The organism is Rothia sp. HSID18067 (assembly GCF_003989445.1).
Taxonomy (GTDB): domain Bacteria; phylum Actinomycetota; class Actinomycetes; order Actinomycetales; family Micrococcaceae; genus Rothia; species Rothia aeria.
In genome coordinates this window covers 286,164-343,834 of sequence record NZ_RBMF01000001.1, presented here as the reverse complement: position 1 = coordinate 343,834, position 57,671 = coordinate 286,164, and the positions used below count along the sequence as shown (strand labels likewise).

At 58.1% G+C, this 57,671-nt stretch carries 49 protein-coding genes (2 of these 49 cut by a window edge); 22 read left to right on the top strand and 27 right to left on the bottom strand.

The features are described 5' to 3' along the window. Positions 1-376, bottom strand: partial view of a class I SAM-dependent RNA methyltransferase gene (locus tag D8M23_RS01595; protein WP_006887569.1) — the start only. 1,244 nt of this gene lie to the left of the window's left edge; the window shows 376 of its 1,620 coding nt (coding positions 1-376); its start codon is at positions 374-376; its stop codon lies beyond the left edge, outside the window. Positions 377-497: 121 nt separating this feature from the next. Further along, positions 498-2,558: an APC family permease gene (locus tag D8M23_RS01590; protein WP_238693724.1), complete on the bottom strand. Its 2,061-nt coding sequence runs from the start codon at positions 2,556-2,558 to the stop codon at positions 498-500. Between the two features lie 204 nt (positions 2,559-2,762). On the opposite strand from D8M23_RS01590, the gene D8M23_RS01585 reads away from it, so the two are divergent. Continuing rightward, positions 2,763-3,521, top strand: coding sequence for a potassium channel family protein (locus D8M23_RS01585; RefSeq protein WP_126853296.1), 759 nt, complete (start codon positions 2,763-2,765; stop codon positions 3,519-3,521). 18 nt (positions 3,522-3,539) lie between these two features. Beyond that, positions 3,540-4,193, top strand: coding sequence for a potassium channel family protein (locus tag D8M23_RS01580; protein ID WP_006887553.1), 654 nt, complete (start codon positions 3,540-3,542; stop codon positions 4,191-4,193). A 163-nt stretch (positions 4,194-4,356) separates the two neighbouring features. On the opposite strand, the gene D8M23_RS11850 is transcribed toward D8M23_RS01580, so the two are convergent. From D8M23_RS11850 to dut, 5 genes are all read right to left on the bottom strand, one after another. Beyond that, entirely contained in the window at positions 4,357-6,372 is a 2,016-nt protein-coding gene (locus tag D8M23_RS11850; protein WP_193976818.1) for a hypothetical protein, read from the bottom strand. A gap of 113 nt (positions 6,373-6,485) precedes the next feature. Continuing rightward, entirely contained in the window at positions 6,486-7,220 is a 735-nt protein-coding gene (locus D8M23_RS01570; RefSeq protein ID WP_006887561.1) for a DUF3159 domain-containing protein, read from the bottom strand. After that, entirely contained in the window at positions 7,201-7,734 is a 534-nt protein-coding gene (locus D8M23_RS01565) for an OB-fold nucleic acid binding domain-containing protein (protein ID WP_037288150.1), read from the bottom strand. The genes D8M23_RS01570 and D8M23_RS01565 overlap by 20 nt, the downstream gene beginning before the upstream one ends. Continuing rightward, a complete protein-coding gene (locus tag D8M23_RS01560) occupies positions 7,734-8,600 on the bottom strand; it encodes a DUF3710 domain-containing protein (RefSeq protein ID WP_037235092.1) in 867 nt (288 codons plus the stop codon). The genes D8M23_RS01565 and D8M23_RS01560 overlap by 1 nt, the downstream gene beginning before the upstream one ends. Positions 8,601-8,693: 93 nt before the next feature. After that, positions 8,694-9,140 (bottom strand): dUTP diphosphatase, encoded by a 447-nt coding sequence (dut, locus tag D8M23_RS01555; RefSeq protein ID WP_006887550.1) that lies wholly within the window; start codon positions 9,138-9,140, stop codon positions 8,694-8,696. Positions 9,141-9,348: 208 nt separating this feature from the next. Here dut and D8M23_RS01550 point away from each other — a divergent pair, with 208 nt between their 5' ends. Continuing rightward, positions 9,349-9,822 carry a DUF3093 domain-containing protein gene (locus D8M23_RS01550; protein WP_126500219.1) on the top strand — a complete coding sequence of 158 codons (474 nt, stop codon included), beginning with the start codon at positions 9,349-9,351 and terminating at the stop codon, positions 9,820-9,822. 95 nt (positions 9,823-9,917) lie between these two features. Here the strand turns inward: D8M23_RS01550 and D8M23_RS01545 are convergent, their stop codons facing one another. Next, positions 9,918-10,217 carry a DUF4193 domain-containing protein gene (locus D8M23_RS01545; protein ID WP_006887546.1) on the bottom strand — a complete coding sequence of 100 codons (300 nt, stop codon included), beginning with the start codon at positions 10,215-10,217 and terminating at the stop codon, positions 9,918-9,920. Between the two features lie 335 nt (positions 10,218-10,552). Here D8M23_RS01545 and sepH point away from each other — a divergent pair, with 335 nt between their 5' ends. Then, complete coding sequence (gene sepH / locus D8M23_RS12010) at positions 10,553-12,124, top strand: septation protein SepH (RefSeq protein WP_238693723.1); 1,572 nt, start codon at positions 10,553-10,555, stop codon at positions 12,122-12,124. 200 nt (positions 12,125-12,324) lie between these two features. Here the strand turns inward: sepH and D8M23_RS01535 are convergent, their stop codons facing one another. Both D8M23_RS01535 and D8M23_RS01530 read right to left on the bottom strand, forming a co-directional pair. Further along, positions 12,325-13,566, bottom strand: coding sequence for an alkaline phosphatase family protein (locus D8M23_RS01535; RefSeq protein ID WP_126853294.1), 1,242 nt, complete (start codon positions 13,564-13,566; stop codon positions 12,325-12,327). 43 nt (positions 13,567-13,609) lie between these two features. Next, the gene (locus D8M23_RS01530) at positions 13,610-14,203 is read right to left on the bottom strand and encodes a DUF5998 family protein (RefSeq protein ID WP_006887552.1); all 594 of its coding nucleotides are present in this window, start codon (positions 14,201-14,203) and stop codon (positions 13,610-13,612) included. 315 nt (positions 14,204-14,518) lie between these two features. Between D8M23_RS01530 and D8M23_RS01525 the strand changes: the two genes are divergently transcribed. From D8M23_RS01525 to D8M23_RS01495, 7 genes are all read left to right on the top strand, one after another. After that, positions 14,519-17,047: a DNA gyrase/topoisomerase IV subunit A gene (locus D8M23_RS01525; RefSeq protein ID WP_126853292.1), complete on the top strand. Its 2,529-nt coding sequence runs from the start codon at positions 14,519-14,521 to the stop codon at positions 17,045-17,047. Between the two features lie 152 nt (positions 17,048-17,199). Further along, complete coding sequence (locus D8M23_RS01520; RefSeq protein ID WP_126853290.1) at positions 17,200-18,249, top strand: tetratricopeptide repeat protein; 1,050 nt, start codon at positions 17,200-17,202, stop codon at positions 18,247-18,249. Between the two features lie 120 nt (positions 18,250-18,369). Then, a complete protein-coding gene (locus D8M23_RS01515; RefSeq protein ID WP_126853288.1) occupies positions 18,370-19,095 on the top strand; it encodes a tetratricopeptide repeat protein in 726 nt (241 codons plus the stop codon). Positions 19,096-19,214: 119 nt separating this feature from the next. Continuing rightward, positions 19,215-21,578 carry a tetratricopeptide repeat protein gene (locus D8M23_RS01510; RefSeq protein ID WP_238693722.1) on the top strand — a complete coding sequence of 788 codons (2,364 nt, stop codon included), beginning with the start codon at positions 19,215-19,217 and terminating at the stop codon, positions 21,576-21,578. A 208-nt stretch (positions 21,579-21,786) separates the two neighbouring features. Further along, positions 21,787-22,308 (top strand): GNAT family N-acetyltransferase, encoded by a 522-nt coding sequence (locus tag D8M23_RS01505; RefSeq protein WP_126853286.1) that lies wholly within the window; start codon positions 21,787-21,789, stop codon positions 22,306-22,308. 33 nt (positions 22,309-22,341) lie between these two features. Next, positions 22,342-22,701, top strand: coding sequence for an immunity 22 family protein (locus D8M23_RS01500; protein WP_023133989.1), 360 nt, complete (start codon positions 22,342-22,344; stop codon positions 22,699-22,701). A gap of 231 nt (positions 22,702-22,932) precedes the next feature. Next, positions 22,933-23,538 (top strand): tetratricopeptide repeat protein, encoded by a 606-nt coding sequence (locus D8M23_RS01495; protein ID WP_126853280.1) that lies wholly within the window; start codon positions 22,933-22,935, stop codon positions 23,536-23,538. Between the two features lie 68 nt (positions 23,539-23,606). On the opposite strand, the gene D8M23_RS01490 is transcribed toward D8M23_RS01495, so the two are convergent. Then, complete coding sequence (locus D8M23_RS01490; RefSeq protein WP_126853278.1) at positions 23,607-23,984, bottom strand: nuclear transport factor 2 family protein; 378 nt, start codon at positions 23,982-23,984, stop codon at positions 23,607-23,609. Between the two features lie 200 nt (positions 23,985-24,184). Between D8M23_RS01490 and D8M23_RS01485 the strand changes: the two genes are divergently transcribed. Then, positions 24,185-24,655, top strand: a complete 471-nt coding sequence (locus tag D8M23_RS01485) for a GNAT family N-acetyltransferase (protein WP_126853276.1) — start codon at positions 24,185-24,187, stop codon at positions 24,653-24,655. A 117-nt stretch (positions 24,656-24,772) separates the two neighbouring features. On the opposite strand, the gene cydC is transcribed toward D8M23_RS01485, so the two are convergent. The 4 genes from cydC to D8M23_RS01465 form a co-directional block, all read right to left on the bottom strand. Continuing rightward, positions 24,773-28,552 (bottom strand): thiol reductant ABC exporter subunit CydC, encoded by a 3,780-nt coding sequence (gene cydC, locus D8M23_RS01480; protein WP_126853274.1) that lies wholly within the window; start codon positions 28,550-28,552, stop codon positions 24,773-24,775. Positions 28,553-28,859: 307 nt separating this feature from the next. Further along, complete coding sequence (gene cydB, locus D8M23_RS01475) at positions 28,860-29,942, bottom strand: cytochrome d ubiquinol oxidase subunit II (protein ID WP_006887380.1); 1,083 nt, start codon at positions 29,940-29,942, stop codon at positions 28,860-28,862. Positions 29,943-29,969: 27 nt separating this feature from the next. Further along, on the bottom strand, positions 29,970-31,544 hold the full coding sequence (locus D8M23_RS01470) for a cytochrome ubiquinol oxidase subunit I (RefSeq protein WP_126853272.1): 1,575 nt from the start codon (positions 31,542-31,544) through the stop codon (positions 29,970-29,972). Between the two features lie 417 nt (positions 31,545-31,961). After that, entirely contained in the window at positions 31,962-34,064 is a 2,103-nt protein-coding gene (locus D8M23_RS01465) for a DNA gyrase/topoisomerase IV subunit B (RefSeq protein WP_126853920.1), read from the bottom strand. A gap of 296 nt (positions 34,065-34,360) precedes the next feature. Between D8M23_RS01465 and D8M23_RS01460 the strand changes: the two genes are divergently transcribed. Next, positions 34,361-34,570, top strand: coding sequence for a DUF7455 domain-containing protein (locus tag D8M23_RS01460; RefSeq protein ID WP_037235017.1), 210 nt, complete (start codon positions 34,361-34,363; stop codon positions 34,568-34,570). Positions 34,571-34,675: 105 nt separating this feature from the next. Here D8M23_RS01460 and D8M23_RS12255 read toward each other — a convergent pair whose 3' ends face one another. The 7 genes from D8M23_RS12255 to D8M23_RS01425 all read right to left on the bottom strand — a co-directional run bounded on the left by D8M23_RS12255 (position 34,676) and on the right by D8M23_RS01425 (position 40,419). Continuing rightward, the gene (locus tag D8M23_RS12255; protein ID WP_161971638.1) at positions 34,676-34,948 is read right to left on the bottom strand and encodes a DUF1963 domain-containing protein; all 273 of its coding nucleotides are present in this window, start codon (positions 34,946-34,948) and stop codon (positions 34,676-34,678) included. Next, positions 34,887-35,576, bottom strand: coding sequence for a DUF1963 domain-containing protein (locus D8M23_RS01450; RefSeq protein ID WP_126853268.1), 690 nt, complete (start codon positions 35,574-35,576; stop codon positions 34,887-34,889). Before D8M23_RS01450 ends, D8M23_RS12255 begins: the two co-directional genes overlap by 62 nt. 161 nt (positions 35,577-35,737) lie before the next feature. Further along, a complete protein-coding gene (locus D8M23_RS01445) occupies positions 35,738-36,589 on the bottom strand; it encodes a YwqG family protein (RefSeq protein ID WP_126853266.1) in 852 nt (283 codons plus the stop codon). An 84-nt stretch (positions 36,590-36,673) separates the two neighbouring features. Continuing rightward, positions 36,674-37,552, bottom strand: coding sequence for a YwqG family protein (locus D8M23_RS01440; protein WP_126853264.1), 879 nt, complete (start codon positions 37,550-37,552; stop codon positions 36,674-36,676). A gap of 194 nt (positions 37,553-37,746) precedes the next feature. Further along, entirely contained in the window at positions 37,747-38,610 is an 864-nt protein-coding gene (locus D8M23_RS01435; RefSeq protein ID WP_126853262.1) for a YwqG family protein, read from the bottom strand. A 57-nt stretch (positions 38,611-38,667) separates the two neighbouring features. Continuing rightward, a complete protein-coding gene (locus tag D8M23_RS01430) occupies positions 38,668-39,552 on the bottom strand; it encodes a YwqG family protein (protein ID WP_126853261.1) in 885 nt (294 codons plus the stop codon). Between the two features lie 12 nt (positions 39,553-39,564). Beyond that, positions 39,565-40,419: a YwqG family protein gene (locus tag D8M23_RS01425; protein WP_126853259.1), complete on the bottom strand. Its 855-nt coding sequence runs from the start codon at positions 40,417-40,419 to the stop codon at positions 39,565-39,567. A gap of 217 nt (positions 40,420-40,636) precedes the next feature. Here D8M23_RS01425 and D8M23_RS01420 point away from each other — a divergent pair, with 217 nt between their 5' ends. Continuing rightward, entirely contained in the window at positions 40,637-40,990 is a 354-nt protein-coding gene (locus tag D8M23_RS01420) for a hypothetical protein (RefSeq protein WP_037235002.1), read from the top strand. 128 nt (positions 40,991-41,118) lie between these two features. Here the strand turns inward: D8M23_RS01420 and D8M23_RS01415 are convergent, their stop codons facing one another. The 3 genes from D8M23_RS01415 to D8M23_RS01405 all read right to left on the bottom strand — a co-directional run bounded on the left by D8M23_RS01415 (position 41,119) and on the right by D8M23_RS01405 (position 45,536). Beyond that, complete coding sequence (locus D8M23_RS01415; RefSeq protein ID WP_126853257.1) at positions 41,119-42,594, bottom strand: RNA polymerase sigma factor; 1,476 nt, start codon at positions 42,592-42,594, stop codon at positions 41,119-41,121. A gap of 292 nt (positions 42,595-42,886) precedes the next feature. Beyond that, positions 42,887-44,464, bottom strand: a complete 1,578-nt coding sequence (locus tag D8M23_RS01410; protein ID WP_126853255.1) for a DUF4192 family protein — start codon at positions 44,462-44,464, stop codon at positions 42,887-42,889. 163 nt (positions 44,465-44,627) lie between these two features. Continuing rightward, positions 44,628-45,536, bottom strand: coding sequence for a proteasome assembly chaperone family protein (locus D8M23_RS01405; protein ID WP_126853253.1), 909 nt, complete (start codon positions 45,534-45,536; stop codon positions 44,628-44,630). Between the two features lie 367 nt (positions 45,537-45,903). On the opposite strand from D8M23_RS01405, the gene D8M23_RS01400 reads away from it, so the two are divergent. The 4 genes from D8M23_RS01400 (at position 45,904) to D8M23_RS01385 (ending at position 51,536) form a co-directional block, all read left to right on the top strand. Next, positions 45,904-47,409, top strand: coding sequence for a leucyl aminopeptidase (locus tag D8M23_RS01400; RefSeq protein WP_126853251.1), 1,506 nt, complete (start codon positions 45,904-45,906; stop codon positions 47,407-47,409). 354 nt (positions 47,410-47,763) lie between these two features. Continuing rightward, positions 47,764-49,146, top strand: a complete 1,383-nt coding sequence (lpdA, locus tag D8M23_RS01395) for a dihydrolipoyl dehydrogenase (protein ID WP_126853249.1) — start codon at positions 47,764-47,766, stop codon at positions 49,144-49,146. A gap of 152 nt (positions 49,147-49,298) precedes the next feature. After that, positions 49,299-50,975: a 2-oxoglutarate dehydrogenase, E2 component, dihydrolipoamide succinyltransferase gene (sucB, locus tag D8M23_RS01390; protein ID WP_126853247.1), complete on the top strand. Its 1,677-nt coding sequence runs from the start codon at positions 49,299-49,301 to the stop codon at positions 50,973-50,975. 213 nt (positions 50,976-51,188) lie between these two features. After that, entirely contained in the window at positions 51,189-51,536 is a 348-nt protein-coding gene (locus D8M23_RS01385; RefSeq protein WP_126853245.1) for a hypothetical protein, read from the top strand. Positions 51,537-51,639: 103 nt separating this feature from the next. Here D8M23_RS01385 and D8M23_RS01380 read toward each other — a convergent pair whose 3' ends face one another. Then, a complete protein-coding gene (locus D8M23_RS01380) occupies positions 51,640-53,004 on the bottom strand; it encodes a serine/threonine-protein kinase (protein ID WP_161971637.1) in 1,365 nt (454 codons plus the stop codon). Between the two features lie 224 nt (positions 53,005-53,228). Between D8M23_RS01380 and lipB the strand changes: the two genes are divergently transcribed. The 3 genes from lipB (at position 53,229) to D8M23_RS01365 (ending at position 55,929) form a co-directional block, all read left to right on the top strand. After that, positions 53,229-53,915, top strand: a complete 687-nt coding sequence (lipB, locus tag D8M23_RS01375) for a lipoyl(octanoyl) transferase LipB (RefSeq protein WP_126853242.1) — start codon at positions 53,229-53,231, stop codon at positions 53,913-53,915. Between the two features lie 133 nt (positions 53,916-54,048). Beyond that, positions 54,049-55,056: a lipoyl synthase gene (lipA, locus tag D8M23_RS01370; RefSeq protein ID WP_094757729.1), complete on the top strand. Its 1,008-nt coding sequence runs from the start codon at positions 54,049-54,051 to the stop codon at positions 55,054-55,056. A 162-nt stretch (positions 55,057-55,218) separates the two neighbouring features. Further along, positions 55,219-55,929, top strand: coding sequence for a DUF4191 domain-containing protein (locus D8M23_RS01365; protein ID WP_006887396.1), 711 nt, complete (start codon positions 55,219-55,221; stop codon positions 55,927-55,929). A 72-nt stretch (positions 55,930-56,001) separates the two neighbouring features. Here D8M23_RS01365 and D8M23_RS01360 read toward each other — a convergent pair whose 3' ends face one another. Then, the gene (locus D8M23_RS01360; protein ID WP_126500886.1) at positions 56,002-56,436 is read right to left on the bottom strand and encodes an RDD family protein; all 435 of its coding nucleotides are present in this window, start codon (positions 56,434-56,436) and stop codon (positions 56,002-56,004) included. 211 nt (positions 56,437-56,647) lie between these two features. On the opposite strand from D8M23_RS01360, the gene glnA reads away from it, so the two are divergent. Then, a protein-coding gene (gene glnA / locus D8M23_RS01355; protein WP_126853240.1) for a type I glutamate--ammonia ligase crosses the window boundary here: on the top strand, positions 56,648-57,671 show its 5' portion. 401 nt of this gene lie beyond the right edge of the window; only the first 1,024 of its 1,425 coding nucleotides appear in the window; it begins with the start codon at positions 56,648-56,650; the stop codon falls past the right edge of the window.

Here is a 57,671-nt window from a genome sequence, read left to right as displayed (position 1 = left end):
ATTCCATGCCGCCCAGCAGCTCTTTCACACCGGTTGCGGCGGCCCGTTCTTCATCGGTGAGCAGGGAGTTGCCCTGCACCCAGGGGTGTTCTCGTCGCGCTGGTGATGGGGTGTCTATTGCCACGGCGTCCGCGAAATAGTAGCGGTTTTTAGGGCCGATGTCGGTGATGCGGGCCTGCACGGTCTCTCCCGTGAGGGCGTGCCGCACGAACACTACGCCTTTTTCGCTGCGGGCCACAAAGGCGCCGCCGTGTGCGGGTGATTCACAGGTGAGGCGCACCAAGTCTCCGATGGCATAACCGCTTACCGGCTCGGTGCCGCGGCTAGGTGCGGTGTTTGTGGGCACACGCGTCGAGGTGCTGTCGAGCTGACGCACGCATCGTCTCCTAACATACTGTAGTAATTGTGAAGTATTTTACACCCGGCGCGGGGCACTAACCGTTCAACCCTCCCACAGACGGGGTAAAAATTCAATATTTTTATCGCCAATCCCACGCCTAGGTAGCGCCTGTTTTTCCCCGGTACAGGGCGGGCCGGTGCACCCGGTGGGTGGGTGGTTCTTCGCTGCTGGGAGGCTGTGTGGGTGCGACCGTTTCCCCTGGCTGGGTCTCGGCGGCGTGGAGAGCCCACGGTACGGTGGCGGTTGCCACTCCCGGTTCGTGCAGCAGCGCTTTTTTGAGCCTGCGCACGGTGCGGCGGTGCAGTATCTCTTGCCACCAGTGCGCCACCACGAACTCGGGCAGGTACACCACCACCACGTCGCGCGGGGATTTTTTGCGTTTCCGCCGCACATAGTCCAGCACCGAGGACACCGTGTCCCGGTACGGTGAGTCGATCACCGATAGCTGCACCGGGATGTGCAGCATATCCCAGCGTTCTTTCACGGTAGCCAGCAGCTGACGGTCGTTATTGACGGTCAGCGCCTCTATGGTGGAGGGGCGCGCGGCCCGAGCGTAGGCTAACGCCCTGAGCGCGGGCTGGCGTACCCGCTCAATGTAGACCACGGCGTGCACGCGTGAGGGTAGGGCTGCGGCGTCGGCGGCCGCCTCCTGATCCAGCGGTATTTCGGTTAGTTTATCCACGCGGGCGTAGTGCCTGCGGGTCATGAGCATCACCTCGGACAGAAGCAGAATGAATGTGAGCGACAGCCAGGCCCCAGCCAAGAATTTGGTGCCCACCACGGTTACCAGTACCAGGGCGGTGACCACCACCCCGACTGCGCTGACAGTGATGTCGCGGGCGAGTTTGCGCCGCGCCGACGGTTTTAGGGTAATGCGTAGTTTACGCAGACGGAACCGTACCACCGCCACCTGGGTGAGCAGCATTGAGGTGCACATGCCCACCACGTACAGCTGGATGAGGGCGAACACGTCAGCTGCGAACAGCACCGTGAAAAGTACCGAGATCACCCCGAGCAGGATCACGCCGTTACTGTACAGCCCGGTGGAGTCCACGCTCCGAAGCCGGTGCGGCAGATAGTGCCGGTCGGCGATTGCTGAGGCCCCCATGGGGAACCCGATAAACGCAGTCAGTGAGGCGATCACCAGCACGGACACTGTTGCTAAGGCCAGCAGTGTGGGGATGAGGTCGTTCCCGTATACGGCGAACGCCACCTGGTACAGGGCCGGTTTCTGGTGTATTGGCTGGTTGGGGCTGCTCGGGTCTGTGCTCAAGTACCGGTTGGGGTTTTGCACCAGCTGCACTCCGCTCTGCCGCGCCAAATAGAGGATGCTCACCAGCAGAACCCCGGTGATGACGATCATCAGCATGAGTGTCAGTGCCGCGTTGCGTTGCTTGGGTGCTTTGAAGAACCGCACCGAGTTGGAGATAGTTGAAACCCCCGAAAGTGCCACCGCCCCGGCTGAGAAGGACCGGGAGAGCAGCAGCACCAGGAACACCCCGTCAAGGCTTGCGTGCGGGGTTTCGGGGGTGAGCGTGTACCCGGCGGATTCGGCGCGTGCTAAGGTTCCGGTGAATGCCTGCAGCAGCCCGTACGCCAGGGTGATCCCTAAAAGGGCCAGAAAAATGTAGAGCGGCCAGTGGGCTAACCGGCCCATCAGCTGCACCCCGCGCAGGCACACCACGCTCAGAACCACAATCAGGGTGACCGCAATACCAGCTCGGAAGCCCTGCAGCTGCGGGAAAAGCGCGGTAATAAACGTTGCCGCTGAAGACATTGACACCGCTACCGTGAGCACATAGTCCAGCAGCACGGAGGCGCCCAGCACCACGGCCGGGCGGCGGCCCAGTTTGCGGCGTACCAGGGCGAAATCGCCCTCAGCGGCGACCTGCCGGATGTTGTACCGGTAAGTTCCCACGATCACGAGCCCCACCACGGCGATGGCGAACCCCACCCACGGCGAGTAGGTGAGTGCACCGGCCCCGGCCACGGCAAGGATAAGAATCACCTCATCGGCGGCGTAGGCCACCGACGAAATCCCGTCAGAACCCAGCAAGGGCAGGGCGTAGCGCTTCGGTAGCGACGTGGCCGCCAACTGCCGAGAATCCACCGGCCCACCGGTGAGCGCGCGACGCATCCTACCCCAACGATTGTTCACGGTTTAAGGCTATCCCGCCCGCCTCTAAAGCTCAATTTATGCGGTGCCTCCTCTTTCTCCGGCTGCGGTCCCGTCATAGGGTAGGGGGTCAGGCGCCGCCCCCGCGGGGAGCTGTACACTCTTAACTATGAGCGAGCCTGACGGTTTGAGGGGGTCATATCATTCCCCGCCGCGCACAGTAACCGGCTCAACCCTAGGAGAACTATGCCGCACTTTGTGATTATGGGCGCCGGGCGAGTTGGCGTCATGCTCGCCCGAACCCTCGAAGCGTCCGGGCACACCGTGGCCGTGATTGACCAGGATATCCGCGCATTCCAGCCGCTGCGGAAGAACTTTGGCGGTAAGCTCGTCACCGGCGTGGGTTTTGATAAAGAGACTCTGGAGCGCGCCGGGATAGAGGGCGCCTACGCCTTTGCCGCCGTATCCTCGGGGGATAATTCCAATGTGATTGCCGCCCGTGTGGCGCGTGAGACGTTCAAGGTGAAGAACGTGGTTGCCCGCGTGTACGACCCGAACCGGGCGGAGTTCTTTCAGCGCATGGGCATCCCCACTGTTGCGGCGGTGCGCTGGTCAACCGACCAGGTGCTGCGCCGTATCCTGCCCGAGCAGGCGATCCGGGGTGACTACCGGGAGGCATCTGGGCGTCTGATTCTCACCGAATTACCGCTTCATGAGGAGTGGGCCGGGCACGCGCTGGTCGATATTGAGGCTGCTACGGGTGCGCGCATCGCCTACATCACCCGGTTCGGTGAGGGGATGCTCCCCCGGCCCGATACGAGCTACCAGCAGGGTGATACTGTGCACGCCATGGTGCGCACCGATGAGGCGACCGAGATCGCCCGTATCCTCTCCCAGGCGCCTAAGGATACTGAGGGTGAACGCCACGACCCGCGGGACGCATGGGCTGGGGCTTTCGCCGCCGAGTCAGATGCCGTGAAAAGCGATAACCCGCACACCAACTAGCCGGATAAGGGACACCACGTGAAAGTACTAATTGTTGGGGCAGGCTCGGTGGGCGCCTCTATCGCCCGGGAGCTGCACGCCAGCGGCCACGAAATCACCATTATCGATTCAAAGCCTGAGACGAAAAAACGCGCCAACTTGCCGCAGGTGCAGTGGTTTATTGGGGATGCCTGTGAGCTGTCGGTGCTGAAGCTGGCCGTACCCGAAGAGAGCGAAGTGGTGGTGGCCGCCACCGGTGACGACAAGGCAAACCTGATGGTTTCACTCCTGTGCCGCAGCGAGTACGGGGTGCCGCGCACCGTGGCGCGCGTGAATAACCCCCGCAACGAGTGGCTTTTTGACGAGTCGTGGGGTGTGGATGTGGCGGTCTCCACCCCGCGTCTGATGACTGCCCTTGTGGAGGAGGCTGTTGAAGTGGGCGATGTGGTGCGCCTGCTGACCCTGCAGGCTGGCGGGGCCACCCTGGTGGAGTACACGGTGCCGGAGGATCACCCGGTGATCGGGTACCGGGTGGATCATGTGCAGTGGCCTACGGATACGGTACTCACCGCTATCTTGAGGGATGGTGCGCCGATCGCCCCGTCGGCTGATGTTGTTCTTGAGGGCTCAGACGAGCTGTTTTTCATTACCACTATCGCTGGTGAAGACCAGATCCGCGCGCTTTTCGCCTAGTGGATAACCGGGTCGGGTACCGTGCCGACTGCCGCCCGGTGAGACAAGAAACGGCGGGAGGCGCCCCATCCTTCTGGGGAGCATCCCGCCGTTAGCGTGGCAAGAGGTACGGCCCGCGAATCCGGTGCCGATACTGCGGCACGGAAATACTCGACTGGGGCGTTTAGTCTCCCCCGCCGCCGCCTCCACCGTCTGAACCGCCGAAATCTCCCCCGCCGCTGCTGTCGCATCCTGAGAAGTCGGAGCCACCCATATCGCAGTTCTCCCAGCCGCCGAAGTCTCCGCTAACGTCCCAGTCGACATCTGCCCCGTGGGCGTCACCCGCGCGGGTGTTATGCGGCCAGTACCAGCAGACGGCGGGAAGCTCGCTCGACTCTGCACGGTCGGCACGCATATTTTCCAGCAGCTGTTCCCGTACCGCGTGCACCCCGTCGAATGCGTAGGCCGACCCGGCGAGGGCGGCCGCGTAGAAGGCGCTCATTGAGGGCTCCGCCGTGGCACGGTTGCCTTCGGCAAGCTCGGGGAACTGCTTCAGGCAGGCTGACCGTATTTTCTCGCTGAGTGCTTTCGCTTCGGCGAGCACCCGCGGAGGCACCTCGGTTGGTTCGTCCGCGTCTGCAGGCTCGTCATTGACCACACTGAAAAGGTGCGCAAGCCGGGCGGTGTCAATGTTCTGCAGCTCGGTGAGGCCGCCGGCGGCGTACACTACCGATTCTGCCAGCGCACGGCGGGTGCGGGTGGCAGCGATCTGCGCGCTCAACCGGCGGATATTGTTCTCCGTGCGGCGGCTGAGGTTATCCGGGGCGGTGATTCCTGTCGTGTTCACCCACTCGTGCAGGTTCGCCAAAAACAGTGCATCGTGCCCGGTTTCGGAGCGTGCCTCAAGTACAGAGTTCAGTGCCTCTTCGCGGTGACGCGCGTATTTGGCGTAAAACCGGTTGCCGGTTGTCTCAACGTAGTCGTGCAGGTGGGGCACAATAGCCAGTGCCGCTTTCACATAAGCCACCACCTCAAGGGAAGCCTCGTACTCGCGGTGGAATTTGCTCAGCACCCGGGTCAGGTTTGTGGCCGCTACCAGCCGTTCCAACGCCTGCGGGTACAGCTCATACATTTGTTTCAGCGCGGGCTGCGCAATAACCGGGCGGGTGTTTGGGCACAGCGACAGCATATGCCCCGTATTATTGAGCCCGTCTGTCAGCAGCGCCTCCAGGGTGCGGGTAAAACCGGCAAGCGCACCCACCAGCTGCTTATTGCCTTCCCGGCGGGCGTGCAGAAGCACCGGGTTTAACGCCCGCACGGTTTCACGCGCCTGCGCCTGCGCCTGCTCAAGACTGTTGTGTAACGCCTGCACGTGCGGGTGCAGTACCGTCCCGCGTGCCGCGTCCACGAGCGGGTTGTGCCACTGCCCCATCCCCCATGCGGGAGAACCTACGCTGGTGAGCACAACATATGAGTTTGCCATTGCTTGGGCGCGCTCTTGCAGGTACGCCTGTGACCCGGGCTCGTGCCTGTCCATGCTGTCGCACCGCTGGTAGGCGCGCTCCACCAGCTGCTGCAGACGCTCCACCCGTTCGGTGGTCTCTTCCGTGATGGGTTCCCGTACCGCTTCGACTGTGAGCCGGTTCTGCACGGTACGCATCGCCCGGTCTGCGCACCACACATACGAGTACGCCCTCTCACGCCCCTGCTCAGCGTTGAGTTTGTGCAGCGGGGCATCCAGGTACGCGACCGCGGTGCGGGGGCTCACCCCGAAGAAGTCACGGGAATGCGGTGCAACGGTGGGGGTTCGCAGCTGCCCCAGCACCCAGTACCGCACCGGGTAGTACGGCAGGAACGTAACAATGGGAGCGATGAGGAATACATACACGAGCGGGGCGCCCAGCCGCACGGCGGTGGTAGCGAACCCATCCGGCGCTTCCCAGGGGCGGAATAGTTCTAACACCAGTAGCCCGTAGACTGCTACCAGCACTGTATGCGCCGCTCTGTTAAGCGGGTGCCAGTATACGCGCCGCACAGCTTTAAACGCCCACAGGCGGTTTACGACAGGCGCCAGCAGCCCAAGAATAACCGTCAGCCACGCACCCTGGTGAAAAACGGACGAGCCAGGCAGTAAAAAGCACATGCCCAGAAGGGCTAAAGCCACAACAGCATATACATAGTAACGAATATTTTTTCTCATGGTTGGGTTTCTCGCCGCATACGACCCATCCCCTACCGGACGGTACCGCACCACTGGTATCGTCCGGCACGAGCCGGGCCGCACACGATTCTCTATTATCGGTTTTTATAAGGTTATGAGTCTTGAACGGCGCGGTTTTCCTCAGGGGCAGACACACGCCACGCCACCCACAAAGTCAGCGCGTACAGCGGAACACCCATCACCAGACGAGTAACCCCCAGCGCCTCGGTCGCACCCGCAAAGTATAGCGGCAATTGCACCACTAAGCGTAACCCCAGCAGCGCAACAAAAATCCACGTTGCAAGAATATACGACTTCAAGCGTGCTGGCTTCTCACGCCAGCGCACACCCTCATCCCGGATAAACCCGAACAGCAGCCCAAACAACGGCCATCGCAGCGCAATCGAAATGAGCGAAGCAAGCAGATACCCGCCACTTACGAAGAACCCGGGAACATAAAAAGCATTAGCGTCCCCAGTGGAATGGGCCGACCAGGCACAAACAGCCACACCCACCACGCCCGAAAGCGCCGGAACCAGCTTAGAACGCTGCACCAAACGGGCCACCGTAAACACACCGGAGGTCACCAGGGAGGCGATGAGGGCATAGGTGAGCTGTTTCGTCACCACAAAAACAACCAGAAACAGAGTCGCCGGAAGTAACGACTCCACCACCCCGCGCCAGCCCCCCAGCGCGTGCAGCACATCCACATCACCGTTGGCGGTACGGCGCAGTTTACCGCCTATGCTCGCACTGAACGAGCTCCCCACAGATTCCCCTGTAGAACCCGTCCTCTCACGCCCGGCGGAGGTGTTGTGCGGGCCCGGTTCACGTTCCGTAGCGGGCATTTTTTGTCCTTTCCGTCAGCAGTAGTTGTGGCACGATCTCATAGCGCGGGTTATAGATACGCGGATCCCCCGGGTACTGGCTGAGCATCCCAGAGCAGCGCAATAGTGAACCGGCCAGCACCCCCGGCACTGAGCGCTGCCCGTGCCAGATGAGGCTCACCCGGCTGCCCGGCTCAAACGGCGGGGTGCGCGCAAACGCCGCCAATTCCGATGTCTCGGTGGGCGCCTTGGCACCCAGTGGGCCGCTGACCGCTTTTGGGGCGGGCGTGTTTGAGGAGTCGTCAATGTCCTCACCGGGTGGTTCAACAACCAGCGGAATCCCTAGAACAGCCAGGGGGCTCACCCGCTGCAGCAGCCGTGATTTAGCGACCACCAGCTCAGCCCGATACACGGGTTTAGCATCCAGCGGCGGAATCCACACCTGGTCGATCCTGCCCGCTAAACGCACGCGAAAACGCTCGGGGTACCCAACCGGAGGCTGAGACCCCGAGCGGTCAGAAAGCACCCGAACCATTAGCCGATTTCAGTGATCTCAGGGCCGCGGCGTGGAAGCGGACGCAGCTTGCTCTTATCGTCCTGCTCTTCTGGTTCGTCCTCGTCATCGGCGGTGGCAATATCCTGCGCGGGCACCACCAGCGGCAGCAGCTCACGCGGCGGGCGGGGCTCATCGCCGCGATCAACGATCACGGAGCGGAACACCTCATCAATAGCCTCGGCGGCTTCCTCATTATCGAGCACAGCCTCACCGGAGATCACACCGCGCAAGAACCAGCGGGGGCCGTCCACGCCCACGAACCTGGCCACACGCTCACCACGTTTGCCGTCTTCGGTTACGGCGGGCAGGCGGGTGAGCATCTCCACACCAAACACGCCCTCATACATCTCGACGGTACCGCCCTGCGAGGCCACGGATTCGGCCAGCTCTTCACGAATATCGTCCCAGATACCGCTCGACCGGGGCGCCGCAAACGCCTGAATCTGAATGGTGGCACCCTTACGGATACAGGTCGCGGCAATCACGACACCACTTGCCTCTTCCACCTCTAGGCGCAGGCGCATCCCATCAAGCAGCTTAATGTACACGGAGCCAAGGTTAGCGTAGTCTTCGGTGTCTTCCACCTCGTCCATATCGAGCGGGCCCTCGGTACGGTCATAGACGATGACTTTCAGGGATTCGTCCTCAACGTATGCGGGGACGGGATCGGCCTTATCTTCCTCTTCCGTATCGTACTCGTCTTCGTCGATACCTTCGGTGTCCTCAGCCTCGTCATAATCATCGTAGTCATCGTACTCGTCATACTCGTCGTAGTCGTCGTACTCGTCATACTCTTCGACGTCGTATTCTTCTTCGGCACGTTTTTTCTTGCTGAAACCAAACACTTAGTTATCCCTCACTGTATACGTACTACTCAATATCTTACGCGTAGAGTGCCTGTTACGGCGTTCAAGCGCGCCGCACGCGCGTGCCGTGCGCTACTTCAGTCCGCTGGATCCAAACCCGCTGACGCCGCGTTCGGTCTCATCCAGTTCTGCAACAACCACGAAGTTCGCCTGCTCGTAGCGCTGAATAACCAGCTGGGCGATACGGTCGCCGCGTTTAATCTGGAAAGGCTTAGTGGGGTCGGTATTGAGCAGGGTCACCATAATCTCGCCGCGGTACCCGGAATCCACCGTACCGGGGGCGTTCACAATGGTGATGCCGTGTTTAACGGCCAGCCCGGAGCGCGGATGCACCAAACCCACGTACCCTTCAGGCAGGGCGAGGGCGAGGCCGGTGGGCACGAGGGCTCTCTCACCGGGGTTCAGGGTGAAGTCTACGCGTGAGCGCAGATCGGCGCCCGCATCGCCCGGTTTGGTGTAGGCGGGGGCGGGCAACTCGGGGTCGAGCATTTTGATCTGAACGTTAATGGGGTTAATCATGCTCTTCACTCTACCCAAGCGGAGGCAAAAAATCATGTGGCAACCCGGCTGCTGCCCGCCTCTAAAGCGGCGGTTGAAGGCCGCCGGGTCAGGGGCCCGATGGGGTTCGTTACAATGAGTGTGGTAACTCGTTCGCCTATTGTGACTGGTTGCGGCACGCACACACTGTTCCCCTTCGCGCCCAACCGGCTTCTTGAAGGGATGTTCTGTGACTTCTTCACCTTCACCCACCGCATCGTCCAAACCGCTGTACCGTGAGCGTCTAGCTCCGGGGGTGGGCACGTGGCTTCTGGTGCTCGTGGCCGGGGGCGCATCCTACCTGGTGGGGGCGCCGATCAGTATCCCTGTGGGTGTGATTGCGGGGGCTGTGGTATCTGCTGTGCTGGGTTGGCTGCTGTATGCCTCATCGCCGGTGATTGAGGTTTCCGCCGGGTGGGTGCGGGTTGGCCGTGCCCGCATTGAGCGGGAGTATATTGGCCGGGTGCAGGCGTTTCGGGGTGATGATGCACGCCGCGCCGCTGGGCCGGAGCTGGACGGGCGCGCCTACATGTGTTTCCGCCCGTGGGTTACCCCTAAGGTTCGGCTGCAGATTACTGACCCTGCGGATCCTACACCGTACTGGCTGGCTTCTTCACGGCACCCGGAGAAGCTGGTGCAGCTGCTTGATACAGCTGAGGATTAGGGCTGTCCGCCGGTACGGGGCGGGCGGTATTGGGTATGGATAAGGGCAGGTTCCCGTGTGGAGTCCTGCCCTTGTCGCGTAGTGTGGTTGGTGTTTTAGCCTTCGCACTCCACGCAGTACACCAGCCCGTCCTCTTCTCGTGCAATCTGAGAGCGGTGGCGCACCAAAAAGCAGGATGCGCAGGTGAACTCGTCGTCCTGTGCGGGTAGGACAACAACGTTCAGTTCCTCATTAGAGAGGTCCGCACCGGGCAGCTCGAAGCTTTCGGCAGCGGTGTTTTCGTCCTCATCGACCGCACCGGATTGCATCTCCGAGCGGCGGGCGTTCAGCTCCTCATAGGACTCCTCGTTTTGTTCGTCGTCCTGCTTGCGAGGTGCATCGTAATCAGTTGCCAAACTTTCACGCTCCGTCTTGATTGGTGGGGCAGGGTGTGTGCGCCCACGTGTGGTCTTTGAGTGTCTTAACTTCGTTGTGGGTTGTTTATTCCACAACATGCCAGGTATTTTTCACCATGTACCCCCGGTTTGTCTAATTGAGGCCCCGGAAATTACTCTCTGCGCGTCATTTTTTGTGTGCAAAGGCTGTATTTCGGGGGTATTTGGGCCTATTTTTTTGTGGGTTTCGGTGGGATATACTACATGTTTTAGGGTTGGCAAGGTAATCTGGTAGATAGTTTGCGTTCTTACGGCGCGGGTGCGGGGTGCATCTGAGCCGCATACAGGAGGTTTCCATGCTTGAATTGCGCCTAGTGGGTGTCCACGATGATGGCGAGAACCTGGTGCTTGAATCTGCCGACGGCACCCGGTTTGCGCTGCCCATCGATATGAACCTGCGCACAAGCATCACGAAGGCTCGCCGTATTCAGCCGGCGCGGGGCCTGGGGACGAAGGGCAGCTTTGGGCCTCGTGATATTCAGACGAGGTTCCGTCAGGGCGCCAGTGTTGAAGAGATCGCGGAGGAGTCCGGCTGGGAGCCGGAGCGGGTGCGCCGCTACGAGTGGCCGATTGTGGCCGAGCGGGCGCATATTATCCGTGCAGCGCAGGGCGTGAAGGTTGGGCGCCGCAGCTCAGCTTCAGGTTTGGCGCAGATTCCCGTGACTCTTGCCTCGCGTATCGCGGATGTGACGGCCGCGCACGGCTTCTCGGAGGCCGCGCAGGACTGGTCTACCCGGCAGAAGGATAACGGGCAGTGGAGCATTGAAGTTGATTTTGCGTTAACACCCCGGGACCGCGAAGAGCTTCCCGCGCGGGTTATGTTCCCGGCACGGTGGGTGTACAACCCGGCTAATCAGAGCCTGTACGCCTCAAATGAGGCCGCCTATTTCTTAATGGGCAACGCCGAGGACGAAGTGTATGACACGAAGAAACAAGAGGAAGAACCTCAGCCGAGTTCGCAGCCTAAAGCACCGTCCAGCACCGGTTCGGGGGCCTCTTCCGTGGCGGATGTGCCGGTTGCGGTAGCTACCGGTGTCGCCCCGGTTGATGCCTCCCGCGTGAGCTCCTCCACGATCAAGGGCACCAGCCCGGATGAGCGTAAACTCAACGAGCTTCTGGAGCGCGCCCGCAGCGTGTCACGTCCCGGCCCGACCACCCAGCAGCTGCGGGTGGTGGCCCAGCCTTCTACTGTGACCGTGACTGAGGACTCCGACTCCGCCAATAACACTACCGACTCTTCGCGGCACCGTGAACAGGTGCGCGCACAGGGCGCAGCCTCGCAGGGTGCTGCACACCGGGGGGTTTCTTCACCCCAGGATTCTGCGGATGAAAGCCCGCAGGAGCCGGTTGATGACCGGGATGTGGCTAGTTTCTCGGCAGGTGACGGATCGTTCTATGGCCGCCGCGCCGGGCGGGAGACCTCCTCCCCCGAGCGGGGCACCGCAGGAAGCACCCCCGAGCCGCGCGAAGAACGCCGGTTCGGTGGCCAGGAAAACCGCAGGCCCAGCATCGGAGGCACCTTCGGCGCACCCCGCCGTGAAAGCGCAGGCAGCACCGAGAACGCAGGTGCCACGGAGGGTACGGGTGTGCGTGAGCGCACCCAGCACGGGCTGAGCCGGTCATCCCGGCCCGCAGCACCGGCCGGGGCTGAGAGGGAGTCCTTCTCAACCCAGGCGCAGCAGCGTCCCGCACAGGCCGAAACCACCCGGGCGGATACCGCCACGGTTCCCACCGAGGGCGCCTCCGCCGAGTCCAAGCCCGAACCCGCCGAGACGAAACGGCACGAAAAGCCGAAATCATCAGGCCGTAATAAGCAGCGGATGAGCGTACCCGCCTGGGACGAAATTATTTTTGGCGGGCGCAAGTAGCCCACCATACTGCCCGCACCCGGCCACCCAGCCCAGCATGGGGCGAAGGATTTGGGGAGGCAGAACAAGCCAATACAGGGCCGCATAGCGGTTAAGAAAATAGAGCACCAACGGGAGAAACCCCGGGTGCTCATTTTCTTTAGTGAACCCACACGCTACACACCGGCACACCCATCATGTGTGCGACTGTGCGCGTGGGGTTATGCGGTGGGCAGGTACAGCAGCGGGATGCGCCGCTCAGCATCAGTGAGCGAACCGTGCTGCCCCACCATTTTCAGTGACTGTTCCTTATAGTGCCGCATATCGTAGAGGGCTATATCGTCGCGGGCACAGACTAGGATATCGCCGATGCGCTCGCGGGCGGCTTCGCTCACGGTGGGGCCCATGTAGCCGCGTGTGTAGAGGTCGCGTGAGTCTAGCACCCACGCCCGCTCACCCCAGGCTGTTGCCCAGCGGCGCGCGGTTTCGGTGCGGGCGGCCTCGCTCGTATCGTGCAGGTACAGCTGTACCGCGCGCGGCTCCCCGGCGGTGAGCGCCACATTGTTGAGGAGTTCGGTGTCGTGGGAGTAGTCGATGCGTTCCTGCTCGGGGATGTTCACCATGCCGTGGTCTGCGGTGAGGAATATGCCCGCCCAGGCGGGTGCCCGCTGAGCCAGCCGACGCAGCGCCAAGTTGAGCTCTTCAAGCTGTTCAAGCCACGTGTCGCTGCCAGCCCCGTGGCGGTGCCCGGCCTGGTCAAGCTCACCCCAGTACAGGTAGACGAGGGTGGGGGTGCGGGAGGCCAGCAGTTCGGTGGCGTAGGTGATGCGCGCATCGTACCCGGTGGCACCCACGAATTCGCCGCCGCGCAGCCCGGCCTCGGTGAGCCCGCTGCCCCGGTATTTATCGAGTGAGATGGTAACAACCCGTGTTTGGGTGCTGTAGCGTTCAAAGACTGTGGGCAGCGGCTGCCAGGTGTGCGGGTCCACGGTTTTATCCCACCCGGAGAGGTGGTTCATGGTGGTGCCGGTGGCGGGGTTACGCACCTCGTACCCGGCGATCCCGTGGGCGCCCGGCGCGCTGGCGGTGCCGAAGCTGGTGAGGGATGCGGCGGTGGTGGTGGGGAAAGCGGCGTCCAGCGGCCCCAGGGACACGGTTTTCTTCAGGTAGGGGGCGTAGGATCCGTAGGTTTGAAGCAGCTGCTCGCCGAGCCCGTCAACCATGACCACGCAAATATTGCGGAAACCGTTCGGGTCTGCCCCGGCTTCGCGCAGCCTTTGGGCCAGTGCCAGCGGGTCGCGGCTGGTGTTCCCTAGCGGGTGCGCCGGATGCTCTAGGGAGGACTGCCCCAGCAGTGAGGCTGCTGACTCAAATACGTCGGCTACGCTATTGCTCCCGTAGGCTGGCGGCGGCGGTACGGGTGTGCCAGCCGCGTCGTTGTATGCTGTACCGCTTACGCTCATAGGTTCTCCTGCTTTGGGGGCTCTGTGGCGAGTTGGGGGTGGGCTATTTGGTGTCTGAATGCATGTGTGCCCTGTGCAGGGCGCGGGCGAAGTACCGGGCCTGCTTCACGGCGTCGGGGCCGTCTGCGGTGGCTGAGACGCGCACCGCAATATCCTCTAGAGAGGCGGATCCGGTGTACCCGTGGTCGGCGGTGCAGGTGGGGTCGGGGCAGGTGGCGGGTGCGGCGTCAATACGCAGCGAACCGGTCCATGCCACCTGGAATGAGACTTCTGTGGGGCTCATCCCGGGCCGGTAGATTTGCGGCTGGTCGTACCCGTAGCTGATGGTTACGGCCCGCAGGGCGCTGAGTTTCACGGCTTCCACGCTCACGTGGGCGACGGTTCCTTGGGCGTCTTCTTCAAGGTGGGAGTCGTCGAGGTGGGCCAGCACCAGCTGGGAGCCGCACAGCACCATGACGGTGATATGCCGGTGCAGGTCGTTGCGGCTGAAATGGGTTTCGTGCTGCACAAAGTGCGCATCTGGTTCCAGCCCCGCGAGGGCGTCATCGACCACTTCAAGCACCAGCTCCGGGTAGAACCCGGCGTGTTTAATGTCTGCTGCCAGTTTTTCGCGTGGACTTTCGTCCATATACGCCATTCGTGCACCTCATTAGTATGGGTTGAGTGTTGCCGGGTGCCTCTACGGTACCGGGCAGCCGGGCCGGGTCTGCCGGTCGCGAGTGAGAACACCGCTACGTAATAGCGTAGTGGGTTGGGGCGGGCATTGCTACTTAACGCGGCCGGGGTACCGGTTTTTGTGGGGCACAGTACCCTGTGGGTGTGCCGGTGAATCGCCGGTGACCGGCTGCCGTGCCCGCGCGGGGTGTGCACGGTAGAATAGAGTTCCGAATGAGTGTTGCGTCTGCTGCGCACCATCTTTTGCCCGCCTTCTACGAGCTTTACGAGGATACACATGGCACGCCGTAGCAAGTCAGCTGTTGAGGACTACCCGGTAGATATTGTTGAGAACATCGTCGATATTGATGTTTCTGCCGAGATGGAGTCCAGCTTCTTGGAGTACTCGTACTCGGTGATCTATTCGCGTGCCCTGCCGGATGCGCGGGACGGTTTGAAGCCGGTGCAGCGGCGCATCCTGTACATGATGCAGCAGATGGGGCTGCGCCCGGATAAGGGGCACGTGAAGAGCGCCCGCGTGACCGGTGAGGTGATGGGTAAGCTGCACCCGCACGGTGACGCCGCGATTTACGACGCGATGGTGCGGTTAGCGCAGCCTTTTGCGATGCGCCTGCCGCTGGTGGATGGGCACGGTAACTTCGGTTCGCTTGATGACGGCCCGGCGGCGGCCCGTTACACCGAGGTGCGCATGGACCCGTCAGCGACGGCACTGACCGCTGACCTGGATGAGGACGTGGTCGATTTTGTGCCGAACTACGATAACCAGTTTATGCAGCCGAGCGTGCTGCCGGCGGCTTTCCCGAACCTGCTGGTGAACGGTACGACGGGTATTGCGGTGGGTATGGCCACGAACATGGCGCCGCATAACCTGCGTGAGGTAATTGCAGGCACCCGGCACCTGATTGCTAACCCGGACGCCACGCTGAAAGACATTATGAAGTTCATCCCGGGGCCGGATCTGCCCAGCGGCGGCACGATCGTTGGTTTGGGCGGTATCCGTGACGCCTATGAGGGTGGGCGCGGCACGTTCAAGACTCGTGCGAAGGTTTCGATTGAGCAGGTGAGCGCCCGCAAGCAGGGCATTGTGGTGACGGAACTGCCGTATATGGTGGGCCCGGAGAAGGTTATTGAGAAGATTAAGGACGGCGTTAATTCTAAGAAGCTGACCGGTATCTCTGATGTGGTCGATTTGACGGACCGGCAGCAGGGTATGCGCCTGGTGATTGAGGTGAAGAACGGGTTTAACCCGCAGGCGGTGCTGGCGGCCCTGTATAAGCACACGCCGCTGGAGGATTCGTTCGGCATTAATAATGTGGCGCTGGTGGATGGCCAGCCGCAGACCCTTGGGCTGCTTGGTTTGCTGCATGTGTACATTAATCACCGGTTGTCGGTGGTGCGCCGCCGCACCGAGTTCCGGCTGGGTAAGCGCCGTGACCGGCTGCACCTGGTGGAGGGCCTGCTGATCGCCATCGTCGATATTGACGAGGTGATTCAGATTATCCGCTCTTCGGATGAGACCGCGCAGGCACGTGAGCGGCTCATGAAAGTTTTTGACCTGACGCAGGTTCAGGCGAACCATATTCTTGAGCTGCGCCTGCGCCAGCTGACGAAGTATTCCCGTATTGAGCTTGAGGCTGAGCGGGATAAGCTGGCTGAGGAGATCGCTGAGCTGGAGCGGATTTTAGGGTCGGATATGGCGCTGCGTGAGCTGGTTTCTGATGAGCTTGCTGAGGTGGCCGAGAAGTACGGTACTGACCGCCGCACGGTGCTGAAGTCGAAGGATGATATGCAGTCGGCGATTGAGGCTGTTTCGGCGGGGGCGTCGAAGGCGAAGAAGAGCCTGGGGCTGGCGCTTGAGATTGCGGATGAGCCGTGCTGGGTGGTGCTTTCAGCGTCGGGCATGGTGGGCCGCACCCCCGGTAAGCCCATGCGTGAGGCACTGGCCGACCCGGGTAAACGCCTGAAGCATGACGTGTTCACCTCTGTTGTTCCGGCGACGGCGCGCGGTGAGATTGGCGCGGTGACCTCGACGGGGCGGATGGTGCGCCTGTCGGTGATGGATGTGGTGGTGCTTGAGGAGTCTGCGGGCGCACCGGTGCTGAACTCGGGGGTGAAGGTCTCTGAGGTGGTGTCCCTGGCGAAGGGCGAGAAGCTGGTGGGCCTGGTGCCGCTGAATGAGGTGCTGGCATTGGCGACGGCGAACGGCGTGATTAAGCGTGTGAACCCGGAGTACCCGCTGAATCAGGCGGAGTGGGACGTTATTAAGCTGAAGCCGAAGGACACGGTGGTTGCTGCGGCTGCGTGCGCCTCGGACGATAACGCCCTGACGCTGGTGACGCAGGATGCGAAGCTGCTGACCTTCGATGCGGCGAAGGTGCGCCCGCAGGGCCGCGGCGGCGGCGGTATTGCCGGCATTAAGCTGGGTGCGCAGGATGCGGTGATTGCTTTGGGCGTGACGGCGCCGGGGACCGCCGCCGAGGTGGTGACGGTGACCGACGGTAAGGATGGTTTGGCCTCGGTGAAGGTCACTCCCCTGGCGGAGTACCCGCAGAAGGGCCGGGCGACCGGCGGGGTGCGGGCGCACCGGTTCCTCACGGGCGAGTCGAAGCTGGCGCTGGCGTGGGTTGGTGTTGGCCCGGCGAAGGCTGGTACGCAGGGTGGCGTGGCGCGTTCTTTGCCGACGGAGTACGGTTCACGTGACGGCTCGGGGGTGACTCTCACCCAGACGATTGGCACGGTCGGCCCTAACTATGCGGCGCTGACCGCGCAGTCTGAGGTCTCCCCCGACGGGGAGAAGCTGTTCTAGCCCCCTCTGGTTGGGTTGCTGCTATTTTTCTTTCGGTGTGGCAGGTAGCAGTGTTGCCTCTGTGCAAGTTGAGGCAACACTGCTACCTTTTAATGTGAAGTTTTAGGTGAGACCTAGGATTTTTCCAGCCATCGCATCAAGGAGAAACAGGCATGACCGAACCGAATAAGCCCCTGGACCAGATGACCGCGCAAGAGCGGCTTGACCTTGGTGTAGAGTGCCTTGACGCGGGCAGGCTGAATGACGCCGTTCATATCCTTGCTACGGTTTCAGCAGGTGAAAATCCTGGGGCGTACTCTTGGGCGCAGTACTTTCTAGGTGACGTCTACGAGGGTGCGGGGAATCTTCGTGAAGCGATGACCGCTTACAACAATGTCCCTCGCCACGATAGCCCTGTAGCCTACGCTTCGGCGCAGAACAGTATAGGTATTCTCTATAAGAACATGGGGCGGCTTGATGATGCTGTTGCCGCGTTCAGCCGTGTTGTTCGTGAAGACAACCCGGAATCTTACGCGTGGGCGCAGAACAACCTTGGCACCGTCTATCAAACTATGAGGCGGCTTGATGATGCCGCTGCCGCGTTCGGGAATGTGCAGCTTAACGACAGCCCCGAAGCGTACACTAACGCACAGTTCAACCTTGGCAACACCTATAAGCTTATGGGCAAGACAGATGATGCCCTTCAAAGCTGGGGAGGCGTGCTTCGCGAGGTGGACGCAGAAACCTACGCCCAGGCACAGTTCAACATTGGTTCTACGTGCAAGAACCAAGGGCGGATAGATGAGGCGATCGCCGCGTGGGGAAGGGTGCGCCGGGAGGATAACCCCTCAGTTTACGCTCGGGCGCAGCTGAGCCTGGGCCTGGCCTATGCCCCGCTAGGGCAGCTTGATGAGGCGATCGCCGTGTGGCGTAACGTGCGCCGGGAGGACAACCCCGAAGCGTACGCCGCAGCACAAAACAACCTGGGCAGCGCGTACGAAGACAAAGAGCTATTTGAAGATTCTTTTGCCGCCCGGAGCAGGGTTCTGCGCAGCGACAGCCCTTACATCTATGCTGTGGCGCAGCTCAATATGGGCATCGCCCACTATAACAACGGGTCTCTTGATGAGGCCGTGACCGCGTGGAACCGTGTTCTTGAAGAAGACGACCCGCAGTCCTACGCCGAAGCTCAGCGTAACCTTGCTCTGGTGAATAAACACTAGCTGCCCACAGTGTTGCTCCTGCGCAGACGAGGAACAACACTGCTACCTTGTTAATGTGAAGTTTTAGGTGAGACCTAAGGCTTTGAACTTTTCTAACCACTGCGTCAAGGAGAAACAGGCATGACCGAACCGAATAAGCCCCTGGACCAGATGACCGCGCAAGAGCGGCTTGACCTTGGAAGATCTTACTTCAAAGAGGGCAGATTTGATGAGGCTATCGCTGTTCTAAAAACGATTTCGACCAGTGAAGACCCCACTATTTATGCGCTATCACAACGCCTCCTAGGTGATATTTACGGGTGCATGGGTAAGTTGAATGAAGCCACCGCCGCATGGTCAAAGGTTCGGTGTGAGGACAACCCTGAAACCTACGCGTGGGCGCAGTTCAGCCTTGGCAACACCTATAAAACCATAGGCAAGCTGGGCGAGGTTATTGCGGCATGGTCCAATGTCCGCCGTGAGCACAGCTGCGAAGCGTATGCGGTAGCGCAGTATAGTCTCGGCAATGCCCATAAGACTATGGATCAGCTGGATGACGCTATCGCTGCTTGGTCGAGCATCCGCCGCGACGACGACCCCGAAGCCTACGCATGGGCACAGTTAAGTCTCGGCGACGCCTATAGAACTATGGATCGGTTAGATAATGCTATCGCTGCTTGGTCGAGCATCCGCCGCGATGATGATCCTAACGCCTATGCGTGGGCGCAGTCCAGACTCGGGTTCGCTTACCAAACCCAAAACAAGTTGGATGACGCTATCACTGCCTGGTCAAATATCCGCCGCGAAGATGAGCCTGAACTTTACGCCGAAGCACAACGTAACCTTGCTCTGGTGAATAAACACTAGCTGCCCACAGTGTTGCTCCTGCGCAGACGAGGAGCAACACTGCTACCTTTTAATGTGAAGTTTTAGGCGAGACCTAAGGCTTTGGACTTTTCTAACCACTGCGTCAAGGAGAAACAGGCGTGACCGAACCAAATAAGCCCCTAGACCAGATGACCGTTCAAGAGCGGCTTGATCTCGGAAGAAGCTACTACGAAGACGGCAGATTTGATGAGGCTATTAAAACCTGGTCAAGCATCCGCCGCGAAAAAGTCGACTCCGGAACCTATGCAGGGGTACAACTCAATCTTGGCAACGCCTATCTCGTCCGGAACAAGCTGGATGACGCTATCGCCGCCTGGTCAAACATCCACCGCGAGGACAACTCCAAAGCCTACGCATACGCACAGGTCAGTCTCGGACTCGCCTACAAAGACCGGGGCAAGCTGGATGAAGCTGTCGCCGCTTGGTCAAACATCCACCGCGAGGACAACTCCAAAGCCTACGCATACGCACAGCTCAAACTCGGAGCAGCCTACTACGCCCAGGATAAGCTGGATGAAGCTGTCGCCGCTTGGTCAAACATCCACCGCGACGACGACTCCGAAAACTACACAGACGCACAGTTCAACCTCGGACTCGCCTATCACACTCAGGGCAAGCTGGATGACGCTATCGCCGCCTGGTCAAACATCCACCGCGAGGACAACTCCAAAGCCTACACAGACGCACAGCTCAACCTCGGAGCAGCCTACTACGCCCAGGATAAGCTGGATGACGCTATCGCCGCCTGGTCAAACATTCACCGCGAGGACAACTCCAAAGCCTACGCATACGCACAGCTCAACCTCGGCAACGCCTATCAAGATCAGGGCAAGCTGGATGAAGCCATTACCGCCTGGTCAAACATCCACCGCGAAAAAGCCGACTCCGAAACCTACGCATGGGCACAGTTCAACCTCGGCAACGCCTATCAAGATCAAGGCAAGCTGAATGAAGCCATTACCGCCTGGTCAAACATCCACCGCGAAGCAGCCGGTTCCGAAACCTACGCATGGGCACAGCTCAACCTCGGTGCTGCCTACTACACCCAAGAGGACTGGAAACAGGCCATCAAAACCTGGTCAAACATCCGCCGCGAAGACGACTCCGAAGCCTACGCACGGGCACAGTACGGCCTTGGCAAAATTTATGAAAACAAAGGAAATATTAAGCAGGCAAAAGAAGCATACCGCAATGCGCGAGAATTTTTCTACTACGAGGGTGAGCGGGGGTACAGAATCCATAGGTGTCCCCCAGAGATTATTAAAAAACTGCGTGACATAGCTAAGAATACTGACGAAGTCCTAAAGTCTCTTCAGATAATCCCAGATTTTGAGTCACAGGTTGCACATTATAGTCGAGCATTAACAGCTTTTACCCTACTTGAAAAAAAGAGAAACAATCAGAAGCCGTCACATTTCCGGCTCAGCACTATTCGTGGTGTTAATGACCCGACGGAAGGGCTGGTTCTCGGGAAATATTGGGATCAACAAGGTATCTCAGAAACTATACATACGAATGACACCGCAACCTTCATTAGCTGTTTTACCTTTAATCACGACAGTCTTAACCAGTTTCGCCTCTATGGAAAAGAGGATGGTCGGGAAGCAACAGGCGTCAGTTTAGTATTCAACGAAAAGTTTTTTAGTGAAAAGTCAGACGTCTTAGAGTTTATAGCTGGCCCTTCGACAAACCCATCTAGCAAATCGAAACAGGTTAAGCTCGATGACACAGGGAAAACGGAGAGTGACAATAAGAAACCGTTAATAGGTAAATCCACACTCTACCGCTGTATTTATCTAGACCCTGAAACCGGGTATTGGACCCTGGCTCAACGGGACAAATCCACCTTCTATCGCGAACACAATGAAGACGAAGACACAGATGCGAAAGGGAAATGGGAAGATTATTATGAATTAATTTCAAAAATAGAAGGGTGTGTCGAAACACGCTTATTTAACAAAGAAAATAACGAAGACACAGATACAAAAGGGAAACGAGGAAAATATCATGAATCAATTTCAACAAAAGAGGAAGGTGTCGAAACACACTTATTAAACAAAGAAAATAATGACGATAACTCTGTCTCATCTATACTTAAATCAATATTTACAGAAGATCACTCATACAATAAATGCAATAAATACGAAAAACAGAAAATTCTTGAAGCCATCCGGTTTATTCTTCTCCCCTTGCAGTATCTGGTGAAACATATTGCTTTCCAGGAGGAACAGGAATGCCGCATTATTTATATTACTCAGTTCCGTGACAAGAAAATTCACAGCAACCGTGAAGAACAGAAAATGTACGTCGAGTATAAGGAGGAAGTACTGCCGCATATCGATAAAATCTGGCTCTCCCCCGGTGCGGCAAAATACCAAGATTTCTTCCGCCTCCTGTTGGATAAAGAAGACAACGACAACAAGGTTCGTATCTCCCAGAACCCGTTTAGGAATAAGGAATAAATCGTTCGCCCTCCACCCAGGCCGCAGGCAGCACCTCCGTTTGCTTTTCCTGCCGCCTGGGTGGGAACGTAGAATCATCTCACCACCACGTTGAAAGGGACATTATGAGCGCCGTTATCCGCCCGGCGCGGCGTGAAGAAAGAACCAGTCTGCGGGTGCTCATGCGTGAGCTCGCGAAGCTGGCTGGCCTACGAACGGAGCATCACCAGTGAACGTTAGCCTCAGAAAACTCACCGTCGCCGATGTTGCGGTGCTGCGTAATATCAGTATCGCAACGTTCACCGAAACCTTCGCAGACTCAAACAGCACGGCCGATATGGCGCTCTACATTGGGCAGCGTTTCTCCAAGGACCAGCTCACCCAAGAGCTCGCCAACCCCGAGTCGTTCTTCTACACCGCCGAGGTGCAGGGGCAGACGGTGGGCTACCTCAAACTCAACACGGGCGGCGCCCAAACCGAACCGCAGCAGGAGAACGCCCTAGAGATTGAGCGCATCTACGTGCTGGGCACCCACCACGGCCACGGTGTGGGGCAGGCCCTCTACCAGCACGCCCTCACCGTCGCGAACCAGCGGGCGGCAAGCTACATTTGGCTGGGGGTGTGGGAGCACAACCACCGGGCGTTACGGTTCTACCAGAAGAACGGGTTCACCGCCTTCGGGCAGCACATTTTCCGTCTCGGTGATGACGAGCAAACAGACATTCTCATGAAACACGACCTCAACCGCTAGAAACACGCAGGAAAACAACAACGAAGGGACGCCGTGAACAACAGTGTCGCCATCTGGGTCGGCAGGTTCGACTCCGACCAGGAACTCCAAGACTACCTCGACATTGATTACGCCGCCGAGCAAGACAACAGTGAATACATGGCCTCAGAATTCGCGGAAGCCTTCAAAATCTTCCACCACGACGAAGACTTCCGGGAAGCCTACCGCACCGAGGCCGAGCCGGTAAGCTGGGCTGGGCTGGCCGAACCGCTCTCATACGCCGAAGGGTTCGCCCACACTGTCCCCAATATTACCGACCGCAACAACTCCATTATTGCGCTCTACAACTACACCTACCCGGGCACCGTGCACGGCACAGAAAACGTGGTGTTCGTAGGTAACTACACCTACTAAGGCCCGCCCGCTCCCCCACTGTTAAGGCGCTACGTACCGTGCGCACGGTTTCGGCTATAGTGTTATGCTGCCGTCTTTACACAACCACCAGAACCGTGCACTACGCCCAGGGTGCAGGGGTTCCTCGCGGCAGGGCGTGTTCACGTATAGTTAAGGAAATTAGTTCTTGCCCTGGGCGCACAGTACCGGCAAGACAGGTACCAACAGACTACTGGCTCAGGAAGGGAACTCATGGCCGAACAGCCCGATGCGGGTACGCAACGCTACGCCCAAGAACAGGTGAACCTTGGGGCGGAACACTACAGGCAGGGCCGCTTCGCGGAAGCCGCCGCCGCATGGGGCGCCGTACCTGAGAGCGTACCCGACCAGTACGCGGTGGCGCAGGTGGACTTAGGCATCATGTACGGCAGCACCGGCGACGCCGCAAAAGCCATTGCGGCGTGGCAGAAAGTGCCCCAGAGCGAAATCCAGGCGTACGCGGTGGCGCAGTACAACATCGGCTCCGTGTACGAGGGGCAAGAAAAAGACGAGGCGGCGCTGGCGGCCTACGGCAATATCCCCGAAGCCGACACGATGCACTACGCCATGGGGCAGTTTAACAGTGCGGTGCTGCTGCACATGCACGGCAATTTCCGTGCCGCCCTGGGGGTCTACCAGAACGTGCCTGAGAGCGTGCCCGACCAGTACGCCCGTGCGCAGCTGAACCTGGGTGTGCTGTACCAGCAGATGGGCCTGGACGATAAAGCCCGCGAGTCGTGGAACCGGGTGCCAGCGGACTACCCCGACCTGTACGAGGTGGCCCAGTCATACCTGAACGATGAAGACGAAGACTCCTAAAACCCTGATGGTGCTGCGGTGAGGCGCAGGCCCGCCGTGGCACCCGCTGTTTAAGGCGGGTGTTTTGCCTAGCCGCCCAGAACCGCCACGATTTCTTGAACGATCTGCCAGTTTCCGCTGCGCTTCTTCCAGGTGATGGTGAACAGGAAATCCTGTTCCTGCGCGCCCTGGCTCATCCTGCGTTTGAGCACAATAGTGCCGGTTTCGCCGTCAGAATCAGCAAAAAGGATAGTGTGCGCAGTGTTCAGGGGCGCGGCGCCGCTGTCTTTGAGGACTTGAAAGAAATCGATATTGTCCTGTTTCGAAAGAATCTGCACGGTATGATCCGGTAGAATCCGCACAAATTTTAGGTCATCGGCATACACCCGCTTCAGAAAATCAATATCGTAGCTGGTACCGCGTGAAATTAATTCTTCGGTAAGTGTTTTCATTGTTTCGTCAATCATGATGCCCTCGCTCTCTGACGTGGAAATACTTACAAGCTCAGCCTAGCATCTGAAAGTTTCATTCCTCATATTCATCAGGTATGCTCGTCTTATGACTGTTTAGTTATTGTCTTATGACGATTCCGTTCCATGTATCCGTGTCACACCCTGAACACGGCTATTTTTAGCACCCATAAAACATAATTCTTAAGGAAACAGTCATGACTATCCCCTGGCTCCCGGCAGCTCAAGCCGCTCACAACCCTCAAGCGGTGGCACGTATCCTCAAGACCCTGCCTGAATGGTTTGGACGTGAAGAGTCCAATGCAGAATACATACATGATGCTGAACGACTGGAAACGTGGACGGTAACTCATCCAGAAACCCACGAAATTGTGGGTATCATGCTGATCGCCCAGCACTACCCGGTTGAGGCAGAAATTCATTTGCTGGCAGTAGATGCCGCCTTTCACGGATACGGCATTGGCACTTCCTTAATAAAAGCATTCGAAAAGGACGCACGTAACCGCGGTATCAGGCTGATACAGGTCAAGACGCTTGGGGAATCTTTTCTCAACGAACCGTACCAACGCACCCGCAATTTCTATCAAGCTGTAGGGTTTTTGCCCCTTGAAGAGACGAACCTGTGGGGCGAAGATACTCCCTGTCTGATAATGGTAAAAGCAATCTAACTGGCTTGACCGTATATAGAGCGCAGCCTTCATTCTGCCCAAAGCCTACGGCTTCTCAAGACATCTAAAACGGGTTCTAATATTTTCTTGAACCCCTCACAACGTCATGTATAAGGCCTATTCCAAGGTAACAACCGTATCGCAGCGGGCAATGTCTTCGGGGCGGTGCGAGACCAAAACCGTCGCCATACCGCCAGCGCGGGTTGCCGTATCCAGATCGGCCATGAGAGCTGCGGCTGATTCAGCGTCCAGATGCGCGGTCGGCTCATCCAGCAGAAGCACCGGGGAATCCACAAGCAGAGCACGAGCCACCGCAAGACGCTGCCGCTGCCCGCCCGAAAGGAACCCGCCACCAGCGCCCACCCGGGTGCGTAACCCCTCAGGGAGCGTATCGTACCACTGCCCCAGCCCCACCCGGCGCAGCACAGCCACCATCTGCTGCTGGGTGGGACGCTGCGAACGGTCACGAGCCAGCAGCAGGTTACCCTCAAGGGTGGACTCAAAAATATGCGCCGCCTGCGGACACCACGCCGCGTAGCCGCGCACCCGCTCAGCCTCCAGCGCCTGCCCGTGCGCGCAAATCTGCCCAGCCTCCAGCGGCAAAAACCCCAGCAGACTCGCTAAAACAGTGCTCTTACCCGAACCCGACGGCCCGGTAACGCCAGTCCACTCCCCCGCACGCGCGCTCACGGTAAGGCGCTCAAAGACGGGGGCCTCCATGCCGGGCCAGCGTGCGGCGGCGTTCGCAAGCTCCAGGGCGGGCCCCCGCCCAGATGCAGGGGCGGGCGCCGAGGAGTGGGCACGGTTAACGGCTTCCTCGTCGTCTGTGAGGTCAGGGATATCCGCCTCAGCCGCCACATCGGGGGCGATCCGGGCCACCAGGCGCGCAAAAGCGGGCCACGAACGCACCGCCTCAAGATGCCCCACGGTGCTCTCAATCATGCCGGTGCACATGAGCACCACAATCGCCGACTCCGGCGCCCCCACCGTGCCCGACACCGCCAGCGGGTACGCAATGACCGCGCACCACAGCGCCGCACCAAACCAGGCCACAACAGCCAAGGCACGCCCCACACCCTGCGCATACGCCCCCCGGGTCAGTGCCCGCAGGTTCCGCGCGTCCACCCGTGCGGCAGCGGCAACCGCCGTCTGCGACACCCCGTTAGCGCGCGCATCCTCTGCGGCGCCAAGCAGGCTGGTGCTCAACCGCATCAGCTGCGCGGTCGATGCGCGCGAAATCCCCTCAGCGCGGGCGTCCGCACGCAGCACCACCCACGGGGCCAGCACAGTTGTGATAAACGCCGCGAGCGCCACCGGCGCCAGCGCCTGCGGCAGAATCACCCAGGTGCTCACCAGCGCCACGGCCATCACCAGCAGGTGCGCGGCGGGAGGAAGGATCACGCGCGGTATGCCGTCGCGCAGCTCATCAATGCCGCCGATGAGCCGCTCCAGCAGGGCGTCGCCGCGCAGCAGGGCGCGCACACTGCCGATATTGCGGTACGCCCCCGCCCATGCGCGCAGGCGCAGGGTGTTAGCGGCGGCAAGTACCCGCGAGTGGGTGAGCAGACGCTCAGTGTAGCGTGCGGTGGCGCGCCCCAGCCCGAAGAACCGCACACCCACGATGGCGACCATCAGGTACATCATGGCGGGGCCTTCGGCGGCGCGCACAATCAGCCACCCGGAGAGGGCGGTGAGGGCAACGGCCGCGAGTGAGGTTGCTGCCGCCATCATGATGGGCCCGGCGGCTTTGAGCACACCTATTTTCGTGAGCCCGCGCAGGGTTTTGAGGGTTGCAAGAACACCGGGGGTCGTGCCGGGCTCTGCGGGGCTGCTGGGCAGGGCCGCTTCCGTTGTTGTCTCCGGTGTGTGCGCCTGCGCTGGTGGTGCGGACGCGGGGATTGGGGCGGGCGCCGGGTTTGTTTTAAGTGCCCAACGGTAGCCGCCGCCGGGGTGCGCGTCTGCCCGCAGCCAGAGGGCGCAGTGCTCGGCCAGTTCCCCCTCGTGGGTGACGATGAGCACGTTCGCACCGCGTGCCGCCAGCGCCCCTAGGGCGCGGGTCACCAGATGTGCGGCGTGTGCGTCCAGGTGTGCGGTGGGTTCATCCACGAGCACGCTCAGGCGGGGCTGCTGGCGGGCGGAGGCTTCATCACGGTGGTGCTCATCAGCGCCTGCGGCCCGGTATAGGGCATCGGCGCGGGCGAGGGTGCGGGCGATCGCTAACCGGCGGGCCTGGCCCGCACTGAGCGTTTCGGGGGCTTGTTCGGCGAGGTTTTCAAGGCCCAGCTCAGCCAGATAGCCGGTAAGGAGCACCGTGTCGGAGGGGGCAAATTCGGTGTCTGCCGCGAGTAGCTGCGCGGCGTATTCCTGCTCGCTCTTAGAGGCGCTGAAGGCGTAGAGGGCCATCTCCAGCAGTACCGTGGGCGCGGCGAACTGCGGTGACTGCGCGATCATAAGGGTGTGCCCCACCCCGTCAACGGCACCGCCCACATGCACGGGCTCTGATGCGCCGGTGGGTACCAGGCCCTCACGTACCGCCCCGGACAGCACGCCGAGCAGGGTTGATTTGCCGCATCCTGAGGGTCCTGTAATCCCCAGGATGGTGCCCGCTCCCCCGCGTTCTTGGCGCTCGGGCAGGGTGAAGCTGAGGTTGCTGAGTACTGTGCCGCGGCCGGGGTAGGCGACGGTCAGGTTCTCAACCGTCAGGCCTTTACCGTTCTGCTCGTTACTGTGAGGTGCCTCGTGGGTGGTGCCCGCTGGGTGGGGTGCATCAATAATGTTCTGGGCGGCCCGCAGCGCGGCTACCCCGTCTTCTGACTGGTGGTAGGCGGCGCCAACATCCCGCAGCGGCTGGTAGCATTCGGGGGCGAGCAGCAGCACCAGGATGGCGGTGTCTAGCCCCATCTGCCCGTTTACCAGGCGCACACCAATGAGCACAGCCACCAGGGCCACCGAGATGGTGGTGATGAGTTCCAGCGCGAGGGATGACATGAAGGCGCTGCGCAGGGTGTGCATGGTGCGGGCACGGTATTTCTCGCCGATTGCCGCTAACGCACGGGTCTGGGCGCGTTCCCGCCCTAACCCGATGAGCACCGGCAGCCCGCGCACCAGTTCAAGAATGTGGTCCGAGAGGCGGTGCAGTTCGGATTGTGCGGCGGCGGTGTCTTCACGCGTGGTTTTGCCGATGAGCACCATGAATAGCGGGATGAGCGGCAGGGTGCAGGCCACGGTGATGGCGCTTATAGGGTCTAAAAGCAGCAGAACAACCCACAGGGTGGCGGGCACTGCGGCGGAGCTGACGAATGCGGTGAGGGTTTTGGTGTAGTAGTTATCGAGTGCGTCCAGCCCGCGTGAGATGAGCACGGCGGTGGCGCCGGTGCCTTCAGGGGTGTCGGCCCCGCCGGTTGCGAGCACACGCTGCAGCAGCTGCCGCCGGATACTTGATTTCGCCCCGGATGCGGCTTTCTGGGCGCTGAGGGTGAGCAGGTACTCGAATCCGGCGCGGGCCAGGAGGGCCAGCACCCCGCTGATAATGAGCGTAATGGTGATGCCGTCCCCGCCGCCGAGAAGCCACCCGAGCGTGCCGTCAAGTTTGGCTTGGGAGTCCCCGGCGAATTCGATGAGCGCCCGGTACTCTTCGGGGGTTGAGGTGTGTTTGCGGCGTTCATGTTCGGCGGCGAGCGCAGCGAACCCGGCGTGTGCGGCCCGTGCTATGGCGGATGCGAGGGCTGCGCTGAAGATGACGGTGGCGAGGGTGTGCGCCATGGTGAGCACGGCGAATACGCCCAGGTTTTTGCGGGCGTTAGGCCCTAGGGGCGGGCGTTTGTTGTCGCGTTTACCGGCTGCCCCGTTCGAGGGTGGTGCGGTGCGTGTGGTGTTTTTAGTTGAGTGTGTGCTCACCGTTGGGCTCTCTTCTTGTTCCCCGGGTTGTTGGCCCTTGCGGGCTGTCTCATACACCCCATATTTTAGGGAACATTCCGGGAGGTTTCACCCGTTGGGGTGCGTAGGTATTTATGACCCGCCGCTCACCACCTGGCCGTCTCATGTACGGGGTGTAGCTGGGTGGTGTCGGTGGTGCTGCCAGGCTGTTGCAGCAGGTGATCGGGCTGTTATTGGTTCTCTTATGGCCACGCCCCCGCATCGTGGCTTTGGGCCTATGATGCGGGGGCGTGTTTGTCAGCTGCTAAGGGGCCGGTTTCGCTGGTTTCTATTCCGCTGCTACCTTATTGGGCAGTTTTGCCAGGTCGGTGGCGTCGTGTGCAGCCGGGATGTGTTCAACACGCAGGCGTTTGCGGAACACCCAGTACGTCCAGCCCTGGTACACCAGAATAACGGGCAGGCCCATGAGCCCGACCACGCTCATCACGCCCAGGGTGTATTCGGAGCTGGAGGCGTTCGCAATGGTGAGCGAGTGGGAGGCGTCCAGGGTGGAGGGCAGCACGTTCGGGTACAGGGCGGTGAAGATAGCCAGCGCACCGAACGCTATGAATAGGCTCAGCCCCGCGAAAGCGCGGCCTTCGCGTCCTGCTTTAGCGCTCAACCAGCCTAGGGCCACGGCCACAACCGCCAGTATCGTGCACAGCCATGACACTCCGTTGCCGGTGGTGAATTGCATGTACAGCACCCACCCGGTAATTGGCAGCAGGGCGATCGGCAGCAGGCGCACTAGGGCTGCGCGGGCACGGTGCCGGATTTCCCCGTCGGTTTTGAGTGCCACGAATGCGAGCCCCTGCATGAGGGAAAACCCTACCAGTGACAGCCCGCCCAGCAGTACGGGCCAGCTTGCCCAGGCGAAGGCACCGCCCACGCGGTCGCCGTTGCTGTTAATGGGCAGCCCGATTGAGGTGAGCGCCAGCAGCGCCCCCACCAGCAGGGCGATGAAGAACGAGGATACTGAGATGGCGGTGTTCCACCCGTTAATCCAGCGTTCGTCGTTTTTCTTGCCGCGGTATTCGATGGCGACCGCACGGAAAATCAGTGCCAGCAGCGCCAGTGTCAGCGGAACGTACAGTGCCGAGAACAGGGACGCGTACCATAGCGGGAATGCGGCAAATGTTGCCGCGCCGCCGGTGACCACCCACACTTCGTTGCCGTCCCAGACGGGGCCGATAGTGTTCAGCAGCAGGCGGCGTTCCTGCTCGTTCTTGGCGAAGAAACGGCTCATGAGCATCCCCACACCCAAATCGAAGCTGTCAAGGATGAGGTAGCCGATCCAGAACACGCCAACCACCACGAACCAGATGGTTGGCAGTGTCGGCTGGCCCGCGAAAATATTAAAGTCAAAGTTCATGATGTTGAGTCCTTCAATCCTTGGCGCCTAGTAGGCGAACTCTAGCACGTCCCGTTGTGCGGCGCTGTCTTTGTCGGCGTCGTCATGGTGGGATTGCACGAGTTCGGGCATTGCGGCCACCACACCGGATTTCACATATTTAACCAGTAGGTAGATTTCGACTACCATCAGGATGCCGTATACCGCCCCGAGGGAGATCAGGGAGAACAGGATCTCTTCGCCTGAAACACCGGGTGAGACGGCGGCGGCGGTGAACATCATGACGGCGGGGTCGCCTTCAGGGTTGGGTGCCACCACGAACGGCTGGCGGCCCATTTCGGTGAAGATCCACCCCAGGGCGTTGCCGAAGAATGGGGCGAGAATACCCAGGATTGCGAGGTTCTTCAACCATTTAGCTTCTGGGACGGTGCCGGTTCCTTTCTTGCGGGTCACCCACAGTACGTACACGTATGAGAAGGCGCCGATACCGCCGAAGGTGATCATGCCGCGGAACCCGTAGTAGGTGACTTCCATGAGCGGCAGGTATTGGATTTCTTGGCCTGCGCGTTCACCGTAGAGGGGGTTGTTGGCCAGGTGTGTGCCGTACTTTTCTTTGTATTCGGGCAGCAGGGTGTTCACGCCTTTCACCTCGGTGGTGAAGTTATCGTGCGCTAGGAAGGAGAGGGCGCCGGGTATCTCAAGGACGGCGTGTACTTTGTCGCAGTCCTGCGCGCCGGGGGATGATATGGACAGTACCGAGAAGCCGGTGCCGTCGTGGCAGGCTGCCTCGGCGGCCGCCATTTTCAGGGGCTGCTGGTGGATCATCAGCTGCGCTTGCATGTGCCCGCTAAGCCCCACGCCCATAAAGCCGATGAGGCCTACCACGGCGCCTACTCGCAGGGAGCGGAACCACACCAGGTAGTCTTTCTTGTCGCGGCCTCCGACTTCGGCGTCGCCGACCACAACTTTGCCGTCCTCTACGGTGTCGATGCCGTCTTTGCGGCGGCGCCACAGCTTGTACCAGGCGATTCCGACCATGAACCCGCCAGCAACCTGGATAGCACCGAAGATCACGTGGGGGAAGGTCAGCAGCGCGGTGTTATTGGTGAGCACAGCCCAGATATCGACGAGGCGGGGGCGGCCGTCGATCATTTCAACGCCGACGGGGTGCTGCATCCACGAGTTTGCGGCGAGGATGAAGTACGCCGAGATCCATGAGCCGGCTACGGCGGCGAAAAGGCAGAAGGCGTGTACCTTGGGCTTGAGTTTGTCCCAGCCAAAGATCCATAGGCCTAAGAAGGTTGATTCGACGAAGAACGCGAACAGCCCTTCCATCGCTAGGGGGGCGCCGAAGACGTCGCCCACGAATCGGGAGTACTCGCTCCAGGCCATGCCGAACTGGAATTCCTGCACCAGGCCGGTGGCCACACCCATGATGAAGTTAATGAGGTACAGTTTGCCCCAGAACTTTGTCATGCGCTTGTATTCGTCTTTTTTGGTGAAGACGTAACGCAGGTACAGGTAGGTGACGACCATACCCAACCCGAGAGTTAGCGGCACCATGAAGAAGTGGTACACGGTGGTGATGCCAAACTGCCACCGCCCAACATCAAGGGGATCCATAGCGGTCCTTTTCTTAGTGTGTAGTGCTTATGTGGTTGTCGCCGGATCTGCCATAGATCCGGCGGTTATCTAAATGCAATGCCTCTTACACTACAACCTTTTATTTTCGGCATAAATCATGCGAATTTTGAGGGGGTCAGAGTGAGGCTTGACTAGGGTCTAAAGGTGGATTAAACGCTATCATCTTTTTGAAAGTATTTACCCGTAAATCATTATTTATAGGCACATTCCGTCGCGGCATGAACGGTAACAAACTATGCCCCGCAGGCCCCATCCCCTGGCAGGCGGGCCGGGAAATGAACAAAAGTGGCCCGAATAGTGCTTTTGCAAGCACTAAACAGCCACTTTGTTACAGTCATAAACTATCTATGAGAAAACACATAGTGAGTATTGTCACCATTTTGTGTTCAGGGTGTGCTAGATGTCGATATTTTCCTGATCCAGCTGGTGTGCACCGGCAATAATGAACTCCTTGCGCGGGGCCACCTCCGACCCCATGAGCAGGGCAAAAGCGCGCTCTGCCGCCTCCGCATCCTCCACCCGGATGCGCCGCAGCATACGGTGGCGCGGGTCCATAGTAGTCTCAGCCAGCTGGTCGGCGTCCATCTCGCCCAAGCCCTTATACCGCTGAATCGGCTCCTTATACCCCTTACCTTCAGCAGTGAGCCGGTCAAGCAGCTCATGCAGTTCCCGCTCCGAGTAGGTGTACACCATCTCATTAGGTTTGCCCCGGTTAATAACCTCCACCCGGTGCAGCGGCGGCACGGCGGCGTACACACGCCCATCCTCAATGAGCGGGCGCATATACCGGTAAAACAGGGTCAGCAGCAGGGTGCGGATGTGCGCCCCGTCCACGTCAGCATCGGTCATCATAATCACTTTGCCGTAGCGGGCTGCCTGAAGGTCGAAGGTTCGCCCGGAACCTGCGCCAATCACCTGGATCAGCGCTGCGCATTCGGCGTTGGCGAGCATATCAGAGACCGAGGCGCGCTGGGTGTTCAGGATTTTACCGCGAATCGGCAGCAGCGCTTGGTATGAGGAAGACCGCGCCAGGCGGGCTGTGCCCAGTGCGGAGTCACCCTCCACGATAAACAGTTCAGAATGTTCCACGTTCCCCGAGCGGCAGTCCACCAGCTTGGTCGGCATTGACGAGGATTCCAGGGCGGTTTTACGGCGTTGCGCCTCTTTATGCACCCGCGCCGAGATGCGGGTTTTCATCTCCGAGACAACCTTCTCGCACAGGGCATTTGCCTGCGCTTTATCGGCCCGCCCGGTCGCCTGCAGGCGCGCCTTAAGCTGGTCAGATACCACTTTCAGCACAATCTGCCGCACCGCCGGGGTTCCCAGAATCTCTTTGGTTTGCCCCTCAAATTGCGGCTCGGCCAGGCGCACCGTCAGCACCGCCGTTAACCCGGCCAGCGCATCGTCTTTCTCGATCTTGTCGTTACCGACTTTGAACCTGCGGGCATTATCGGCCAGGTGTTTGCGGAAGGTGCGTAGCAGCCCCTGCTCAAACCCGGTGGTGTGGGTGCCGCCTTTGGGGGTGGCAATAATATTGACGAAACTACGGATAGTGGTCTCGTACCCTATCCCCCAGCGCAGGGCAATATCAACTTCGCATTCACGTTCCACGTCGGTGAGCTGGGAGCGCCCGTCCTCCCCCAGCACCGGCACGGTTTCGGTGAATGAGCCACGCCCGGTAAACCGCCAGATATCGGTTACCGCGCTGTCATGCGCTAAGAACTCTACGAACTCACTAATGCCGCCATCATGTTGAAAAACTTCTTCGTGGGGGCCGAACTCGCCGGGGGTTCCGGGCACTCGGCGTTCGTCCCTAATGGCGATGCGCAGCCCGGGAATCAGGAACGAGGTCTGCCGGGCGCGTGAAACCAGATCTTCGTAGCTGAACCGTGCATCAGGGCTAAAGATCTGCGGGTCAGCCCAGTAGCGCACGCGGGTTCCGGTGACGCCCCGTTTTGCTCTGCCCACAATCTGCAGCGCCTCGGCGCCTTCTGCGGCCGGGGTGAACGTGTCCTCCGGTTTGGGGGTACGGCCGGAGTCGAACCGCCCAGGCATGCCGTGACGGAACGACATCTGGTAGGTTTTACTGCCGCGATCCACCTGCACATCCAGGCGGGATGACAGCGCGTTTACCACGGAGGCACCCACCCCGTGCAGACCGCCGGAGGCCGTGTACGAGCCGCCGCCGAATTTGCCGCCCGCGTGCAGCTTGGTGAAGACCACCTCCAGGCCCGATAGCCCGGTGCGCGGCTCAATATCGGTGGGGATGCCTCGGCCGTCGTCCTGCACCTCTACCGAACCGTCACGGTGCAGAATAATCTGGATTGACTGACCGTACCCCGCCAATGCCTCATCAACAGAGTTGTCGATAATCTCCCACAGGCAGTGCATGAGCCCGCGCGAGTCGGTCGAGCCAATATACATGCCGGGGCGCTTGCGCACCGCTTCTAAACCTTCAAGTACTGAGAGGTGGCGGGCGGTGTAGTTCGACGCGGCCAAGTCTTTCCCTTTCACAACGGTTTTCTTCGTAGGTCTATTCTATCGTGGCTTGTGCCCAGAAGCGGCTTAGCAGGTCATTGTCGGGCGCGCCCACGCCGAACCAGCACCGGGTGAAGGGGGCTGCTCCTCGGGTCTGTTCTCCCCTCTCCCCTGGTAAAGGCAATGTGGTGCTATTTGTAGTCCGGGTGCAGTTCGGACGCTCAGAGCGAAAGGTGACTAAGAGGGTGGGCTCAGCAGGTGGGTTTATGGTTGCATAGAGTTAGCACTCGTTTCTCTACATTTTTGAAGGGTGAACAATGACCGTGAACTCCACTCTCGACCCCGCTAAGGTACGTCAGCTGACCTCCCGTGACCGCTGCGATGTGTGCGGCGCGCAGGCTTATGTTCGGGCTGTACTTCCTTCGGGTCATGACCTGCTGTTCTGCGGCCACCACGCTCGCGCAAACGAGGCCGGGGTGAAGGCTATTGCGGGCACTACCTGGGATGATCAGACCTCCCACCTGTAAGTTTCTTGTTGTTGCGGCGCGCACCCTGAACTTTTCAGGGTGCGCGCCGTTTATTGTTATTTACCGTCCCGGTTTTTCGCCCGTTCTGCAGCGGGTGGGGAGTTTTTAGCTCCACCGAAGTTTAGCGGGGTGTTCATCCCATTCATAGTAAACATCGGAGAAATCGCGTGAGGCTAACTGCTCCGGGGCGATCAGCCAGTTCGCGGCCCCAAAATACCCCCACTTCACATCAGGGTCTAGTTCGTACTCTGTTCCCATGGTGAGTAAGTTGAACGTGTAACCCTTAGCAAGGGCCGGATGCTGCCTTGGGTCATCGTTAAATGTTTCGGGGTACCCGCCCAGCTGGGTGATAATGTCGTCTGCGTCGGGCTCTTCCACAATGTTTACCCCGCCCCCGGCCTGTGGCGCGGCCCAGACTAATGGCGTCCTCATACCCGTCAATGGGTTGTGCAGGGTACCTCTCGTTCCAGTACTGTGTGAAAAGCTCATCAAACGGTTCACGCGGATACTGAAGCGGGTTATGAAGCGCAGGCGCGAACTTTAACGCCAGTTCCGGGGTGCCCCGTCGTATGGGCCACACGTATTCAGGAAACTTGTCGGCCTCCCAATCAATATGTGCCGATTGGGCGTGCGGATTGGGGTCTGTAAGTTCGGGGTAATATATCACCCGGTTGTTGAGGGGGCTGCTCGGTGCGGTAGGGTCGGCACCCCAGCCGGGGCGCGGGGCAATCCAAAACTGAAGCATCCCGGACTCGGGGTACAGAGTGTTCTCCGGCAGCTCGGCACAGTTAATCTGCGCAATCATCCCTAAAGGCTGCCCGTCGGAGCCAAGGGGCGCATCCACCCCAGCGGGCAGGTACGGCACACCCCCAAACTTCGAGGCAGTCACCGGCAGCGGCGCATCCGGCACATTAGTGGTAATGCGCAGCGCGGGTTTCTGTGCGCCTGCGTTCACCAGTTGGATCACCGCGCGTATCTGTTCAAGGATACGAACCGGTGTGTTCATAGCTTCTCCTTGTGGACGGCTCTTTCTCTTAGTTGTTTTTAGCCTCACGGCTCAGCAATATTGCTGTCTTGCCCAATACCCCGCCTGCTGGCAAGGTGCCTCTCAGGCGTTCTTTGGCACGCCCCAAGAGGCTAGCTGTCTAATGTGCAGCTCTAGGTGTTTTAGCTCTGCCACCACCAGAAAAGAACCTTCGAGAAATCACGGGCTGCTAACTGTTCGGGGGTGATCAGCCAGTTTGCGTACCCGGCGTCTCCCCACAAGAGCTCGGTGCTTCCCAGACGGTACGACTCCGAGCCCATAGTTAGCAGGTTCACCGTATATTCTTCTAGCTCGGGGTTATTACGGCGCGGGTCGTCATCAAAGAAAACAGGGTACCCGCCCAGCTGGTGGTAGCCCGCCTCATCGGCTATTGCGCTTAGAATATCCTCGTCCTCTTCGGCCTCTTCCACGAGGTCTTCCAGCTCTTCAATTTCTTCAATTGCCTGGTCGGGGTAGAGTTCGTTCCAGATCTCAATAAACCGCTCATGGTCTCCCCAGGTGAGCATGGGGTCTGGCGTCTCCGGCGGGCCAAAAATAAGCGATATTTCGCGTGTGGGCGGGTCAATCGGCCAGTGGTGTTCTTCCCAGTTTGCCTCAACGGCGCAGGCGTGCGGGCTAGCTGCGCCCAGTTCTTCCCAGTAGATGACGCGCGCATCCGCCCCAGCCAGCCCATCGTTGATGTTCATCCCCCATTGGGGGTGCCGTGGGTTGAGCCAGAACTGAAGCATCCCGGACTCGGGGTACAGAGTGTTCTCCGGCAGCTCGGCACAGTTAATCTGCGCAATCATCCCTAAGGGCTGCCCGTCGGAGCCAAGGGGCGCATCCGCCCCAGCAGGCAGATACGGCACACCCCCAAACTTCGAGGCAGTCACCGGCAGCGGCGCATCTGCTGCACGTACGGTAATGGGAACTTTATCCCTTTGGTAGTTCACCATTTGCGCTACCACAGACCGAGCTCTGTCTGTTATCGTCATCGTTCTTGTTCCTTATAGGGTGTATGGCGCGCGCCCCCTCATATACGGAAGCGCACGCCATTATCCTTTGAAAAACCGGTGCGGCTAACAGCAGGACCATTCGAAAATAACTTGTGAAAAGTCCCGGTTTTTCAGCTGTTCGGGGGTGATCAGCCAGTTTGCGGTACCCACATCGCCCCACATGATTGCAGGGGTGTTGGGGTCAGCCCAGTTACCGTCAGATACTGAGATCATGGTCAGCAGGTTCACCGTGTAGTCCCGCAAATCATCAGCGAAATCGCGCGGGTCGTTTTGCGTGAAAATAGGCTCGCCACCGATCTTGTGGGTCAGCTGATCCTCGGTTTCTCGGTCAATTGTGTCTGTAACACGGTCTTCGCCCAGCTCGTCGATCTCATCAAAGAAATCCTCGATTGGTGTTTCGGGGTACAGCTCATTCCATGTATCAACAAACAAAGCTTCGGCGGTCTCGTTCATGAGCGACCATTTATCGCCCAATGCCGCCTCAAAGCTGAGCGCATATTCGACAGTTTCGGGAGAAATCGGCCACCCGTAATCGTCCCAATTCGCCTTGGCTACGCGCGCATCCGGGGTAGGTTCGCCCAACTCAGGGTAGTAGATCACCCGGTAGCCGTTTTGGGTACGGTCGGCAATGGCGTCGTCCATACCCCAGAGTGCTTCTTCATCACCCGGGTCAATCCAGAACTGGAGCATCCCAGACTCAGGGTAAATAGTGTTCTGAGGCAGCTCGGCACAGTTAATCTGCGCGATCATCCCCAAGGGCTGCCCCTCTTTATTGACGGGGGCGTCCACCCCGGCGGGCAGGTACGGCACTCCCCCAAATTTGGAGGATGTCACCGGTAGCGGCTCAGCAGCCGCCGTGGCTGTGATGCGCACCGTGGGTGATTGGTCATTTTCTTCTATTCGTTTAATAACCTCACGCGCCTGGTCGAGAATTTTTCCCATATCTGCTCCTGTGCTTCTAGTGGTACTGGTGCGGAATCTGTGAGCACTATTAGAGCACGTTTTTTCTCGCGGTGCGTGCACGTACGTCATGCATCCGAAGGCACAATGCAGAAGATAAAATATTCCCCGCCGTCAACGCATAGTTTTGTGTTTGCCGCGGTGCATTAGCTTTTATCTGCACCTCTGCTAAGTTTTTACCCACAGTTCCATTCAAAAAGGACTTTTGAAAAGTCCCGGTTTTTCAGCTGTTCGGGGGTGATCAGCCAGTTTGCGGTACCCATATCGCCCCACATAATGTCGCCGTCACCATCATTTTTTGCTTCCTCGGAGGCGATGGTAAGCAGGTTAACCGTATATTCTTGCAGTTCTGGGTTGTTCTCGCGCGGGTCGCTCTGCACAAAGCTGGGGTACCCGCCAAGCTTATGGTACTCAGTGCTGTCGGTCAGGTCGTAGGCAATATTCTCCCCATCGTGCAGGCGGTCTATCTCGTAGACCTCGTTAATAGTCTGCGCTGGGTGTTTCTCGTTCCACCGGTGTACGAACCGGGCCTCAAATTCACGGCTTGTGTCGCTCAGGCTCTCATGTTTTTTCTTAAAAGTGAGCGCAAGCTCAGCCTCTGGCGGGTAGATAGGCCAGTCTTCGCTCCGTGCTGCGGTGACTGCGGGGTGCCCCGCAGGGGTGGCTTCACCCACCTGGGGGTAGTAAATAACCCGAATATTCGCCTGGTTGGCTATATCATTGGCGTTGAAACCCCAGTTTTCATCGCCTTCTTCTTCGCCGGAGTCAATCCAGAACTGAAGTATCCCGGTCTTGGGATAAAGCTCATTTTTAGGTAATTCAGTACAGTTAATCTGCGCGATCATCCCTAAGGGTTTCCCGCTTTCATTGGTGGGTGCCTGAGCCCTGGCAGGCAGGTACGGGGCGCCGCCAAACTTCGAGGCAGTCACTGGCAGCGGTGCCTTGGCACCGGCTGTTTTAATATGGATTACTGGCTGCCGTGTGGCGGCAGTGATTTCTGCCGCGATTTTCCGTGCCTCTTTAGCTACTGTACGGCCCATAATATTTTCCTCCCAATACCTGACTTTCGTTTTCACCAGTCTTATTGATAGTTGCAGCTAACCGCAGGACCATTCAAAAAGGACTTTCGAGAAGTCTCGGTTCTTCAGCTGTTCCGGGGTTATTAGCCAGTTTGCAGTGCCCTGATCTCCCCAAACAGTAACAAATTTTTCGGCGTCCTCAGAGAACATGGTGAGCAGGTTGATTGTGTAGTTATCGAGCCCATCATGCTCTTGACGCGGGTCCTGCTGGGTAAACTCCGGGTGCCCGCCAAGTTTGTGGTAGCTTCCCTGAGCTATGTCGCGGTAGAACATCACGCTCGGGCGTTCCTCATCTGCGGGCGCGTATGCATCAATACCCGCGAAATCGCCGATAGGCTGCTGGGGGTATAGTTCATTCCACAACTCTACAAACCGGTTTTGGTAGGCCCACCAATTCTGTGGGGTTATTCCTTCTGAAGTTTCTTCAAAGCTGAGTCCGATTTCCCATCCCTGATCCACGTGTACCGGCCAGGCCATAAATTCCATCTCGGTTTGTTTCTCTTGATCTGGCATAACAAGAGTGTGGGCGCACAGGTTTGTGTCCTTATGATGGGGATAATAGATCACGCGAGTATTGACCTGCGATACCGGGTTCTTCAGGTCGATGCCCAGTCCCAGCTCATCATACGGATCCAGCCAGAACTGAAGTATCCCGGTCTTGGGATAAAGCTCATTTTTGGGTAACTCAGCACAGTTAATCTGCGCGACCATACCCAGCGGCTTACCATCCTGGTTAGTGGGTGCCTGAACCCCGGCGGGCAGGTACGGCACTCCCCCACATTTAGAGGCGGTCACCGGCACAGTTCCCTGAACTGCGCGAGGAATGATGCGCACAGTGGGTTTACGATCCTGCTGGCTCAGCAGATAATTAAGGTGCTTGACCCGCTCAAAAATAGTGCTCATGGTGTATTTTCTTTAGCTGCTAGACCACGAATAAAAGACCTTAGAGAAATCTAAATTCTCCAGCTGCTCTGGGGTAATCAGCCAGTTTGCCACTCCAGCATCGCCCCACATGATGGTTATGGTGTCAGCTTCATATGCAGAGACAAGAGTGAGCAGATTAATCGTGTAGTCTTTCCATTCTTCCTTGTCATCGCGGGGGTCCCAGTCGATATACTCGGGAACACCGCCCAGCTGGTGGTGATCAAGATCTTCATAAAAGGTGCTCGCAAGGCCATCGCCTTCAAGCCCTGCAAGCTCATCAAGATCCCAAGGACTTTCAATCTGCTCCTGCGGATAACGTTCATTCCACAACCGCGTAAATAACTGCCCGGTACTGTATTGTTTGAGTTTTAGCCCGGGCTCTAGATTTTCAGGCTCGAAGCTCAGGGCGTATTCTCCGCCCAAAAGAGGCCATATAAAGCCATTATCCTCGGTAATGACTAGTTTACGAGCCTTCCTGTTCGCTTTTCCCAGCTTGGGATAGTAGATCACGCGATCATATCGTGATGAGGTGTAATCTTCCGTATCAGTTTCGATCGGGCTAATCCAGAACTGCAGCAGCCCATCCGCCGGGTAAATACTATTCGGTGGCAAATCGGCGCAGTTAATCTGCGCAATCATATGCAAAGGTTCACCGTTAACGTCTACGGGACCGTCCTGGCCCTTGGGTAGGTACGGCACTCCTCCGATTTTGGAGGCGGTGACCGGCAGCGTCTTGTACTTAGCGAATCGTGTATTGATACGCATCGTGGGAACTTGATGTCCCACGTTCATCTCAGCCAGTAAAGCGCGAGCCCGTTCTAGTATCTCTGCCTGTTTATTCGTCATATATTCCTCAATGCCCCAAACACGATCCTGAAATATTTCGGCGCCGTACGCCCACACCCCATTAGAGCATGTTTGTGTGCTGCATGTAACGGTTTGTGAGTTCCTCGTATATATCTCCCCGCAATTCCCACCATGCGAGATAAAACACACAAACTGTAGAAAAATTCATTGTGTCGTATATATAATATATTGAAAGATGCCTCAAGGAGTGAGCACCATGAAGAATAACACCGGCACTTTCGGCCCCTATTTCCTTTTCCTCTGCGCCTTTTTCATGATGGTTTTCAGTGTCCTCAGCGCATTAGGGTGGCTCGCCATTGGGGGCTCCCTCGCCCTTCTCATTCTCACCGCGTTTCTTAACCCGGATTTCCGTAAGCCAGAAGACCCCAATAACCCGGTGAGCACGTGGCTTATTCTTGCATTCTGCATTTTTGGAGCGTCCTGGGTTTATACCCTCACGCTGCAGAACGGGAACACTCACCCCGGTATCAATGCTGCCCTAGCACTGGTGCCGACCGCAGCAATGGGGTGGGTATTTATTAAGCATTCTGCCCATGCCCATAATTCTTAAGCCCTCCCCGGGAAGAAACTAACCACTAAGCGAATATTTATGCAAAAATGATGCGGTGTCTGAGCTATTCAAGCTCAGGCACCGCATCATTGGTTTGTGGCACGCAGCCTTATGCTAGGTCGAAGACCCTAGTCCAGGTAGTCACGCAACACCTGCGAACGCGAGGGGTGACGCAGTTTCGACATGGTCTTCGATTCGATCTGACGGATGCGCTCACGTGTCACGCCGTAGACCTTACCGATTTCGTCTAAAGTCTTCGGCTGCCCGTCGGTCATGCCGAATCGCATAGCGACCACGCCCGCTTCACGTTCGGAGAGTGTATCAAGCACCGAGTGCAGCTGCTCTTGAAGAAGAGTAAATGACACCGCATCGGCCGGGACAACAGCCTCCGAGTCCTCAATCAGGTCGCCGAACTCGGAATCGCCGTCCTCACCCAGCGGCGTGTGCAGAGAAATAGGTTCGCGCCCGTACTTCTGCACCTCGATAACCTTTTCGGGAGCCATATCCAGCTCTTTACCGAGCTCTTCGGGGGTGGGTTCACGCCCCAAATCCTGAAGCATCTGACGCTGCACACGGGCGAGCTTATTAATAACCTCAACCATGTGCACAGGAATACGAATAGTACGCGCCTGGTCCGCCATTGCGCGGGTAATCGCCTGACGAATCCACCAGGTGGCGTAGGTGGAGAATTTAAAGCCCTTCGAGTAGTCGAATTTCTCGACCGCGCGAATCAGGCCCAGGTTACCTTCCTGAATAAGGTCAAGGAATAGCATTCCGCGGCCCGTATAGCGTTTAGCGAGTGAGACCACGAGGCGCAGGTTTGCTTCCAGCAGGTGGTTCTTCGCACGCTTACCGTCGTGGATTACCCAGCGCAGCTCTTTCTTGAGCTTCGGGTCCATGTCGGGGTTGTCGGCGAGTTTGTGCTCCGCATACAGGCCAGCCTCAATGCGCATCGCAAGATCAACTTCCTGCTGCGCGTTCAGGAGTGAGACTTTACCAATCTGTTTCAGGTAGTCCTTCACGGGGTCGGCCGTTGCGCCGGGGGTAACGACGCGCTGGGCGGGAGCATCGTCATCATCGCTGGCAGTCAGCACGAAGCCAGAGCCTTTAGCCGCCACTTCTTCGGCGGCTTTTTTCTCTTCCTTTTTGGCGACGGCTTCTTCATCCTCTTCGGCTTCTTCATCGGCCTCAGATTCTAGGGGTTCACCGTCAATGGCGTCCGGGTCAAGGTCAAGGTCGAACTCGTCATCGCTTTTCTTCTTGCGTCCGCGTTTGGGCGCGGCCTTAGCCTTAGTAGCGGTAGTAGTTTTACGGGTGCGTTTAGGCTTTGTCTCAGTCTCGGCGGCGTCAGAGGCTCCGTCTTCCGCGCTGCTGACAGCTTTAGTGGCAGCAGCTTTGGTCGTGGATTTCGTCGCACGTTTCTTAGTTGTTGTCGCCTTAGCAGCGGTCTTAGTGGTTTTCGCTCCGGCACCTTCACTGCTTGTGGTCGTAGACTTGGCGCTGGCGGTTTTTTTGGTTCGCGTGGTTTTCTTCTGAGGGGTGTCGGCTACAGCCTCATCAGTAGCTTCACTGGTTGCGGCTTTCTTGCTGGTGGCAGTTGACACGAAAACCCTTTCTAGCTCAGTTACGGGGTGCTTTGTCTGCAAAACACCTAAGACCCTGTCAAGTCCTAGGCTTCTTTCAGAGACGAAATGTGACGGTTTAATGCTCACACACCGCAGAATATTCCGGGCGTATTCGTCCCCTGCTGAAGATGCACTACGGGTGCATTGACTTTACGGGGTCAGTACCAAGTATTACAGAATCTTAGGTTTTTTCAACTAAGGCGCGCCTGCCAGAGCTGGTTTTTAGCATTTTCTTATTCCCTGCCCTTCCCTACAGCAGGGCCGCTGGTACCTACGTGGCGACGGGGTATACGTTGAGGACGCTAAAACGTGCAGGCCCGCGCCAGCACCGGGCGGAGTCGCCTAACCACAGGGGCAGCAGCCCCAGTTGCAGGGCGTCATCCAGCGGAGTGTGTTCCTGTACGTGGCGGTGTGCTTCTTCGTTCAGCAGGTTCGCATATGAGCTGGTTCCGCGCATCCAGTTGATCCAGGCTTGAACAATGCGCAGCCTCCCCAGCGGCTCACCGCAGGCTGCGGGGATGAGCAAAGAACAGAGTACTTCGAGAGCGTTAAGACGTTCCCAGCGGGGACTGACTGTTTGGTCTGTCCCGCACAGCAGACGGGCCATTGCTTCCGCGTAGTCTGTCTGTGTTTGGCTGGCATCGGTGGCGCTGCGTTGCACTGTCAGATGTGTGCGGCGCACCCAGTCATGCCAACCGGTGCGGACGCCCGATGGGGACCCCACCCGGTGTTGTTTACCGTGTAGTGTTTGCAGGAATGAAGAGGGCAGTGTGTTACGGCGGCGCGGAGGAGCCCCGTAACTGCCCGGCTCAATGGCGGTGCCCTCCCCCGTGGTGGTGGGTGCCGGGTCCGTGAACCGTCCGCCGTATCCTTCAAGCACCCGCAGCGAATCTGTGAGGGTGGCTGCCGCACAGTATGTCACTAAGTTAATCGTGCCGTACGTGTTGAGGCTAGCAGCCAGATATCCGGCTACCTCTGCGGGTAGAAGCTGACGCATCCTATCCCCCACAGTGGTTCTTTGATCTGGTGCTAAGGTGCGCATCACCCAGCGTATTGCTTCTAGTGCGGTTTCCCAGTAGCAGAGCTCAGCCCCTTTCTGCTGACAGTAGGAGTGCGCCTGCAAGAGGTGAGGGTCTTCCCCTTCAGCGTGTCGTAGCTGATATTCCTGGGTGTATGTACGGCACCAGAGCTCTGCTGCAGCTTCCCAGTCTTCTCGGGCACCAGTATCTGCGGTGGCTGCGGTATCCCACGGGTTGGTGGTGCGCGCCTCGGATGCGGTTGCGGCGATACTTTCACCCCGTACAGTCTGGGCTAGATGGTAGGGGCTCATCAGAATATCTTCTACAAAACCGGCGAAGATAAGCCCGTTCTGCTCATGTGATAGCTCCCAGATAGTGGTGTCTCCCAGAACGATGCAGTCGAAGCATTCCAGCCCACCGGTGACGGTGGGGTTGGTCAGCAGCGGAAGCCACCGTTCAACGCGATGCGCTATTGCGGCATCACGCTCACGTTCTGAGGTGCTGGGCAGTGTTCGGGTTCCGCTGGCGGTTTGGCGTGCACGTAGGTTATCGCGGTCTGCCGTGCAGTAGAAAGCGATGAACCGGTCGATGGGTTGCGCTCCGTCAATAGTTGCTGGCAGCAGACTGAAAATACGGTGCAGATATGCGGCGGTGTTATCTTCTGGGCCGGGCAGGTCAATGCGCACACAAGGGCCAATATTGTGCCCAGCTAGAGCGACCACCACGAAGGATTCCTGCGGCCAGTAACCCAGCTGGTGCAGCATAATCGCTGCCATGTCTTTACAGGTGCGAATACACGTTTTTACGGTGTTGAAGTTCCGAGAAGTCATGGCTACATAATGACTCAAAGCAATCTTTAATGCATCAAATGCTATAAAAATGTGGATGATAACTCTACGCAGTGCAGAAAAATAGCCCCTGTGGATAGCGCTGCCAGCGATATCCACAGGGGTACCTCTCATTATGAAGTTTTGTGAACGCTACCCCCGCAGCCTACTCCCGTTCATACAGGAACTGCTCAAAGAGCGCACCGATCTCATCACGCCCCAGCACCTTATCAGCATCTCGCTGTGAGAGCGGAATCAGCATATTGGACGACCGATAGTTCGCATCATAGTTCTCTTCGTAGCTGGAAACCATCGACTGCACTTCGGGATGCTGAGCCATCTGCTCATTAATCTGCCCGTGTACGGTGCGTGCAGCCTCCCGCAGCTGATCGGTCGGTAAAGACAGCCTCGTAGCCATCGTTACATACTCCAATGCGGCGAGAGTGCCCTGGGGCAGGTCGGCATCCGAAATATACTGCGGCACATTGACCCCGAATCCGACCGTGTCGAATCCGTGCTCCGTGAAAAGAACCTCAAGCAGGTTTGTCATATTCGCATGCAGTTCCGCTTTAGGGCGCCATGCAGAAATACCGTCAATAAGGTCTTTGCGGGAGCCGTGTGCGGTCACCGGCACAGGCCGCGTATGAGGCACCGGCATAGGAAAGGCCGATATAAACACCACCAGGGAGGGCTGCAGCCGCTGGGCAATGCCGAGCATAGCCTGCTGAAAACGCTGCCACTGAAAGTCTGGCTCTGAGCCTGTCAGCAGCAGAAACGGTTTATCAAGGCTGTCCTCCACCACATATAATTTCAGCTTCGGAAAAACTGGGTCTTCAAAGTGGTCACGGTTAAAAACGATGTGCGGCCTACGTGCCCGGTAATCGTGCAGCTGATCGCTATCAAACTCCGCAATAGCCACATGTTTCAGGTTGTCTAATAGGAAGGTGCCGAACTGACCAGCTGTAGCCCCGGCATCCTGAGGACTGGAAAAGGCCACAACAAGCGGTAAATCGCGCAGACGTTCATCGCTGAGAATACTATTTTTTGCCAGGTAAAGGTCGTCAGGGTTTAACATCTACTACTCCTTCCTGGAACTCGCCGCGCGCGGCCCTCGTCTACGATTGACATTCACCGCACCATACCCCAGCGCATTAGATAATTCATTTCAGTCTAAAACATACATGAGAGGAATACCGGGGTTTACACCCCCCAATTTGCGCACGGTGAACAGATTTACTAATGATATTCATCACTTTACTTACGCAAAACACTCTCACTTATAGGCAGGTTTTCCCGCGTCTACATGCTGCCTGCGGTGTACAGTAGAGGATGATACGCACCATCTATAGATGTTGCCTCACGTGCACGCATAGTGTGTGCACACCCTAGTCAACTAGGCGCCCACCTCTGCCCGGGCCCCACCCAGCACGAAGGAGTACCCTATGTCCCTATCCCTCTCCGTGGCCCCCACCAACCTTGAATCCCTCGAATCAGATGTCCTTGTTGTAGGGGTTTACGCGGGTGAAGAAAGCCCTCGCTTAGCCCCCTGCGCCCTCTCGCAGGAAACCGTCGAAGGTATCAATGAGCTCCTAGAGGCTCTTGGCGCCACCGGGGCCGCCGATCAGCTGCTTCGACTCCCCGGCGCGGAAGACGCAGGGGCCGACACCATCGCACTCATCGGTTTGGGGCAGGAAACAACCAATGCCGCCGAACGCCTCGCAGCTTTCCGCTACGCTGCTGGTTCTGCCACCCGCCAGCTCATTGGCGCAGAAGAGATCGCCATTGATTTCGGCACAAACGCCCCCGCAGAAATTGAGGCCATAGCGTACGGCGCAACCCTTGGCTCCTTCAGCGAAAAAGGAATGCGGGGCAAATCGGCCAGTTCCGTCAAAGATGAGGCTGAAACCATCCTCATTGTCTCCGAGGTACAGCCTGCCGAAGCTGAAGAGGCGCTCACCCGCGCACTGGTGCTCGGCGAAGCCACCAAGCAGGCGCGCCATCTGGTAAATCAGCCGCCCTCGCACCTGTACCCCGAGTCTTTCGCCCAGCAGGCCCAGCAGCTCGTCTCCGAGTATGAGGATGTGAGCATTGAAGTATACAACTATGAGCGTCTACTCGCCGAAGGGTTCGGGGGTATCGCGGGCGTAGGCCAGGGCTCTCCCCGCAAACCTGTACTCGCAGTTGTAAAATACACCCCGGCCGATGCCAAGGCGTCCATCGGGCTGGTCGGCAAAGGCATTACCTTTGATACCGGCGGCAACTCCCTCAAACCGGCAGCGTCCATGATGACCATGAAATGCGATATGGCCGGCGCTGCCTCCGTCCTTCAGGCCACTCTTGCCGCTGCGGAGCTGAATATTCCGGTTCAGGTCACTGGCTACCTCTGCCTAGCGGAAAATATGCCCGGGGGCGAATCGTTACGCCCCGAAGACGTGATTACAATCCGTGACGGGCGCACCGTAGAAGTTCTGAATACTGACGCTGAAGGGCGCCTAGTCATGGCAGATGGTATCGCGCTCGCCTCAGAAAACGAGCACGACGTCATTGTCGATATCGCCACCCTCACCGGTGCTGCTATGGCGGCGCTAGGGTTGCGCACCGCCGCTCTGATGGGCGATGAGCAGGTGCGTGAGCGTGTTCTGCGTGCTGGCGAAGCAGCGGGTGAAGCATACTGGCCAATGCCGCTGGAGTCGCACCTGCGCGCCTCAATGAACTCGCCTGTGGCAGATATTAAAAACATGGGCAGCCGCTACGGCTCCATGATGATCGCCGGGTTATTCCTGCAAGAGTTCGTGGGTGAAGTGGAAGGCCAACGCATTCCCTGGGCTCACCTTGACATTGCGGGCCCTGCGTTTAATGAAGAGTCACCTTTTGGGTATACCCCGAAGGAAGGCACCGGTTTTGGCACCGCCACGCTGGTGAACTTCATTGAGTCATACGCGCAGTAGTCACAACCTAGCCGCCGCGGGGCGCACAGCCTGGTCAAGAACACCGTAAGGGTGAACGAGTTGGGTGGGAGGCGAATAGGGTTAGCTGAGCCCACCTCCCACCCACTTTTGTGTACAATTTCACACCTTGACTGTATCCGTAAGGTGGAACAGAAAAATTTTGAATGGATTGTGCGATTAATAGCGCAAAATTGCCGTTAGTGAACTTAAACCGACGGCGACAGGGGTATTGTTGTAGATAAGTGTTTTTATACACTGCACTTGGCGTGCGCCCTCCGATACGTGCGCTGGTCGCGGGTAGAAAAGCACAGAGATAAAGAACTCATTTGCACGGGGGTTGAGCCCCCACAACCTATGCAAGGGAGCAACATCGTGGCTCAAGAATTTGACATCCTCATCCTCGGCGGTGGCTCCGCTGGTTATGCAACCGCTTTGCGTGCGCGCCAGCTAGGCTTCTCCGTTGGCCTGATCGAGAAGGATAAGGTGGGCGGCACCTGCTTGCACACCGGCTGTATCCCCACCAAGGCTTACCTTCACGCCGCTGAGTTGGCTGAGGATGCTCGTGAAGCCTCCAAGGTCGGTGTAAACACCGAGCTACAGTCCATTGAGATGGGTAAGGTTCGCAACTACAAGGACGGCATCGTTGGGGGCAAGTTCAAGGGTCTCTCCGGCTTGCTGAAGATGAAGGGTGTTGAGGTTATTAACGGTGAGGGTAAGCTCACCGGCAAAGACACCATTACCGTGAACGGCACGGAGTACAAGGGTAAGAATATTGTGCTCGCTTCTGGCTCTGTTTCCAAGACCTTTGGCCTGCCCATTGAGGGGCGCGTGCTGACTTCCACTGAGGCGCTGGAGATGGATTACCTGCCGAACAGCGCTATTGTGCTTGGCGGCGGCGTGATCGGTTGCGAGTTCGCGTCCATGTGGAAGGCAATGGGCGTTGATGTAACCATCATTGAGGGCCTGCCCAACCTTGTTCCTAACGAAGACCCCTCCATCATTAAGGTGCTTGAGCGTTCCTTCAAGAAGCGCGGTATTAAGTTCAACACCGGCACCCTGTTCGAAAAGGTTGAGCAGGACGCTAACGGTGCTAAGGTCACCTTGGCTGACGGCAAGGTATTTGAGGCTGATATCGTTCTGGTCGCTGTTGGCCGTGGCCCCAACACCGCAGGTATGGGCTATGAAGAGCAGGGTATCCCCATGGATCGCGGCTTCGTGCTGGCTAACGAGCGTCTGCACACCGGTGTGGGCAATATCTACGCCGTTGGTGATATTGTTCCTGGTGTCCAGCTGGCTCACCGCGGGTACCAGCAGGGTATTTTCGTGGCAGAAGAAATTGCTGGCCTGAACCCCTCTGTGGTTGAAGACATTAACATCCCCAAGGTCACCTTCTGCGATCCCGAGATCGCCTCGGTCGGTTACTCCGAGCCGAAGGCTAAGGAGAAGTTCGGCGCCGATAACGTTGAGGTTGCGGAGTACAACTTGGCTGGCAACGGCAAGTCCTCCATCCTGGGCACCGGCGGTATTGTTAAAGTTGTGCGCGAGAAGAACGGCCCCATTGTTGGTGTTCACGCCATTGGCAAGCGTATGGGTGAGCAGATCGGTGAGGCTCAGCTGTGGGTTGCTTGGGAAGCATTCCCCGAGGATGTTGCTAAGTTCATCCACGCGCACCCGACCCAGAATGAGTCCCTGGGTGAGGCCGCTATGGCCCTGAACGGCACCCCGCTGCACGGCTAAGCGCCCCTACCACCTAAAAGATGGTTTCGCACCCGCGAAACCGCAGGTTTGCGGATGCTCCACGCGGCATTCTCAAGGAGTGACCGCGTGGGGTGTATCCCTGCCACACAGTTTCCTAATTCAAGCATTCACAAGGAGAACGGGAAGAAAATATGTCCCACACCGTAGAACTGCCCGCATTGGGCGAGTCCGTGACCGAGGGTACCGTTACCCGCTGGCTTGTTGCCGTTGGTGACACCATTGCCGTTGATGAGCCGCTGGTTGAGGTGTCCACCGATAAGGTTGACACCGAGGTTCCCTCCCCCGTCGCTGGCGTTGTTGAGCAAATCCTAGTGGAAGAGGATGAGGACGTTGAGGTTGGCGCCCCCCTCGTAGTTATTGGTGATGGTTCTGGCGCAGCACCGGCTGCTCCTGCGGCTCCTGTTGCAGAGGCCCCCGCCGCCGCTGCAGCTCCTGCTGCCCCCGCAGCACCGGCGGCACCGGCCGCAGCTGCTCCCGCTGGCGCAGCGTCCGGTCAGGAAGTTACCTTGCCTGCGCTGGGTGAGTCCGTGACCGAGGGTACCGTTACCCGCTGGCTGAAGGAAGTCGGCGAACAGGTTGAGGTTGACGAGCCCCTGGTTGAGGTGTCCACCGATAAGGTCGATACCGAGGTTCCCTCCCCCGTGGCGGGTACCCTGCTTGAGATCCGCATTCAGGAGGACGAAGACGCCGAAGTTGGCCAGGTTCTAGCTATTATTGGCGACGCTTCTGCCGCCGCACCGGAAGCTGCTGCTCCTGCTGCTCCGGCCCCTGTTGATGAGGCTCCGGAAGCTGCTGCTCCTGCTGCACCCGCTGCGCCTGCAGCAGAGACCCCGGCACCCGCTGCTGGCGTACCGGCAACTGCCGATGGCGAAGCATACGTCACCCCGCTGGTTCGTAAGCTCGCTAAAGATAACAATATTGACCTGTCGACCGTGAAGGGTACCGGCGTAGGCGGCCGCATCCGCAAGCAGGACGTACAGGCAGCTATTGCCGCTAAGGGCTCAACTGCGCCCGCTGCCGCATCGGCAGCACCGGCTGCTGAAGCTGGTACGTCCAAGGCTCCTCACACCTTCGAGGTTTCACCCAAGCGCGGCACCGTTGAGAAGACTGCACGCATCCGCCAGGTTATTGCAAAGCGTATGCGCGAGTCCCTAGACACCTCCACTCAGCTGACTCAGGTCACCGAAGTGGATATGACCCGTGTGGCACAGCTGCGTGCCAAGGCTAAGGATGGCTTCCTCGCTCGTGAGGGCGCAAAGCTGACTTTCCTGCCGTTCTTCGCACAGGCTGTAACCGAGGCCCTGCAGCAGCACCCTGCCCTGAACGCTTCCATGACCGAGGATCTGAAGCAGATTACCTACCCCGATTCCGAGAACATCGCAATCGCTGTGGATACCCCCAAGGGCTTGCTCGTTCCCGTTATCAGGAACGCATCAGACCTGGGTATTGCTGGCTTGGCAAAGGCTATTGCCGATTTGGGTGGCCGCGCACGCACCGGCGATATTGCCCCTGAAGAGCTGGCTGGTTCAACCTTCACCATCACCAATATCGGCTCCTTCGGTGCACTGTTCGACACCCCGATTATTAACCAGCCGAACGTGGCGATCTTGGGTACCGGCTCCATCGTGAAGCGCCCCATGGTTGTTAAGGATGTGGACGGTAACGACTCGATCGCCATCCGCTCCATGTGCTACCTGTCGCTGACCTACGATCACCGTGTGGTTGATGGTGCAGATGCAGGTCGCTTCCTGTACACCCTCAAGACCCGCCTGGAAGAGGCTAACTTTGAGGCTGAGGTCGGCCTGTAAGGCTCGCTAGGTAGCGTATATACAGCCACGATGTGGAAGGCGGCGTCGGTTCATGTAACCGGCGCCGCCTTCTGTTGAGCATTTTTGTATGCCTGGTTGTATGCGGTGGGCAGCTGAGAGGTTTTATGGCGCTTTACCTCTTGGGATGTTTCATCTGCGACATTGGTACGTCACGAATAGACATTTTAGTGACAGGGTGTCACAATATTTTCCATGCATATCCTTACCAGCGTTCTTGTGTTTTTACACATTATTGGCGCATCACTCATTATCGGTCTGTGGGTCGCTCATTTCCGCACCCCAAAAGTTCTTCCGGGGCAGTTTCACGCTTCGCTTCTCATGCTTGTAACGGGGCTGATTCTGGTGGGTATCGCAGAAATGAGCGGCGGTGTTAACCACATTAAAATTGCCGTCAAAATTCTTTTGGCACTCGGTGTTGCCATTGCCGCGTTTATTGGCCAGCGCAAACATAAAGCTGGTGAGCCAATCTCTACCGGTTTAGCACATGCTGTAGGTGGGCTCGCTGTTATTAATGTGGCGGTCGCAACCATCTGGCACTAGATAATTTCTGAAGAATACTCCCCGAGGCACCTAGCCCCGGGGAGTATCTTTATACGCGCCACTATAGCGCTTATTTAACGAGCGTAAGCGTACTGCACTACATTCACTCGCTCACCGGGACTGCGCTGGCGATACGCCAGTGACCGTTGTCCTGATGTAGTTCAAAGGTGACTTTTTGAACCGCCATACCATCTTGCATACGCACCCCTTTATCACGTAACTCAGCTTCAGTAGGTGTGTACCCTGGGGCCTGCACTTCTGCTGTTAGTGCCAGTGTGTCCCCTTTGTGTTCTACCTTAGTGAGGGAGCGAACCTGCAGTGTGGGAGCGCCTTTTTCTGTAAGTTCACGGTTACGTTCCTCAATAAGAGTTTCAATTATTTTGCGTTCGTCATCGTGCTCGTTTGCGGCAGTTGTCGCTGAGGCTGTCTGCACGGGGGCACTGTCGTGCGAGCCCAGCTGGTAGCTCACAACCCCAACACCCACTGCAAGAGTAAGAGCGAGTGCACCAAGCAGCATACGGTTCTTGGAGGTTTGGAGGATTTTTTTCTGTGGTTTATTGGATGCTTCCTGCCGAGCTTTAGGTTCTTTCGGGCGAGCTTTAGCAGCCGGTGCGTTCTGCACAGGTTTGCTCTTACTGCCTTGCTGTTGGTTACTTGCAGCAGGCATGCGTTCCCGCACATCTTCGGGTGCACTCAGGTAGGCATTGAGCGGCGCTGCCTGTACTTTACTGAAGACCTCAACGATAGTCTCTAGCGAAGGCAGGTCTGTATCCAGCACATTTTCCAGCGTGTATCCCATATGTTCGGTAATGTCCTCTGCTGCTAAGGGCAGCGGAATGCGTTCGTGGGCAGCAGCGGGAGGTTTACCGGTGAGGGCGTGCCATAGCAGCCGCGCGAGGGCACGGGTGTCTTCGGCTTGCGCTAAGGATAGTGCACTGGTGCTGAGGTTGCCGGGAGCATGGCGTGTGTCAATGAGTTTGGGAGTGCCATGGGTTGAGATCAGTACGTTTTCGGTGGAGATAGCTCCGTGAATAAACCCCTGGTGGTGTAGATGAGCTAGACCTTCGCACAGACTGCGGGCCAGGGAGGCCACCTCCGCAACGGGAATATGCTCACGGGCAGCCAGGAGGGCTGATAAAGTCCCCGCTTCCAGAGGCTCATACCACTGCAGAGTTCCGGCGCTCTCTGTTTTCTGCGCAGCTTCTGCGGTGCCGGTAAGGTGCTGAACAGCGAGTAGGGTGGCTAGACCAGGGTTGGGCTCTAGGGAGCAGAGCGCTTCGGCAAGGGCGGAGTCATCGGCTGTATTAAGCCGCATAAGTGTGTATGTTCCCGGTTTGAGGCCCAGCGGATACTCACCTGTTTGAGCAGCGGACGGCGCATTGTCAGAGGGTTTAGGGCAATATTCCACTCGCCAAATGGTTCGGCGCGCATCCTCGGTGAGAAGGTTTAGGTACTCAATATTCTCCATATATCTTTTATACCTAAAATACTCAAAATGCATCAAATATTATCCACATGTTGTAAGTGTTGGATGATTTTTCACAGTTTCCGAGGTGCACTTCAGCCTGACCTGTGTAATATTCTGTAATATTTTGCGGGTATATCACTCACACCCTGCCTATTGTTCGCCCATTACCCGAATCAGGGGTACCTAATTTTTTATCCCTCGCCTGCGGTACTAAGGTAGTAGGCATGTCCGTGATTATTGAGCGCGTGGGTTTTGCCCCGAACTATGTGAACTACATTGAAAGTTTGGATGAGCAACGCCGTATTCACGCAGAAGTTGCTGAAAGAACCCGCAATAACACTATTTTGCTGCTTGAACATGAGGCTGTTATCACTGCGGGTAAACGCACTGAAGATCACGAGTACCCAACCGATAAGACTACTCCTGTGGTGAAGATTGACCGTGGTGGTAAGCTCACGTGGCATGGCCCCGGCCAGCTCACCGGCTACCCGATTGTTCGTTTGCCTGAACCGATTGATGTGGTGGCCTATGTGCGCCTCCTTGAAGAGATCATTATGAATGTGCTGGCCGAGTTTGGCATTAAGGGGGAACGTGTTGAGGGGCGTTCTGGCGTGTGGGTTTTAGGGGATGAGCATACCCCGGATCAGAAAATCGCCGCCATCGGTATTCGTGTTTCAAAAAACACAGCAATGCACGGTTTCGCCATTAACTGCTGTAATGAGACTGCCCCTTTTATGCAATTTATTCCGTGCGGCATCACTGATGCAGGTGTGACCACCATGAGCGAGCAGCTGGGGCGTACGGTGACCCCTGCTGAGATTCTTGAGCCGCTGGAACGGGAGCTCACCCGGTATGCCGACCGGTTAGCTGAGTCATTTGAACCAAGCCCATCCGCACAGGCGGCAGTATAAACACCCAGGTGGGATTAGCCTGCTTGGCTGGTGTATCCCACGTAACGCCGGTTTTCGCTTACCGCCAGCGGGCGTAAAATAAGTTTTAGCCCATACTACGCCGAGGGCACATCCACTATAAGGAGCAACATACATGAGCATTAAGCCTGAGGGTCGCAAGCTGCTGCGCGTTGAGGCTCGCAATGCTGAGGTTCCCATTGAAAAGAAGCCGCACTGGATTAAGACTAAGGCTGTTGTGGGACCCGAATATAACGAGATGAGGGAGCTGGCGCGCGGTCAGGGTTTGCACACCGTGTGTGAGGAGGCGGGCTGCCCCAATATTTACGAGTGTTGGGAAGACCGTGAGGCAACCTATCTGATTGGTGGCTCTGAGTGCACTCGCCGCTGCGATTTCTGTAATATTGCGACCGGTAAGCCCGCCTCAGTGGATTATGCTGAACCGTTTAAGGTTGCGAAGAACGTGAAGGTGATGGGCCTGCGGTATGCCACCGTGACGGGCGTTGCACGTGACGATCTTGAGGACGGCGGTGCTTGGCTCTATGCTGAGACCACGCGTCAGATTCATAAGATGTGCCCGAACACCGGTGTTGAGATGCTGATCCCCGACTTTAAGGGTAAGCCTGAGCACGTGCAGAAGGTGATTGATGCTCGCCCCGAGGTTTTCGCACATAACCTGGAGACTGTACCGCGCATCTTTAGGCAGATTCGTCCGGCGTTCCGTTATGAGCGTTCACTTGATGTGATTACTCAGGGTAAAGAAGCCGGTATGGTCACCAAGTCCAACCTGATTTTGGGTATGGGCGAGACAAATGAAGAGATTTATGAGGCCCTGTGCGATTTGCACGACGCCGGGTGCGATATTATCACCCTGACCCAGTACCTGCGCCCCGGTCCGCTTTTCCACCCCATTGAACGTTGGGTAAAGCCCGCCGAATTTTTGGAGCTTTCGGCGATGGCTGAGTCGATTGGTTTCGCTGGTGTCATGGCTGGGCCGATGGTACGTTCCTCATACCGTGCCGGCCGCCTGTGGGCACGCGCAATGAAGAAGAACGGCTACACGATCCCAGATAACCTGGCTCATATTGAGGATGGCGGCGTAGCGCTTCAGGAAGCTGCTTCTCTCGTGGCCGCTGGCATGTAGTTTTGCCCCGGACACTCTTTGTAGGCAGGCCTCGCCATCACTCCCTCTTCTTCGGGAGCGGCGGGGCTTGTCGTACCCTGTGGGCTTCAGGTTTGTAAGCTAGAATTATTCTTTGCAGTGTTTCAACTGTCTTATACCCCAGCTGTCTAAAAGGAAAGCACCGTGGCAGATAAAGAAGAGAAGAAGCAGAAGCCTAAACGTCAGGGAACGTTCTCCCAGATGAAGCAGGTCTACCAGATGACGAAGAAGTCCGACCCGAACATTGGGTGGATTCTGTTGTTCTGGTCTGCACTGACCCTGCTCGTGTTTGTGGCGGTGGGCGTGCTGTTGAATAACTGGATTACGCTCCTTATTCTTGGTGTCGCAGCCGCGGCTATTGTGGCGATGCTGATTTTGAGCAGGCGCGCGCAGAATGCAGCTTTCACCCAGATTGAGGGGCAGCCGGGCCGTTCCGGTGCGGCAATGAACTCTGTGCGTCGAGGCTGGATTGTTGAGGAGCAGCCGGTGGCGGCTAACCGTCACCAGGACCTCGTGTTCCGTGGCCTCGGTAAGCCGGGGATTGTGCTGGTGACTGAGGGGCCGTCTTCTCGCGTGCAGAACCTTGTGAGGACCGAGAAGAAACACCTTAACCGGGTAGTTCCTGGTGTTCCGGTACACGTGATTGAGACCGGTCATGACGAAAACCAGGTGGAGCTTAAAGACGTTGTCAAAACGATGAATAAGCTGCCGAAGACCCTAACCCAGAAAGAGATGCAGGATGTTTCTGGGCGTTTGAGCACCCTGAATAACATACGTAACCCTATGAATGGTATCCCTAAGGGTGTTGACCCGAACCGGGTGCGCCCGGATCGTCGCGCGATGCGTGGCCGCTAGTTTTTGGCGTGCGCTGCTGCCCCCAACGCTGTATGGCGTTGGGGGCAGCAGTTGTTTAAAGCAGTGTCCTGTTTAGCGGATACGCACCAGTACGGTTTTACAGATTCGGTCGTGGATACCACGTGCGTCGGAGTCCATGATGACCGCCGGAAGTATCAGCATAGTGAGGGTGCCGCGGATTAGCCCTTTGAGCCAACCAGCCGGGCGCCCGTTGAGAGTTTGTACCTGCACTCCTACCGCCAAATGTCCTAGTGTGTGGCCCATGAACCCGGTCAAAAGCACTGTGTACCCCCAGAATACGAGCAGAGTCAGCAACGGGTCATTATCCGCGAACAGTAGGATCGGCAGGTAGCACACGTACCAGTCGATGAGGAACCCGATCAGCCTAATACCCGGCCGAGCTATCGCCCCGGGACCCTTCTGCGGGCGCCCTAAATGCTCACCAGGGTACTTCTGGTTACTTGGGGCGCCGTTAAGCCACGAGCCTAAGTCCTCACGTTCAATCATGCTCTTCATTATCCCGTATCTTCTGTGCTGGTTGTTATTTTGAAGGTGTTGACGCTGCTCAGACCGCTGCGGCGTGGGCGTGTCGCCGCAGGAAATGTAACGTTCTTGAAACATAAAAGACACGCAAGGGTAAAAAATACCGCCTATGCTAGATAGTGGCGTGTGGCTCACAACTGCCGCCGCCCAAACCAAAACCTAAGGAGCATTCCGAATGTTTACCAGTCCCCAGGAAGTTCTCGACTTTATTAAGGACGAAGAAATCGTCTTTGTCGATATCCGATTTACCGACATGCCCGGCGTGCAGCAGCACTTTAACCTTCCGGCTAAGGCGGTGGATGAGGACTTCTTCATTCATGGTCAGCTGTTCGATGGCTCCTCTATCCGTGGTTTCCAGGGGATCGCAGAATCTGATATGCAGCTCATCCCGGACATTGACTCGGCCTATATTGATCCGTTCCGCATGGAGAAGACCCTGGTGATCGTGTGTTCTATTGTGAATCCCCGCACCGGCGAGCCGTATCATCGTGACCCGCGCGGGGTGGCCGAGCGTGCCGAAGAATACCTGAAATCTACCGGTATTGCAGATACGGCGTTTTTTGCTTCCGAAGCTGAGTTCTTCGTCTTTGAGGACGTCCGTTACCAGGTAGAGCCCAATTCTGTGTTCTATACGATTGATTCCGATGAGGCATACTGGAACACCAGCCGCAAGGAAGAAGGCGGCAACCTTGGTAATAAGACCCCTGTCAAGGGCGGTTATTTCCCGGTCTCCCCTGTCGATAAGCAAGCCGATCTGCGTGATGCCATGTGCGTGGCGATGGACCAGGTGGGGCTCGAAGTTGAGCGCAGCCACCATGAGGTGGGCTCCCCCGGACAGGCTGAGATTAACTACAAGTTCTCCACTCTCACCAATGCCGCTGACGACCTGCTAAAGTTCAAATATGTTATTAAGAACACCGCCGATGAGTGGGGCAAGTCGGTCACGTTCATGCCTAAGCCGGTGTTTGGGGATAATGGCTCGGGTATGCACTGCCACCAGTCGCTGTGGATGGGCGGTGAGCCGTTGTTCTATGATGAGCGTGGTTACGCGAACCTCTCTGATGTTGCCCGCTGGTATATTGGCGGCCTGATTGAGCATTCCTCCGCCGTGTTGGCGTTTACCAACCCGACCGTGAACTCCTATAAGCGTCTGGTGCCTGGCTATGAGGCCCCCGTGAACATGGTGTACTCGCAGGGTA

Bases quoted from the DNA above. Each gene is read 5' to 3' on its own strand.
- D8M23_RS01585 (WP_126853296.1), top strand. From the start codon at position 2,763: ATGCCGCACTTTGTGATTATGGGCGCCGGGCGAGTTGGCGTCATGCTC.
- D8M23_RS11850 (WP_193976818.1), bottom strand. From the start codon at position 6,372: ATGAGAAAAAATATTCGTTACTATGTATATGCTGTTGTGGCTTTAGCC.
- D8M23_RS01570 (WP_006887561.1), bottom strand. From the start codon at position 7,220: ATGCCCGCTACGGAACGTGAACCGGGCCCGCACAACACCTCCGCCGGG.
- D8M23_RS01565 (WP_037288150.1), bottom strand. From the start codon at position 7,734: ATGGTTCGGGTGCTTTCTGACCGCTCGGGGTCTCAGCCTCCGGTTGGG.
- dut (WP_006887550.1), bottom strand. From the start codon at position 9,140: ATGATTAACCCCATTAACGTTCAGATCAAAATGCTCGACCCCGAGTTG.
- sepH (WP_238693723.1), top strand. From the start codon at position 10,553: ATGCTTGAATTGCGCCTAGTGGGTGTCCACGATGATGGCGAGAACCTG.
- D8M23_RS01535 (WP_126853294.1), bottom strand. From the start codon at position 13,566: ATGAGCGTAAGCGGTACAGCATACAACGACGCGGCTGGCACACCCGTA.
- D8M23_RS01530 (WP_006887552.1), bottom strand. From the start codon at position 14,203: ATGGCGTATATGGACGAAAGTCCACGCGAAAAACTGGCAGCAGACATT.
- D8M23_RS01525 (WP_126853292.1), top strand. From the start codon at position 14,519: ATGGCACGCCGTAGCAAGTCAGCTGTTGAGGACTACCCGGTAGATATT.
- D8M23_RS01520 (WP_126853290.1), top strand. From the start codon at position 17,200: ATGACCGAACCGAATAAGCCCCTGGACCAGATGACCGCGCAAGAGCGG.
- D8M23_RS01515 (WP_126853288.1), top strand. From the start codon at position 18,370: ATGACCGAACCGAATAAGCCCCTGGACCAGATGACCGCGCAAGAGCGG.
- D8M23_RS01495 (WP_126853280.1), top strand. From the start codon at position 22,933: ATGGCCGAACAGCCCGATGCGGGTACGCAACGCTACGCCCAAGAACAG.
- D8M23_RS01490 (WP_126853278.1), bottom strand. From the start codon at position 23,984: ATGATTGACGAAACAATGAAAACACTTACCGAAGAATTAATTTCACGC.
- D8M23_RS01485 (WP_126853276.1), top strand. From the start codon at position 24,185: ATGACTATCCCCTGGCTCCCGGCAGCTCAAGCCGCTCACAACCCTCAA.
- cydB (WP_006887380.1), bottom strand. From the start codon at position 29,942: ATGAACTTTGACTTTAATATTTTCGCGGGCCAGCCGACACTGCCAACC.
- D8M23_RS01470 (WP_126853272.1), bottom strand. From the start codon at position 31,544: ATGGATCCCCTTGATGTTGGGCGGTGGCAGTTTGGCATCACCACCGTG.
- D8M23_RS01460 (WP_037235017.1), top strand. From the start codon at position 34,361: ATGACCGTGAACTCCACTCTCGACCCCGCTAAGGTACGTCAGCTGACC.
- D8M23_RS01450 (WP_126853268.1), bottom strand. From the start codon at position 35,576: ATGAACACACCGGTTCGTATCCTTGAACAGATACGCGCGGTGATCCAA.
- D8M23_RS01445 (WP_126853266.1), bottom strand. From the start codon at position 36,589: ATGACGATAACAGACAGAGCTCGGTCTGTGGTAGCGCAAATGGTGAAC.
- D8M23_RS01440 (WP_126853264.1), bottom strand. From the start codon at position 37,552: ATGGGAAAAATTCTCGACCAGGCGCGTGAGGTTATTAAACGAATAGAA.
- D8M23_RS01435 (WP_126853262.1), bottom strand. From the start codon at position 38,610: ATGGGCCGTACAGTAGCTAAAGAGGCACGGAAAATCGCGGCAGAAATC.
- D8M23_RS01430 (WP_126853261.1), bottom strand. From the start codon at position 39,552: ATGAGCACTATTTTTGAGCGGGTCAAGCACCTTAATTATCTGCTGAGC.
- D8M23_RS01425 (WP_126853259.1), bottom strand. From the start codon at position 40,419: ATGACGAATAAACAGGCAGAGATACTAGAACGGGCTCGCGCTTTACTG.
- D8M23_RS01420 (WP_037235002.1), top strand. From the start codon at position 40,637: ATGAAGAATAACACCGGCACTTTCGGCCCCTATTTCCTTTTCCTCTGC.
- D8M23_RS01410 (WP_126853255.1), bottom strand. From the start codon at position 44,464: ATGACTTCTCGGAACTTCAACACCGTAAAAACGTGTATTCGCACCTGT.
- D8M23_RS01405 (WP_126853253.1), bottom strand. From the start codon at position 45,536: ATGTTAAACCCTGACGACCTTTACCTGGCAAAAAATAGTATTCTCAGC.
- D8M23_RS01400 (WP_126853251.1), top strand. From the start codon at position 45,904: ATGTCCCTATCCCTCTCCGTGGCCCCCACCAACCTTGAATCCCTCGAA.
- lpdA (WP_126853249.1), top strand. From the start codon at position 47,764: ATGCAAGGGAGCAACATCGTGGCTCAAGAATTTGACATCCTCATCCTC.
- sucB (WP_126853247.1), top strand. From the start codon at position 49,299: ATGTCCCACACCGTAGAACTGCCCGCATTGGGCGAGTCCGTGACCGAG.
- D8M23_RS01385 (WP_126853245.1), top strand. From the start codon at position 51,189: ATGCATATCCTTACCAGCGTTCTTGTGTTTTTACACATTATTGGCGCA.
- D8M23_RS01380 (WP_161971637.1), bottom strand. From the start codon at position 53,004: ATGGAGAATATTGAGTACCTAAACCTTCTCACCGAGGATGCGCGCCGA.
- lipB (WP_126853242.1), top strand. From the start codon at position 53,229: ATGTCCGTGATTATTGAGCGCGTGGGTTTTGCCCCGAACTATGTGAAC.
- lipA (WP_094757729.1), top strand. From the start codon at position 54,049: ATGAGCATTAAGCCTGAGGGTCGCAAGCTGCTGCGCGTTGAGGCTCGC.
- D8M23_RS01360 (WP_126500886.1), bottom strand. From the start codon at position 56,436: ATGATTGAACGTGAGGACTTAGGCTCGTGGCTTAACGGCGCCCCAAGT.